Origin of the sequence: Prevotellamassilia timonensis (genome assembly GCF_021531665.1) — a bacterium.
Classification (GTDB): domain Bacteria; phylum Bacteroidota; class Bacteroidia; order Bacteroidales; family Bacteroidaceae; genus Alloprevotella.
On record NZ_JADYUH010000005.1, the window covers coordinates 1 to 57,671 of the forward strand.

Below are 57,671 nucleotides of genomic sequence, written 5' to 3' on the forward strand. Positions count from 1 at the left end.
ATGCATCATTCGCATCGTTAAACGTGGCCAAGGTCATGATGAAGGAAAGGCACATGGAGTATTCCATGTCCAAATTCAAGTTGCTGATGACCAATACGTTCCTGACGAAACGAATTTTTGACGTGTCCCGATACCGACCGAATCAAACTTTAATTAATCACATTTTCAAAGAACTCTTTGGCTGTGCGGCATAGTCGTTAGGCCATATGTTGAATTTTTAACGAACTATTGATGGGTAAAACGACAGTTAGAAATAAACTGAGAAAGACTTTTGCTGGACTTGGAGCAGAGATGAAGAAAGACTCTTGTGGTCTTTACATTGTCAAATACAACTCGATTGATTATTTCCTCGAGATGGATGAGAAGGAAGGTGCTTTTTGCATCTTGCAAACCGTCATGGGACTTCAAGGGGAATTGTCACAAAGCGAATTTGACATAATATTGGATGTCGTAAGAAGTTTCCACAAGGAATATAATGGCGATTGGAACGATGGGCTGTCGTATGTGTATTCACCATGGTATCATATCAATGAGTCAAATGAATTCAACAGTAATAGTCTGGAAAGAATCATCAAAGATTTCATCGAAGCTTGGTCGTTTGCTTGCGCAAATGCTTGCCTTATTACGGACACCTCAATCTGGAAATAAACAAAATACGACTAATATGAATAAGAAGAATACAAGATTGGTATCAACTCTCAACCATGCGGCAGCATTGGTTGGCGTGCGACAGAGTCAGAACGGCATGGAAACGGGACTTGGGTTGACCTTGCAACGTGACCGCTGTTTGGAGGAGGTACGGACTATTACCGATGGCCTGTTCCGGGTGGTTATCATGGGTACATTCACTTCGGGCAAGAGTACTCTTGTGAATGCCTTGTTAGGAAACTGCATCTTGCCTGAGTCGGCTCTGCCAAGCACCGCCATTCTCACCTTCATCCAGTACGGCTGCGATGAGGATGACGTGGAGATTCACTACAAGGACACCGTAAATGCAGACGGTAGTGTGACGGCAGGACGTGTGGAATATGTCAGCAAACAGGATTTTGTTGATACCTACCAATATACGAATGCCGACAATGAGGAGTTTGCACAGACAGGCAGCGTGGCACGTTTCAAGGATGTGGCATATTCCATTGTCCGTTGCTCGTTGCCGCTGATGGCTGATGGCGTGAACATAGTCGATAGTCCGGGATTGGAGGATAAGGCTGTGGCAACAGAGCTTGCCCTCGACATTGCTGCCAAGGCACAGGCTATCGTCTATCTGTGTGGCGAACGTGGTTTTGCGGAGGCTGACAGAGAATACTTTCAGGAACATTTCAAGGGTAATCCAGGCAACGTGTTCTTCGTGCTCAACAAGATAGACAACATAGCATCTGATGTGCAGCGTGAGCAGGCGATGGAGCGGGTTCGCAATGACGTGAAAGTCTGTTTCACCAAGGCTGATAGCAGCATTGACGAGGTGCTGATGCAGAAGCGTGTGTTCGGACTGTCGGCCTTGTTGGCTATTGATGCTCGCAGAGGCATGACTTTCGACGAGGACTTGCAGCGAGATGTTGTGATAGATAAAGATAAGGCTGCATTGAAGATGCAACGCAGTCAGTTCATTCCCTTTGAGCAGGCTCTTCGGGAGTTCCTGACTACCGATGAGCGTTGCACCGCACAATATACGAAAATGTTCCGCACAATGCTCGACACTTATAACGATGCTGTGGAAAAGGTACGTGAAGACAGGGCCATCTATGAGCGTAACGGTCAGCTCAGTGCCGAAAAGCAAGATGAATGTCTGCGTATTATCGGAGAGATTGAAACGGGGCTGAGCGCGACAGAGACCTCATTCGACAACTGCACCTTGAAACTCCAAAACACATTGGCGATGCTGATCCGCAATGCCGTGGATAGCGTTGATAGCACCTGGGAAGTGGATTTGGAAACTTTACATGAGAAAATCCGTTTTGGCATGAGGGACTATCTCTCATTGGCGTTGAGCAATATCAATGTATTCAAGTCGAAGGAAGCCCGGGAAGAAGACATCAAGCGTCTGTTGCAACCATTCTCGGAAATCATCGCCGACCACATAGCTGGCAAGATTGACCAGTTTATGGAGAACAACCGTGCGGTGCTCGACAATGCTATCAGAGAGGCGGAGCAGTCGGTGAACACCAATCTCAACAACGTGTCGGGACTTTTCTCACAGTTAGGCAATGTGCTGACAGAAATGCCACAGATGGGCAAAGGTAAGGACCAGGACTGGCTGCAAGCCATCATTTCCTATTGTGTGGGAGATGCCAGTGCAATCGTGAAGAACTGTGCCGGAGGGCGCACGGCATGGATGGAGTTCATCCGTAAGGCTGTGTTCAACGGAGTATGGCAGTGGTTGGTCATTCAGATTGTTACAGGCGGTTGGGGCATCGTGATATGTGCCCTCATCGAATGGATGCAGATAAAGAACGGCAAGAACGAGATGGTGGACCGTATGCTCACGGAAAGCAAGAATGTTGCCCTGAAGGAAATCCACAACAAGTTGGACGACCGTCTGCACGACATGAATGTGAACATTGCCATCAAGGTGAACGAGGTGAAGGATGCCAAATGCGGTGATGCACGCCAGAGACTGGCAGACGAACGGAACCACCTTGCTGAAATTGAGCGGAACATGCGTGACAATGCCTTCAATGCAGGACAAGAGAAGGAACGTACAGACCACATCATCGAGGCATTGGCACAGGAAATCAGGACCTGCCATGAGGATGTATTTGGTTTGCCTTACACAGAGGCACTACAAACAGTATAAATAAGGTACAGGTATGGAGCTGCTTATACAATTCAACGCCCAGTGGCACGGCATAAGAGATGTCGTGCTATCTGAGGCTAAAAGACAGATGGTGGCAGGAGGAAAGGTAGATGCCCGGCAGCTTACCGCCAAGCTACACGAAGAGACTGCCAAATGGCAACGGGGCGTGTTGGCACGTGGCGTATGGTTCAAGGCTTTTAAGGAGACAAAGCCGGAAGAAGCAGCAAGGTTTTCTATAAAAACGGACACCATGTCTATCCTTGAACCCATCAAGAACAAGAAGCCGACAAATTGTTGGGTGTATTGCCTTTTCATGGCATTGGCTTCCTTGCTTGGCTATATGCTGCATACAGAAACAGAACTGAGTGTCGTCGAGCAGGTGTTCTATCCTGTTCTGTCGTTCGTCATCATGCAGACGCTGTATGCCCCTGTAAGAAACAGGCGCAAGGCATCTTTTGAACGCAGGGTATTGGATGACATAGACCATCAGTTGGATGATATGCGTCAAGAATTGGAACTATATGTGAAGTAAGGAGATAGAACATCCATGATTTCCCCTTCCCTTATGTTAAAAGGTTATTTCTGATTGCAGAACTTAAAAAACGAAGATATGGGATTGAATAGATTACTGAAGAAGCTTGCCCCAGGTGAGACCTTGGAGGAAGCATTATACAAGAAATTGACAGAAAAGAAACTGTCAGAAAACCTGTATAAATCGGACGAACTGGGTGAAGGAATGGGCGTTGTCTATCAGCTCATCAATGGTTGGTGGAAGCCCCGTTACATCCTGAACCATAACATAAAGACCGCCTTTGAGTTCATGAGTCACAGTCAGTATCTGCTGACCGTGGAAGAAGAGGATATTGAATGGAGCACCTTGAAAAAGCTGTCTGAGGACATTCAGGAGAACGCAAGAGTGCAGTTTGCCATGTACCCTACCTTCGTCGAGGGTTTCCGCAATGGTATTGCACGAGTGAGATGGCAAATCAATCCTGATGGCCGTTATTGGATGGACGACGACGGATTTGGCATGACGAGTGACATTGAAGTGGAAATCTACGGCTATATCAATAAAGAAGGCAAAGTAGTGGGGAAGTTTCGTCTTCCAAGCGAGAAAGACAAGAATGTTGATTATCGCAAACTGGCTGAAGAGAAGGAATTGTCTAACAAGAAAGAGTAAAAATATGCAGAGAATTGACCGTAACACGATAGAGGCTGGTGTTGAGAGCATCTTCAAGATGTTGGCTCAACGAGTGGATGACAAGCAGATGCAGCTTGTCCGCAACGCATACGAACTGGCTGCCGAGGCACACAAGGAGCAGAAACGCAAGACGGGTGAGCCTTACATAACACATCCGATTGCTGTGGCACGTATTGTGGCCGAGGAATTGGAACTTGGAGCCAATCCCGTGATGGCGGCATTCCTGCATGACGTGGTGGAAGATACCCAATACACTATTGAGGACATCCGCGAGCGTTTCGGGGAGGACGTGGCCTTCCTCGTAGGTGTGGTGACAAAGCAGAAAAAGGAGAAGTATGACAAGTCGAAGCAAGTGGACAACTACCGTCAGATTCTGGCATCGGTACAGTATGACGTGCGTGCCATTTTGGTGAAGCTTGCCGACCGACTGCACAATATGCGTACTCTGGCAAGTATGCGTCCTGACAAGCAGATGAAGATTGCCGGGGAGACCGATTACTTTTATGCCCCGCTTGCCAACCGTCTTGGGCTGTATCATGTGAAGACCGAGTTGGAAAACCTGTCGTTCCATTACCGCTGTCCTCGTGAGTATGAACAAATAGAAGGGATGTTGGATGAAATGAAATTGGCAGAGGAGAAGAACCTCGAAGGATTCGTTGCAAAGGTGAGCGAGCTGCTGGAAGACAATGGTGTCAAAGCAAGGATAGAGCTTCGCTACCGTATGCCCTATAGCATATGGCGCAAGATGCGTTCCAAGGGATGTGGCTTCCACCATGTGGATGGCAAACACTATATCCGCATCATCTATGACGCGAAGGACCTGCAAGAGGAGAAGAAACTGAGCCTGTATATCTATGCCGTGCTTTCTGACTATTTCAAGGAGCGTCCTGGCAGTGTGGCCAACTATATCAATGCACCCAAGGAGAACGGTTATCAGAGCTTCCATGTGAAGCTGCTCAACGACCAAGGCGGTTGGGAGGAGATTCATATCTCGTCTGAGCGTATGGTGCGCAACTCACGTCTTGGCTGCACGGCTGAAAGAACAGAGGAGAACGTGAAGGCTTGGTTGGAGAAGTTCAAGGCTGTGCTGAAGGATGTGGCGTATCACAGCCACGAGATGGACTATATGGACGGAGTGACGGCATCGTTCTACAATGATGACATCATGGTGTTCACGCCTCATGGCAAAGGTGTCATCTTGCCCAAGGATGCTACGGCATTGGACTTTGCCTTTGAGATTCACAGTGAGGTGGGACTCCATGCGGAGTATGCCCGCATCAATGGCAGACTTTGTTCGGTGAAGACCGTGCTACATCGAGGTGATTGTGTGGAGATTGGGACAGACGAGAAAGCACTGCCAGAGGAAGAATGGCTGAAGTACGTACTGACCTACAAGGCAAAGCGCACTCTCCGCAGTTATTTTGCCAACAAGGAAAAGATGCCCTACGTCCGTTGCTCATGCTGTCATCCATTGCCGGGCGACGAGGTGATAGGATTCAAAGGTGCAGAAGGAATTGTCACGCTGCATAAGCGCAACTGTCCTGATGCTATCCGCATGGCTTCAGAGCAAGGCGACTCCATCGTTGCCGTCAACTTTGAAGAGCATGAAACATTCCTCTTCCCTGTCCGTATCTGCATCCGTGGCATCGACCGCCATCACCTGTTGAGTGATGTGGTGGCATGTATCACTGAGAAGCAGAATCTATCCATCTCGCTGCTCAACACTGTGACCGTTGACCGCATCGTTGAGACTTCGGTTGATTTCGCAGTCCATTCGGTAAGAGAGTTGGAGAATGCCATACAGTCCATATCGGCTATCAGAAACGTGGATGAGGTTTCGAGAATTGACATTGAATAAACATTAACGATAAAATAAACTCATAATTATGCCTACAATTTTCAACAAACTTTTTAAGAAGCAAGAAAAGACTACATTACCTTTGGATTCTCATGTAGCACGATATGTGTTCGATTTCTCCCAAATGCCAAGTGTACCCGCATACGGGGCTCCTTGTGTTTTTGTTGAGGGAGAGGACAATCATGAGTCGTTTTATGATTGTTTCTTAAAGGAAATCAAAGACATTCCCTCGCTTACTTCTTCTGTTAGGTTAAAGACGTATGGAATTAAAGAAGGATACCTGGCTGTTTTTACTTTCCCTGAGCCAGAGGCTTCTCCTGAGGTGAAATATGGCATCTGTGTCTTTAATATGGAAGAAGCCGAAAGGCAAAAGCATACCCCTTATGAGCCTTATGAGCACCTTCCATACTACATTCTTGCCAAGATTGTGGACGTATGGGCTATCGGTGAAATAAAACCTCATCCTAGACAGCCCAACGATTACGTTACCACTTATTACAAGACGATAGATACTCCAGATCTTCGTAAGTTTGTAGAGTGGGTAATGGACAAGGAGAATCTTTCGCAAAATGAACCCAACGAGACATATCCGGATGTAGTAGAAGAATATCTGAACGGTAGGCTGTAATTTGCGATGACAACTATACGGCAGTATTGATTGAAGTATAAAGAATAAAAAAAAGAAAAGATACTATGAGATTGTTTGGTATTATTGCCATGACATTGTTGGTGACAATGACTGGCTGCAAGAAAGAAATGGGAACACAGTATCGCGAATACTTTGAGAATGACGATGCCGTCAGTCTCAAAGACGTAATCGAGATTTATGACAAATACGCAAGTGCAAAGAAGGACAGCACGGACTTTGACCTCTTTGCTGCCTTCTATGGAGAGGATGCGGCAGACAATGTTCTCGAATACGAGATCGTGAGTGATACGGCATTCGCCCTGCAATTGCCGGAATATGCCGCAAGCAAACATCCGTTTCTTTCCAATGCAGAGGTATTCTACAACTCTTGTCTGTTGGCTTTCAGCGTGTGGAGCAATCACGAGCTATGGCTGAGAGGATGCGATGGTTTTGAACTTGCTGGAGAAAAAGACGTTGTTGCCGGCATCAAGGCTATTAGCGAGGATTGCATCAGGGACAAGGAACTCTGCCAGGCTGCCAAGACTTATAAGGACAGCATCGTCATTATGATGAAACGTACTCCAGAAGAATGGGGAGAAGAAGAACATTCGATGGATCTGTTGCTTGCCTTTGGCAACAAGATCGAAGCCAAGTCCTATAAGTATTTCACAGATGAGGAGAAGTTTGTCGATTCCTTGAATGCCATGACCAAGGAACTGGCAGATGCGACAAAGCCTACACTGGAACTTTACAAGAAGGTTGAAGCGGACAAAAGAGTGGAAATGATGCTGCACAGTCTGAATGACTGCTCCACTTTTGACGAGCAATGCTCGTTGTTGCTGAATTGGGCGGACAGTCCGGAAGCAGAACTTGAAGACGAATGGATTGTGGCTGTGGCAGAGAAGCTGATGAACAGTGGAAAATACAATCCTTGTCTTAACAATATCTGGATTATCTGGCGATGTCTGTATCAATATTGCTATGGCGGAATATCCCGTGATTCCTCCATACCCAACAGCATCTACAACAATATGCGCAAGAAATGCTATCAGACCTGCCTGAAGAGGATAGAGAAACATCCTCATGATATTTTTGCCATGAACTGTGCGGCAGCAATTGGCGGCAGGGTGAACATCAACCGCTTCGGACAGAATCTGCTTGGTAATGAAGCAGTGATAGAGAAGCACACCTACTTATCCGGTCGTGACGATAAGGAGGATAAAGAAAGTGAAGAAGCTGAAGATTAAAGAAAGATAATGATTATGAGATTGGGTAAAAGAATGACAATGGTTTTGGCATTGCTCCTCTCGGTGATTGGAGCGGATGTCTGTGCACAGGAGGTGCTAAAAAGACCGTGGATAGTGGTGTTTTTGATAAAAACGTCTTTGTAGTGTAATTTTTACGCAGAACGTTTTGTTGTTTAAAGAAGTCCAATTATCTTTGCTGTGTGATTTTTACACAAAAGATTTATGGATATGATAAACAAGACAGACGAAGAGTTGAAATACTGCTATAAGTACCCCCATCCGAGTGTGACGACGGACTGTGTTATCTTTGGGTTTGACGGTACAAAACTGAGAGTACTTTTGGTGCAGCGAGGCATCGAACCTTTCAAAGGGCGATGGGCTTTCCCTGGTGGATTTATGAAGATGGACGAGAGTGCTGAGGAGGGTGCGCTGCGTGAGTTGCAGGAAGAGACAGGTCTGGATGGTGCCTACATCCGGCAGTTCCATGCCTTCACAGCTCCTCTGCGTGACCCTCGTGAGCGTGTCATCACCATAGCCTACTATGCCTTGGTGAGAATGCAGGAGGTAAAAGGTGGTGATGATGCTGCTGATGCACGTTGGTTTGCCTTGGACGAAGTGCCCCAGTTGGCGTTCGACCACGACCAGATACTCCGCAAGGCTGAACAGGCATTGCGTCAGCAGATACATTTTGAACCCGTTGGCTTTGAGCTGTTGCCAGAAGTGTTCACCATCAAGGAACTGCAGAATCTCTATGAGGCAATACTTGACGTGCGTTTCGACCGCCGCAACTTCTACAACAAAATGAAGCGCATCGGAATGCTGGATCAGATGGACGAGACAGTAAACCCAACGCAGAAGAAAGAGGCCTTCCTCTTCCGTTTCAACAAAGCGAAATATGAGGAGTTGAAGCAGAAGGGATTTAGATTGGAGTTTTAAATTATAATAGGAATTTATGTACAACAGAGCATACAGCTCCGATAGGATTTCGGAATTAAAGGAGAACGAGATATTTGTCTTTGGCAGCAATCTGGCAGGCGCACATGGAGGCGGAGCTGCACGCTTGGCTTACAACAGGTTTGGTGCCGTATGGGGCGAAGGCGTGGGGCTGCATGGTCAGACATACGCCATCCCTACCATGCAAGGCGGTGTTGATACCATCAAGCCCTACGTAGATGCGTTCATCCGTTTCGCCAAAGAGCACAGCCGGCTCACGTTCCTCGTTACACGAATAGGTTGCGGAATAGCAGGATTCCGTGACGAGGAGATTGCTCCACTCTTTATGGATGCCATTGATGTGAAGAATATCATCCTTCCGAAGGAGTTTGTGGCGTGCTTGGTGCAATAATCTGCATGGCAATGATAGAAAACAGGTTACTTTTGCCTCTCTTATGTCATAAAGATGTATATAAACAAAAATCAAAAAGGAAGAAAATCAAATTTCGATTCAAACATGGGTTACTTCTTTGCATATTCAGTCATAAAAACCTGTAAGAGCAAGAAAATCAATGATTGAGATAAAAAAACATTCGAAGTTGAAGGAATCTCGTGAAAAAAGATTAATTTTGCAACCGATTTTGAAGAAATGTAAATACATGGAAAATAACAGCATTAATCAGTTGCCTGGTGTAACACTGAACGCTGAATAGTGAGCTTGTCGGGTTTCGGCTCATATTTTCAGCAAGACACATTCATGGCGCCCGAAACAAACAGAAACGAGTAAGCAGACTCACAAAAGACATGTAATTCAAAACAAACCTACATCTCCAAGAACAGACAAAAGACTCCGTGTTGTGCCTTTATGTAACGTTGGCTTCGCCTTCGTTTCTTCCGCTCGGCATAGCCCAAACAGGTTTGGCCTCTGCGCTCGCTTAGCGAAACGTTGGCACAAAGAACACGCCAGAGCATTTTATATTTCATCTATGCCTTTATTGTGTCCTCACGAGACGTGGGGTATAGGGCTTCAAAATCATAAAAAAATCATGTTAGAACTTAAAGGAAAGTATTGCAAAGACTGCAAGATTTATACAGACAATATTGAACAGGATGCACTGTCGATGATATACCATTTTCTCGACCATCCGATGTTCGAACAATCCAAAATAAGGATTATGCCCGATGTGCATGCGGGCAAGGACATCGTGGTGGGCTTCACCGTACCATTCACCGACCATGTGAACCCAGATCACGTAGGTGGCGACATAGGTTGCTCCGTAAGCACAGCCATCACCGACTTGAAGGTCAATGAGGCTGACTATCCAGCCATAGAGAAGGCTATCCGTGAGAACGTGAAGTTCGGTATGACCATTCACGAGAAGTCGGTCTATGATGTGAAACAGCTGTACAAGCATCTTCAGACGAGGCTTGGAGAAGCCAGACAGCAATGGCCCGCTATGGTGAACAACATGGATGTGACGGAAAAGGGCATCACCGCCTTCCTCAAGCGCATCGACATGAGCGAGCACATGTTCTACCACAGCATCGGAACCGTTGGCGGCGGCAACCACTTCGTGGAGGTGGGTGTCACTCCCGAAGGCAACTACGCCTTCACCGCACACTGCGGTAGCCGCAACCTTGGCCAGAAGGTCTGGAAATACTGGAAGCTGGAGGCTTGCAAGCTTGCCGACTCAGCAAAGGGTTATCTCACAGGCGAGGCCATGAAGGGTTACATCACGGATATGGTCATCTCTCAGGCATACGCAGAGTACAACCACATGGTCATCGACCGTCTGGTGATGGAGGCCATCGTCAGCTGTAGTGGCAAGAAAGCTGCCATCACGGAGCAAATCTACACCACCCACAACTACATTGACTTTGGCATGAAGATGCTCCGCAAGGGTGCTGTGGCTGCCCCGGAAGGCAAGAAGCTCGTCATTCCTTTCAACATGCGCGATGGTCTTATCATCTGCCGTGGCAAGGGTAACGAAGACTGGAACCAGAGTGCCCCACATGGTGCAGGACGCCTGATGTCTCGCGCAATGGCCAAAGAACTCATTGACCTTGACGAGTACAAGGAGGCCATGAAGGGTATCTATTCCACATCGGTCGGCACCGGTACCATCGATGAGAGCCCAATGGCGTACAAAGACCCGAAGGAAATTCTTCAGCTGATTGCAGACACCGTTGAGGTAGAGTATTTCATCAAGCCTGTCATTAACCTGAAGGCTACAAACAGTTACGATTCGAGCGTTGAAACAGACCCGAACGAGGAACAAGACTAAAGCATCCTCATCGCCCCTTGTCGGAGGGAGCATATGGAATTTCGACCAACTGAAACCAACATCATTCAGGGCTCGTTTCGCAGTCAGACTTCCAATCAGTCTGCAACGGAAACGAGCCCTTATTGTTTAATAACGAGTAAAAAAGGAGTAATAAAAATGAATAAAGAAGAAATAAAGAATCTGCTCTACGCATTGCATCATTCTACATACCGTAACGAGCAGCAGATAAAGAACAGTAAGGATTGCGGTTGCTTTCACTGCAAGACAATCTTCAAGCCGGAAGATGTGACCGACTGGTGTGATAATGACGGCAGGGGCGACCGCACAGGAAGATGTCCGAATTGCCGCATGGATTCCGTAATTGGTGACGATAGCGGTGTTGTTATAACGCCTGACCTGTTGGAACTGATGAACCTTCAGTTCTTTGGTCCCGGCATTGACCATGTGAATGTCACTGTTTCAAATAGCAATCAAACAGAAGAAAGCAACGAACACAACAGTTAGTGCCACTATTGCGACGACTTGGTGAGAGAGTACGTGCTTGTGCCGCTCATCAGATCCTTTGCAAAGTAAAATAGTAGAACAAATATATTAGTGATACATCCCAAAGACAAAACCACGGCCATGCTTTCTGCCCTGTATGAAGGGCTGGAAGCACAGGTGGTTGATGATAACCGTTTGACTAAAGAGATGGGGCATCTGTTGCGTCATGTCTCTACGCAGGAGCGTATCATGTTGCTGGGACATGGCTCAGACAAGGGACTGTTCTACCGTGTAGATGACAGCAAAGAGGGATTTGACAAAATCATCGTGGGGCATCCTCACACTTATCATCTTCGGAAGCATGGAGGCAACATAGTAGCTGTATGGTGCAATGCCGACCAATTCGCACGTGCAGAAGGTTTGCATGGTTTGTTTACAGGGATGATAGTTTCCGAACTAAGTGAGGCTCTATTATATCAGGTAGAGACTACACAGGAGGAACTTGACCGCGAGAATGTGAAATTGGCCATGAGGCTGAGATCATTGCTTGACGCAAGAATTCCTCTGAGCGAGATACCTAAACGGATGTTGGCAATGGATGATGTCCACTCACCCTTGACCACATTCAATTACAATAATTTCTACTATTTATGAGGATTAATGGGATGAAGATCAAGAATCTGTTTTTAGCCATATATGACCAGTTGACTCGCAAAGGTGCTTGGAGAAACATCTTCGTGACGCACAACGCCTTCGGCATTTTCAGCCGATACAGCCATACGGCACGAGGAAGCGGTAAGCTTAAGATGTCGTACCCTACGAAAACCGTTGCCTTGAAGGCTGCCAAGGCAATGAGCGAAAAGCATGGCGTGCATTTCTCTGTCTATAAGTGCGCATGGTGCGACGGATGGCATGTGGGAAAGAATGCCCAAAACAAGGTTGTCCAAGAGAACCAATCTGATGCGAACAACCTTTCATTGGTCAATAAACCCAATGCCTTGTATGAGTCATTGAAGCGATACCCCATTGTTGACCTTGCCCCCGTGTATGAAAAAGGAGTGAGAGGCAGAACAATGTCGGGACGTGGCAGCAACTGGCTGTTGGCAAAGGTGCGTGATGCCGGTGTAAAGGTCATTATCGACCTCCGCACGGCAGACCACACCGACCGCTACGATCGCAATGTGGCAGAGGCTGGCTTGGAATACCACAATCTGCCCATCGACAGCAGGAACACGGACGTACACCAGATTATCGGCTCACTTCCGCTACTGTTCGAACTGATGGACAAGGGTGGCTTCTTTATTGCCTGCGCTATGGGCAGACACCGCACAGACATTGCCATCGCACTTTACTATGTGATGCACCCTTCCGTGCCGTTCGAAGAGGTGCCGGAGATGAGAGGGCATCGCTATGTGGAGAAAAAGGAGTTCCGTTGTGATGATATTGCCGCAAGGCTCAACAGCATTATCAAGGCAGTCACTCCCGACGAGCTTGCCATGCTGGGGCTGCCAGCTGACTATGAGGCAGAGTTTCTCAGACGTAAAAAGCATTTGTTTGATGTAAACCGTAATTTTGAATGAACAAGAGTTATAAAATATGCTTTGTATGCACAGGCAATGCCTGTCGGTCACCATTTGCAGAATGTGTGACTAAGAAACTAGTGGCTGATGCAGGAATAGAGGACATTGAAGTGTTCTCACTGGGCACATTGGACTGGGGAGAGAATCCTCGTGATGTTGCAATGGTGGATGTGGCGAAGGAACTGGGCTATGAATTAAGTGGTACGACTATGGTTATGACACGTGAGAAACTGATGGCAGCTGATGCGATCATTGTGTTTGACGAGCGTCACCGTGATGCCATAACACGAAAACTGGACTATAGCCATTGGAACAGAATCGTCCTGTTCAATAAGATAGCATTGGATGAAGATGGTAATGTGGAAGACCCTCATTACCAGACTGTAGCTGTATATCGTCGTGTGGCTAAACACATTGAAAACGGTTGTAAACGATTGCTAGAGCAGTGGAAGCTACAGCCACCAAAGCCTGAAGATTGAAGATTGCATGAATGCAATGATAATATCCCTTTGGCTAATGTGGCAAACAGGCACAATAGACCAAAGGGATATTTTTTTCACCAGAAAGTAGTGTTAGATGATAGACAATGGTTACAAATGCCACTCTCTTATCATAGAAGTAAAACAAAACAGTGGAGGATTGAAAATATGCAGACATCAGAAGCCGAGAAAGACTGGTTGCGCCGCATATGCGGAGGACAGCCGGTAACAGAACAGAAGACAGCTCCCGCAAAAGAGGCTGAGCACAAGCCAGTAGCAGAGAAGAAAGCCAATGGTCATGGATTTGGAGACATTGCAGGCATGAATGAGCTGAAGGAGTTTGTGACCGAGGGATTTATCAATGTGCTGAAGAATCGCAAGTGTGCCGAGGTATATGGTATCAAGCCACCCTCCATGCTTTTTTATGGTCCTGCTGGTTGCGGCAAGACGTTCTTCGCTGAGAAGATGGCCGAGGAGATTGGCATCAACTTCATGAAGATTGTGCCTGATGACCTCGCCTGTACTTGGGTACACGGAACACAACAGAAGATAGGCGAAGTATTCAAAGACGCAGAGAAGAAAGCACCCACACTGCTGTTCTTCGACGAGTTTGATGCCATGGTGCCGAAACGCTCCGGTGACGAGGCAAACCAACACTATGACAGTGAGGTCAACGAGTTCCTCTGTATGCTCAACAATGCCTCCGAACGTGGTGTATATGTCCTTGCTGCCACCAACCATCCTGAACGCATCGACAAGGCTGTGCTACGGACAGGACGTATTGACGAGATGGTATATATAGACATGCCCGACCAGGAAGCCCGCAAGAGTCTGTTCTCGTTGGCACTCTCTAAACTTCCCTCGGATGAGGGGATTGACATCAACCGACTGGCAGAGCTGACAGAGGGCTATAACTGCAGCGACATTAGTTACATAGTGAGGTCGGCGGCAAGAAAGATGTTCAATGCCACTATCAAGGGCTGCACAGACGAGTACCAGCCTATCAGCCAGACTCTGCTCGAAGAAGTCATTTCCAAGAAGCGCCCGTCTGTCACTGGCAGAGACCTGCGGGAATATGAGCGAGTGAGGAATGAGTTCTCTCCTAAGGATGAGGGCTGTCGACATGCTACAATAGGTTTTAGATGAATAATAATAACTAAATTGAATAATTATGAAAGAGAAAATTTTGGAAGCATTCAGAGAGTTGGGGTTCAAGTTGGAAGAAGAGGAAGGCATGGGGTATTGCTTCAACTACGAGGGACTGAACCTGCTGTATATGTACAATGAGAACGACGAGGAGTTTCTCAACATTGCACTTCCCGGCATCGTTGAGGTGGAGGACGACAAGATGTTGCAGATATGCGCCTTGTTGGAAAAAATCAACTCCACGCTGAAGTATATCAAGGCCTATATGCTTGGAAACAGCGTCTGGTTGTTCTATGAGCGTGAACTGATCGAGCAGCGAGAGCAGAGTCGAACTTGTTCGGACTATGCCGAGTCGCGAGAGAAGAAGACTGAAAGTCAACTCTGTGGCGAGGAAGACCTGATGACGGTAATCTCACGCATGATACTTCACTTGGAGGCGAGCCTTGTCTTTGCTCGCAAGGCGATGGCTGAGATTGAGGAAACGATGACAAGCGATTCCTCTGATGATGACACTACAGACGAAGCAGAGGAAATCGTGGTAGAGGAAATTTCTGATGATGGTGACAACTAATAAACAGGAGGTCAAGACTATGACAAAGAAAGAAATGATATTTGAGGCTATTGAGAGCCTCGGTTACAAGCCCCATGTGGATGACGACGGCGACATTTGCGTCCGGTTCCAGATGAAAAGCATCTTCTTTTTGACGGGTCTGGAGGAAGAGCAGTATATTTCGGCGATTCTGCCCCAGTTTTCCGAAGTGAACGAAGGAGAAGAAACCCTCACACTGGCTGTCTGCAACAAGGTGAGCCGTGAAGTAAAGCTTGCCAAGGTGTATATTGACCAGACATTGAAAAGCGTAACAGCCAGCTGCGAGTTCTTCTATACCGACATGGAGAGCCTGACGAACAACGTGGAGCATGTACTGAACATCCTTGGCATGGTGCGTTCCGCATATCACAAGGCAAAAGCTGAATTCATGTAAATCATATAAGGTATGACTATGAAGGAATGTATTATCCTATTTATGGTGGCCATATTAGCCTCATGTTCTGACACGCAACTGGCAGAGAGCATCGCAGATGTGAAAGAGTCTGATTTGGTCAAGGAGAATGCCAATGGCAGCGCAGAGATCAATGCTCTTGTTGAAAGGGCACGCTGGGGTGACGGCCAGGCCTATTTGCAACTTGCAGACTGCTACAGGGATGGCATCGGCGTGAAAAAAGATTTCCTCGGAATGATGGCCATGGTAGAACAAGCACGAATCCATGGTGCCATTCATAACAAAATGGAATATATGACACAAATCCCCGATGATAACGACATCAAACATTTCTGTAACCTAATGGACAAAAGCAGTGACCAACTGAGAGAAGAGAAAGACAGCATTATGGTGCAACTGGCTACAATCGACAGTCCCGACGCATACGCTTTCTTCGGTGTTCTGTGTGTGGAAAGCGGTGATACCATTCGTGGACTTGAAATCATAAGGGATGCCTCTGAACGTGGAAGTGATTTTGCGGCATTGCTGAACGCTTTGCTGGACCGGAAAGGAAAGATTCAGCTCGATAAGATGAAGTTGGAACAGCTTGCGGAAAGAATCCCATTGGCATATAAGCTGCTCGGCAAACTCAGTCGAAAGCCAGACGAAAACGGCATTATTGATGAGAGGAAAGTCGCCTACTATTATATGAAGGCTGACGAACATGCATTGCTCTCCCGGAGAGAAGCCAGATGGTTGCTCGCTTATCATAAAAAAGATGTGGGCACTCCTCTATTAACCGAAAGTGATGTAAAGAGATTGGAGGCATTCATCAGTTTTCCCAATGAGAGAGTTGAAATTGTTGCAGATACAGTGAGTGTGGATAATATAGAATAAGATAAACAATAAATATTTGAAACGATGGAAAAAGTAAAGAACAAGCAAGAGATTAAGAAGACACAGGTCTTCAATGTGATTATCCTCGACCGCAGCGGTTCGATGGAGTGTATTCGTCAGGCTGCCGTTGAGGGCTTCAACGAGACCTTGGCAGGTATCAAGAAAGCGCAGGAGAAGTTTGCCGAGACACAAGACCATTTCGTGTCATTGGTGACGTTTTGCAGTTGTGAGACGAAGCACGTGTTTGACAAGACACCCGTGACCGATGCCCATCCGCTGAAGATGGAGGATTTTCAGCCCTGTTGCACAACACCGTTATATGATGCCATGGGCATCACACTCACAGCCATGCGCAAGCATGTCAAGGGGATTGAGGACAGTGTGGTAGTCGTCACCATCATCACCGACGGCATGGAGAATGCCTCGCACGAGTACAATGGCAAGACCATCAAGGAACTTGTGGAGCGTCTGCGTGGTGAGGGATGGACATTCACCTATATGGGCGCCAACCAGGATTCCGTGGAGGTGGCGATGAAGCTCTCAATCCGCAACTCGCGCAACTTTGCCTATAACGACCAGGGCACACGCGCCTCGATGGGCAAGGACACCAGCACCCGCATGAACTTCTTCTCACGTCTCTCGTGCATGAAGATGAAGGAGGCAGACGAATGCTCAGCACCCATGTCGGCAGAGGAGCGGCACAACCTATATACCAGTATGGCAGACGAAGCTTTTGATGAGGAGGAAGGAAAATGAGAACGAAGATAACATCAATGAAAAGGGCTTTCATTCTGTTCTGGTATGGGTTGACCGCCCTCCTCGCTGGCATTGCCAATTGGTTTACGGTGATATTGGGCATGAGGGATGACTCCAAGTATGGCAAGATTCTCCGTCGAACGGTGGGCAGCTGCTTTGCGTTCCTGATGCTGTTGCTGGCCATAGCCGCAGGTTGGGATTTCTGTCGTACTGCCTGCTATCGGTTGGAGGTAAACAGGCATTTTGATGACTCGTATTACGATACGCAGTACATCTCCCGCAATGTCACCTATTACACCTACTACGATGAAGACGGTTTCCTGAAGACTGCTGACGGCAAGAAGACCATTACAGGCATCAAGTGGATAGCCAGGCCGTTGGGCATGGACTCACTGATATGCTACAGCGACGGCAAGAAGCGCGGCTATTTCAATATGTTCACCGGCAAACCTGTCATTGAGCCGAAGTACAGCCATGCGTGGATTTTCTCCGATGGACTGGCATCGGTGGATGATGGAGGCTGGATCAAGTTCATCGACGCATCGGGAAAGGTGGTGATAGACCCACAGATTCCTTATATCCCAGGAGCAGAGGGTTACGTGTTCCACAACAACCGATGTATTGTCCACAATGAACGCCGTGACCGATTCGGACTGCTGGACAAGCAGGGCAAGTGGGTGTTGAAGCCAGAATATTTCTCCATCGAATCTTCCGGGAACTTCTGGATTGTCGATAACGGAGAGGGCAAAAGTGTATTGGACAGCACGCTGAACACGGTCATTCCGTTCACGAAAGGTCAAATTTGGGTAAGCAGCGAATATATCAGTGTTACTCTCAGCAACCACATCATTCAACGTTACGACCATAGCGGTGAGATTATCAATGATTTCTACATCAATGACGTTAGTTATATGACCTACGAGTCTGATGAGTTACGCTACTCCACCTCTAAGAATTACAATGAGGAAGGCACACTCACCAGTGAGACGGAAAACATTGAGCCGTTGCCAGTGGAGAAGATGGCAAAATGCCGGCGTTATGAGGCAGAAAGCGGATGGTATGGACTGATGACAGCAGATGGCAAGGTCATCACACCTCCTTCATACTGTAGCATCCAGGCAATAGGTTATGACATGTACCTTTGCAAGGACAATGACGAAGATGGTGTGATACTGAATGGTAAAGGTCAAAGGATTGGTTAGGTTTCAGGATTGGTAGTGTTCTCGGCAAACATATTGCTCATAGATGTTTGCTTGATAAGATTGAGCAGGATGGCAGGATTGATGTACTTGCCATCCTTTTTTAATTATTACTGTCCGCTAAACTTTTCAAGAGGCGATGAAAAATTAGGGCTGGCACCTATTGCAGGAGTCAGCCCTAAATGGTTACTTTGCTTTTGGACATAAACGTAGATAACCATGAGCAAAAGTCGTAATTTCTTCGGACAGCCGATACATGGTCAGCTAGTAAAATCACTTAATCGACACGGCTCTTTCATTTAAGATTGCGTTGCATTCTCAATGAGAGGGGTATTTTTATAGTGAAAACTATGGGTGCGTGGTTAGTTTATTTTTATTACTGTCCGCTAAACATGTTTTTGTGTCGAATAATACGGTTTTTGGCGAAAGACAAGCCCCCTCTTAAGAGGTAACAACGGCTGTCCGCTAAAAATTCCGTCTCTCACACGACATAAACCTAACCGTGAATGGCTATATTTGCTATTTTGAGGCATATTCTGTCCCTTTACAGCAACCAAAAGACTACTTGTGCGTCCAGTATATCGGCTGTCCGAGAAAATAGAAGTTCCTGAAATCACCAAAGATTTTTAGCGGACACCAATAATTTATAATATGGTTCTTCGTACCATCCCAAATTGTGAGTTGGTCGACACAGCCGTTGACGGCCGAGGTAATACCTTCCTTTGTGCCGAGGCTCAATTCCATCTTATGGGCAACAGCCATGATGCCGTAGTAGATGGATGCAGCCTTTTTGACGTTGAAGTTCGTTCTATTTGAAAAGGCGAACGCTCTGAGGGTGGCACGTCCTTCTGCGATAAAGCGATTGAGGATGTTCTGGTATCGGTCTTGTTTCTCTTCGGTAAGTCGAGCCTCACGCTCTTTGCGCTCCTTGACCTTCCTTGCTGCCTCGTTGTGCTCTGGTTCTTCCAAAGGGCATACCACTTTCCCAGGAGGTTTTGATAAACTGACCGAAGCGAGTGTAGTTCGCTTTCTGCCTTGTCTGCACGAGCAGTTTCGGCATTCTTGGTGTTGCGCAATCGCTCTACGGCATTCACATCGACAAGTGTCAAGTTGGTTCACTCTTCCATTTCAACCTCGCTGCTTTGATAAAGGCACCGATGGTTTGTCTAACACCGGCATCATACCCCAAGTGTGATGCCATAAAAATTCGACTCTTTTTTGGGGAGGGGCTTGTGAACAACAAATCCGTGTAGCTCGTTGAACTACACGGATCTGACTCCTAATTTATTTTTATTTATCTGTGGCTTACTTCACCTCCTCGAAGTCGGCGTCTTGCACGTTTTCGTTGTTGGCGGAAGAGCTGCCGGCACCGGGTTGCTGAGGACCGCCTTGGAAGCCGGCACCTGCACCGGGCTGAGCACCGGTCTGCTGATACATCTGCGCACTGGCAGTCTGCCAAGCGTTGTTCAGTTCAGCCTTGGCGGCGTCAATGGCGGCGAGGTCCTGAGACTTGTGTGCCTCTTTCAGTTTGCCGAGAGCAGTTTCAATGGCACCCTTGTGGTCTGCGGGGAGTTTGTCGCCGAGTTCCTTGAGTTGGTTCTCCGTCTGGAAAATCATGGAGTCAGCTTCGTTGATCTTATCCACGCGTTCACGTTCTTTCTTGTCCGCCTCAGCGTTTGCCTGTGCTTCAGCCTTCATGCGGTTGATTTCATCTTCTGAAAGACCGCTGGAAGCTTCGATACGGATGGTCTGTTCCTTGCCCGTGGCTTTGTCTTTGGCAGACACTTTCAAGATGCCGTTGGCATCGATGTCGAAGGTGACTTCAATCTGGGGAACGCCACGGCGTGCGGGAGCGATGCCGGCGAGGTTGAAGCGACCGATGCTCTTGTTGTCGCGAGCAAACTGGCGTTCGCCTTGGAGCACGTGAATCGTCACTTCAGGTTGGTTGTCCTCTGCGGTGGAGAAGACTTGGCTCTTCTTGCAGGGGATGGTGGAGTTGGCATCAATCAACTTGGTCATCACGCCACCGAGGGTTTCAATGCCCAAGGAGAGGGGAGTCACGTCAAGGAGCACGATGTCGCCCACACCTTCTTCTTTGTTCAAGATGGCACCTTGGATGGCAGCACCGACAGCGACCACTTCGTCGGGGTTCACGCCCTTGGAAGGAGCTTTGCCGAAGAATTTCTCCACGAGTTCCTGCACGGCGGGAATACGGGTGGAGCCGCCGACGAGGATGACTTCGTCAATGTCAGAGGTGGAGAGACCTGCGCCTTGGAGGGCTGCTTCGCACGGAGCTTTGCAGGCTTCGATGAGAGAGTGAGCCAAGGCTTCGAACTTGGCGCGAGTCAGCGTCTTCACCAAGTGTTTGGGCACACCGCCAACGGGCATGATGTAGGGCAGATTGATTTCGGTGGAAGAGGAGCTGGAAAGTTCAATCTTTGCTTTCTCGGCAGCTTCCTTGAGTCGTTGCATCGCCATCGGGTCGGTGGTCAGGTCTGCGCCTTCGTCGTTTTTGAACTCTTGAACGAGCCAGTCGATGATGACGTGGTCGAAGTCGTCGCCGCCGAGGTGAGTGTCGCCGTTGGTGGAGAGCACTTCGAAGACGCCGCCGCCAAATTCAAGGATAGAAATATCGAACGTACCGCCACCGAGGTCGAAGACTGCAATCTTCATGTCTTTGTTGGCTTTGTCGATGCCGTAGGCAAGTGCAGCGGCAGTCGGTTCGTTGACGATTCTCTTGACTTCGAGACCTGCGATTTGTCCGGCTTCTTTGGTTGCCTGACGCTGAGAGTCGCTGAAGTAGGCGGGCACGGTGATGACAGCTTCGGTCACTTCCTGTCCGAGGTAGTCTTCGGCTGTTTTCTTCATTTTCTGAAGAACCATGGCGGAGATTTCCTGGGGCGTATATTGACGTCCGTCCACTTCGACACGGGCTGTGTTGTTTTCGCCGCGCACGACAGAATAGGGCATGCGTGAGATTTCTTTGCTCACCTGGTCGTAGGTTTCACCCATGAAACGTTTGATGGAGTAGATGGTGCGTTGCGGGTTGGTGATTGCCTGACGCTTGGCGGGGTCTCCGACTTTTCTTTCGCCGCCTTCGACGAAAGCGACCACGGAAGGAGTGGTGCGTTTGCCTTCGCTGTTGGCAATGACGGTGGGTTCGTTACCTTCAAAAACGGATACGCAAGAGTTTGTCGTTCCGAGGTCAATTCCAATGATTTTTCCCATGATGTGTATTTGTTTTTGTTTGTTATTTATTCGATTCTTTCTGCCCGCCGTTCTTTTTTTCGGGCGGACACCCTACTTAAAGCAAAGTGCGTGCCAAAACATTCGAAACGATGATTTTTTTCAAAATGACACTTTGTCAGTATGTCACGAAGAGGCAACGATGCGGCAGGATTTGACGCTTTTCACGTCTCATATACTCCTTATTATATATATACGCGCGCGAGGGAGGGGCATAAAAGAGGTGCTGAGAGCATGACCGATTCCTCGAAAAAAATCTTTTTCGTGAATCTGTCGTGCTTTCAGCACCTGTCTTTTTTCTTCTGCGGAACATTGCGAGTGAGACCTTCTCGCATAGAACGCCGTTCCTTGAGCGCGATTAGAACTTCTCTCTGCGCATCGTTCAGAATTCGCAGGGGAGGATGTCGAGGGTACGGATGACCTGCCCGTCAAAGGTGCGCAACGCGAGTTTTCCGCTGCTCCAAGTGGCGAAGGTCGGCGGGTTTCCGCCTTTGGGGAACGTTGGTGAGCCGGGATTGAGGATGGCGGGGCGATGTGTTTCCTCATCAGCAGCCTCGAGTCGCATGACGTGGGTGTGCCCATAGACGAAGACGTCACACGCCGGAGCCTGCGGGAGGCACTGCTCGTTGTAGATGTGACCGTGGGTCAGGAAAAACTTCACGCCCTCGTCAACCAACAGGGCATAGGTTCCCTGAATGGGGAAGTGGAGCAGCATTTGGTCCACTTCGGAGTCGCAGTTGCCTCTCACGGCGAGAATCTTGTCGGCTCGCTCGTTGAGGAGATCGACGACGCCCGGCGCATCGAGTCCGTCGGGCAAACCGTTTCGGGGACCATAGTTCAGCAAGTCGCCGAGGATGACGAGCAAATCAAAATGGTGCTGGTCAAAGAATTGCAGCACCGTTTGCAACGCGGGCACGGAGCCGTGGATGTCGGAAAGGAAAAGTATTTTCATGGTGTGAGAACCGTATGTGTGTGTTTTGCAGAGCAAATTTACGCCAAATTGCGATAGGAATGAAATTTTCCGCTCGCTGCTTCCGACTTTGCGCGCAAAAAACAAAACATGACTCTGAGGTGAGTGATTATTCGCGCACGAGAGTTGATAGAGAAGTGCCTGCTGGAATGACTTCATTTCGTTTTTTGTTCTCCGATAAAACTATTTTGCACGCTCAAAATATGATTACGCACACAGCCGTAAATGTAGGGTTGTTTTACCCCTACACTATACGTAAATAAAAGGGGAAACAAAAAAACTATACAAACTATACACAAACCCTACATTCAACCCTTCATTCCGCTGATTTTCCGCGCGTTGCAAAATGTATAGTTTGTGCTTCAAACTATACACAAACTATACACAAAACTATACACAGAACTCTTCACAGAACTCTTCACAACGGTAGCAAAACCCTACACCGCGAGCGTTCAAAACCCTACACCGCGAGCGTTCGCAAAACTATACACGAGGCGGAACACAAACCCTACATTTTGTTTTTGAACACGAATCTCGCGAATGGAATTTAGAACGCGAATGGAGCGAATGGAATTTAGAACACGAATGGAGCGAATGGTGCAAATCGTGCGTAACGTTTGTGACGAACGTAACGAAAGTAACGAACGTTACAAACGTAACGAACTTAAAACAGGAAATGGCAATAGGAGAGGTGACGCGCCCCGTCACTCCTGCACGCCGAAAAATCCAACAATTTTGAGCGTTTTTTCGGCGATTTGACATTAACATTTTTAACCTTTCGGAACACTTTCCGCCTCCCAATTTTGCCTTCTCGGCGCGCAGTTTTTCTTTGCCTTCCCCTAATTAAAATTAGAGGAAGGCAAATTAAAATTAGAGGAAGGCAAATTTTTCCCGGATGCGCTTCTAAATCCCCCGTTTTTAAAGGGAAAGTGACAAAAAAGGGGGGAGCCGAGGCTCCTCCCATATCTCTGTACAAATATAATACTTTTCATCGCCGAAAGCAAGAAGTGTTAAAACCGAAAAAGGGCGTTGGGTGTGGAAAATTTTGGAGGCGGTGTGTCATAATAGCCTGGGAGCGCACCCAGTTAAAACTGGGAGCGCACCCAGTTAAAACTGGGAGCGCACCTAAGAAAAACTGGGAGCGCACCTAAGAAAAACTGGGAGCGCACCTAGGAAAAACTGGGAGCGCACCTAAGAAAAACTAGGAGCGCACCCGGTTAAAATTAGCCTACTCCTAATTTCACTTAGGTGCGCTCCTAAGTAAACAGCGCGCCGTTGCAGTGCAGGGTTTGCGCTCCGTTTCGTGCAGGGTTTACCCCCACCTTTCGTGTAGGGTTTTGCACGCTTCAATGTAGGGTTTTGTGTATAGTTTGTGTAGGGTTTGGAGCACAAACTATACACTCCGTAACAAACGGAAAATCAGAGAAATGTAGGGTTTGTGTAGGGTTTTGTGTATAGTTTGCAGAGTTTTTTCATTCCCCTTTTATTTACGTATAGTGTAGGGTTGAAGCGCACTTTCTCAAGACTCTACACGGCGGCGACTGCGGCTCTGCGGCAGTGTAGGGTTTGTGCGGGACTTCAAACTATTGGTGTCCTTTCGTCGGCTACGTCCTCAGGACATTTTGCTTTTCTGAACCTTTGCGAACGGCAATGATTACATCCTCTTCACAGCCGATGGGAGCGTTGCCTGCGCAGACGAAACAGAAAAAGGAAGAAAGTTTTTGCGCTGCTGCTTTCCTCTTCCCGCACGATGCAGTAATTTTGCGCATCATTAGACTTCGAACTCATGAAATTCCGCACCGAAGTGGCTCTGCCGCCACGCTTTCTTGAACTCAGCCTCTCCTCGCACGTGATGTGCTCCGGCTCCTGCTTTGCGGAACACGTCGGACGTCTGATGCGCGATGCTATGCCTGACGGAAACGTGTGCGTCTGCCCCCACGGAGTGCTCTACAATCCCGCCTCCATCGCCCAAGAGTTGGACGCTCTCTTGCGTGCGCCGCAGGATTTCCGCAAGGACCTCGCCTTTCGCGCCTCCGATGGTCTGTGGCGCCACTGGCAGTGGGCATCAAACTTCGCCGCGGCAGACTGCGAAGCACTGACGAGCCGCCTCCTCTCCCACGAAGCGGCAGCACGCACAGCGATGCAGAAGTCGCAGCTCTGGGTCGTCACCTTCAGCACGGACCACGCCTACGTCCTTCGCGACAGTGCGGAGCGTGCTGTCATTGCCAACTGTCACAAAGAACCCGGCAGCCGCTTCGAGGAGACGATTCTCCGCACGGAACAGATGCTGACACAATGGACAGAACTCTTGTCCCGACTTTTCGACCAATGTCCGGCGATGCGCGTGGTCTTCACGCTGAGTCCTTATCGCTATGCGAAGCACGGTTTTCACGAAAGTGCCCTCTCAAAGGCACGCCTCTTGGTGCTCATTGACGAACTCTGCCTCCGCTTCCCCGAGCGCACCGCCTATTTCCCCGCCTTTGAGATTGTGACGGACGAGTTGCGCGACTATCGCTTCTATGCCGCCGACATGCTCCACCCCTCTGAGCAGGCGGTGGACTATGTTTGGGAGCGTTTCCGCCGGTGGTCTTTCTCACCGCTTTTGGAGGAATATCGGACGGACAAGGAGCACATCCTGCGCGACCGCTCCCACCGCTCGCTTCATCCCGGCAGTGAAGCAGACCTCGCCTTCCGCGCCGCGGCGGAGGAGCGCGAACGAAGATTTCTTGAGAAATGGAGCAAAACCGAATGCTGAACCCCCTAAGTAATCCTCAAAAAAATAACCTGCATCATCTTTGAAAATCTTTTCGGTCCATATTTCCTCCCTCATCAGTCACATAGATACGCCTATGCTCCTTCTTCGGGTGAAAATCTGACCTCGAAAATCTAATTCAAATCTGACGCAACTTATTATTTTCATATTACTAAAGCATGTCACTCTCAAACAATAGAAAATGAGATACACCATAGAAAACGTCACCGCGCTCATCGGTGCCCGTCGCTTCGGACACAGCGCAACCCAAGTCGAATGGCTGCTGACAGACAGCCGCTCGCTGGTCTTTCCCGAAACCACTCTCTTCTTTGCCCTCCGCACCAAGGTGGGCGATGGTCATCGCTACGTGGCAGACCTCTATCGCCGCGGCGTCCGCAACTTCGTGGTCGGCACGTTGCCCGCAGAGCACGAAACCGCCTTCCCCGACGCCAATTTCCTGCAGGTGATGAGCCCGCTCAAAGCCCTGCAACGCCTGGCGGAGCGGCACCGTGAAGAACACGACATTCCCGTCATCGGAGTCACCGGCTCAAATGGCAAAACGGTCGTGAAGGAGTGGCTCTATCAACTCCTCTCCCCCACCCTCCACGTGACCCGCTCGCCGAAGTCCTACAACTCACAAGTGGGCGTGCCGCTCAGCGTCTGTCTCTTGGGAGAACACAGCGAGATTGGCATCTTCGAAGCCGGCATCTCGCAGCCCGGTGAGATGGCTGCCCTGCGTGCCATCATCCAGCCGACGATTGGCGTCATGACCAACATCGGTCCTGCCCACCAGGAAAACTTCGAGTCGGTCGAAGAAAAATGCCACGAAAAACTTTCGCTCTTCCAGGACGCAAAGGTCTTGGTCTATTGCGCCGATGACGCCGTGGTCGATGAGTGTGTCGCCACCTCGCTGCTGCGCGGGGAACGTCTGGCGTGGTCGCGCCGGAATCCGAGTGCCGCCCTCTTCGTCTCCGCGGTTGAAACCTTGGAGCGCGGCACACGAATCACCTATCGCTTCCACGGTGCGGAAGCCGCAATGACCATTCCTTTCACCGACGATGCCTCCACGGTGAACTGCATCCACTGCCTCGCCGTCCTGCTCAGTCTGAACTTCAGTGCAGAGGAAATTGCAAGTCGAATGAAACGTCTGGAGCCTGTCGCCATGCGCTTGGAGGTCATCCAAGGCGTCCGCAACTGCACGCTCATCAACGACACCTACAACTCCGACGCCGCCTCCCTTGACATCGCCCTCGACTTCATGGCACGCCGCCCGGAGATTCAGAACAAACAGAAGGTGCTGATTCTCTCCGACATGTTCCAAACCGGACTTCCCGCCACGGAACTCTATGCCAAAGTGGCAGAACTACTGAACCGACGCGCCATCGACCACTTCATCGGTGTCGGACCGGAAATCTCACACGCCCACTCGCTCTTCCTGATGAAGAAGTCCTTCTTCCCCTCCGGCGAAGCCCTTGCCGACAGCGGTTTGCTCGACACGCTCCACGACTCGCTCGTGCTCATCAAAGGCTCGCGACCCTTCGGCTTTGAGAAAATCACCGCCGCACTCTCCCTGCGCGTTCACGAAACCACGCTCCACGTCAATCTCGACGCCCTGGCGGGGAATCTCAACTACTATCGCTCCTTCATGAAACCGGAAACGAAGATGGTCTGCATGGTGAAAGCCTCTGCCTACGGCGCAGGCAGCGTGGAAGTAGCCAAGACGCTGCAAGACCGCGGCGTGAACTATCTTGCCGTCGCCGTGGCTGACGAGGGAGCCGAACTGCGACGTGCCGGCATCACCGCGGGCATCATCGTGATGAATCCGGAAATGACCGCGTTCAAAACGCTCTTTGACTATGAACTCGAACCCGAGGTCTATAACTTCAAACTCCTTGACGCACTCATCAAGGCTGCTGAGAAGGAAGGCATACAGGGTTTCCCCGTTCATATCAAGTTGGACACGGGCATGCACCGTCTGGGCTTTGACCCACGCCTTGATCTGCCGGCACTCATTGACCGCCTGCACCACCAGACTTCCGTCATTCCCCGTTCCGTCTTCTCCCACTTCGTCGGCAGCGACAGCCCCGACTTCGACGACTTCTCCGCCCGCCAGTTCGCCTTGTTCGACGAAGCGTCAAAGACCTTGCAGGCAGCCTTCCCCCACAAAATCCTTCGCCACATCTGCAACAGCGCAGGCATCGAACGCTTCCCCGAACGCCACCTCGACATGGTGCGACTCGGACTGGGACTCTATGGCATAGACCCCATTGACAACCGCTCGCTGCAAAACGTGACGACGCTGCGCACCACCATCCTTCAAATCCGCGAGTGCCCGAAAGGGGACAGCGTGGGCTACTCCCGCCGCACTGTTTTGGAGCGTGACTCTCGCATCGCCGCCATTCCGATTGGCTATGCTGACGGCTTGAACCGACACCTCGGCAACCGCCGCGGCTACTGTCTGGTGAACGGTCAGCGCGCGGACTATGTCGGCAACATCTGCATGGACGTCTGCATGATTGACGTGACGGACACGGACTGCCGCGAAGGCGACACGGTCGAAATCTTCGGCGACAACCTCCCGCCCGCAGAGTTGGCACGCCTGCTCGACACCATCCCCTACGAAATCCTGACCTCTGTCAGCGACCGCGTCAAGCGCATCTACTTTCAATAAGAGGAGGCTAAGGGGCGCGCTCCGTAAATTATGGAATAAGGAACGTTCAAACGAAAGTGCTTACGTTTTCCTAATTTTTAGAACACCCCTTAACCTAATTCATGCGACGCCCCTAAAAGCCCGCTTCGCCTCCCTTTTTTTGAGCAACTTTGCACGCTTGAAACTTTGAAAGATAGAACATTTCGGACAACTTTTACGCAAACAAGATTCGCCAAACATCTGCTTCTCAGACGTTTGGCGATTATTTTTGGAAAACTTTAATTTTAAGAACTTTTTCGCTTTGTCATTTCACTGCGTTTTACGTACTTTGCAACGCAAATCACAAAAACCTTCCAAACCATTCATGAAAACCTATAGTTACGACGAAGCTTTTTCCGCTTCGTTAGAGTATTTTGGCGGTGACGAACTTGCAGCCCGCGTTTGGGTGAACAAGTATGCCATGAAAGACTCTTTCGGTCACATCTACGAGTGTTCTCCCACTGACATGCACCACCGTCTCGCCGCAGAACTGGCGCGCATCGAGCAGAAGTATCCTAACCCCGTGAGCCACGAAGAAATCTTCCACCTGCTCGACCACTTCCGCTACATCGTTCCTGCCGGCTCCCCGATGACCGGCATCGGCAACAACTTCCAAATTGCCTCCCTCTCCAACTGCTTCGTGGTCGGCATCGAGGGAAACTCCGACTCCTACGGCGCCATCCTCAAACTCGACGAGGAACAGGTGCAACTCATGAAACGACGCGGCGGAGTCGGTCACGACCTCTCCGGCGTACGCCCCAAAGGCTCACCCGTCAAAAACTCCGCACTCACCTCCACTGGCATCGTACCCTTCATGGAACGCTACAGCAACTCCACACGCGAGGTGGCACAGGACGGACGACGCGGAGCACTGATGCTCTCCATCAGCATCAAACACCCGGAGGCTGAGGACTTCATCGACGCCAAAATGGTGGAAGGAAAAATCACCGGTGCCAACGTCAGCGTGAAAATTGACGACGAATTCATGAACTGCGCCGTGGAAGGAAAAACCTATCACCAAAAGTTCCCCATCGACAGCGAAAACCCAACCTTCACCAAAGACACCGACGCACAGGCGCTTTGGAAGAAAATCGTTCACAACGCTTGGAAAAGTGCTGAGCCGGGCGTCCTCTTCTGGGACACCATCCGTCGCGAAAGCATCCCTGACTGCTACGCTGACCTTGGCTTCGAAACCGTCTCCACCAACCCCTGCGGCGAAATTCCTCTCTGCCCCTACGACAGCTGTCGCCTGCTCGCCATCAACCTCTACTCCTACGTCAAGAACCCCTTCACTCCCGAAGCCGAATTTGACTTTGAACTCTTCCGCCGTCACGTCATCCTCGCACAGCGTCTCATGGACGACATCATCGACCTGGAACAGGAGAAAATCGACGCCATCATCGAGAAGATTCAAAGCGACCCGCAGAGCGATGAAGTCAAGAGAACCGAACTCCAACTCTGGCAGAAAATCAAAGCCAAAACTGCCAAGGGACGCCGCACGGGTGTCGGCATCACTGCGGAAGGCGACATGATTGCAGCGCTCGGACTGCGCTACGGCACACAGGAAGCAACCGACATGGCGGTCAAAGTGCAACAGACACTCGCCCTCACCGCCTATCGCTCCTCTGCCATCATGGCTGCCGAACGCGGTGCGTTTGAAGTCTATGACACAGAGCGCGAAAAGAACAACCCCTTCATCTCCCGTCTCCGCGAGGCTGACCCGGAACTCTACACCATGATGGAGAAACACGGACGCCGCAACATCGCCTGCCTCACCATCGCGCCCACCGGAACCACCAGCCTCATGACACAAACCACCAGCGGAATCGAGCCGGTCTTCATGCCGGTCTATAAGCGACGCCGCAAGGTGAACCCGAACGACCCCTCCGTTCACGTGGACTATATTGATGAAACGGGCGACGCCTTTGAAGAATATATCGTCTATCACCACAAGTTCCTCACCTGGATGCAGACACAGGGACTCGACACGACCAAGAACTACAGTCAGGAGGAAATCAACGAACTCGTGGCGCGCTCTCCCTACTTCAAAGCCACTGCCAACGACGTCGATTGGCTGATGAAGGTGAGAATGCAGGGCGCCATCCAAAAGTGGGTGGACCACAGCATCTCCGTCACCGTCAATCTCCCCAACAGCGTGGACGAAGAACTCGTGAACAGACTCTACGTCGAAGCATGGCGCAGCGGATGCAAGGGATGCACCATCTATCGTGACGGCTCACGCTCCGGCGTCCTCGTCAGCACACAAAAGACGGACAAGAAAAAGGAAGAAAAGGAAGAGAACACGAACGAAATCCCCATCTGCCGACCGCCGCAGGTGACGGAACGACGACCGGACGTCTTGGACTGCGACGTCGTGCGCTTCCAAAACAACAAAGAGAAATGGGTCGCCTTCGTCGGACTCCTCGACGGACAACCCTACGAAATCTTCACCGGTCTCCAAGACGACGACGAGGGCATCGTGCTCCCCAAAACAGTCACCAAAGGACGAATCCTCAAGACCATCCTGCCCGACGGAACCAAACGCTATGACTTCCAGTTCGAGAACAAACGCGGTTACAAAATGACCGTCGAAGGACTCTCCGAGAAGTTCAACAAAGAGTATTGGAACTATGCGAAACTCATCTCCGGCGTCCTCCGCTACAGAATGCCGATTGAGAACGTCATCAAACTCGTGAACTCACTCCAACTCGAAAGCGAGAACATCAACACTTGGAAGGTCGGCGTCAGCCGTGCACTGAAGAAATACATTCAGGACGGAACCGAAGCCACGGGACAGAAATGCCCCAACTGCGGAAACGAAACGCTCGTCTATCAAGAGGGCTGCCTCATCTGCACACACTGCGGAGCAAGCCGCTGCGGATAGTCTTCTCCTTACCGATTATATATTAAGGATGAAAATAGAAATCAATCGTATGGAGTGCTACGCCCGCCACGGCGTACTGCCTCTGGAAAACAAAGTGGGCGCACCTTTTCGGGTGTCGCTCACTTTATTTGTGCCCGACGCCGCCTGCGCCGGTGCCCTGCGTGATGACCGCTTGGAAGACACGGTGAACTATGCAGAGGTCGCCGACCTCGTGCGCCACGAAATGGCACTCCCCTCCCAACTCATCGAACACGTCGCGGAACGCATCGCCTCCGCCGTGCTGAAAGAGTTTCGGAAGGTGAACGAAGTCACCGTCAAAATCGAAAAACTCTCGCCGCCCATCGCGGGCTTCAGCGCCGAGGGCGTGAGCGTGGAGTTGGTGAAACGTCGCCCCCTCTTCGTGTTTGACTTCGACGGCACGATTGCCGACACCCGCGCCGGCATCGTGCGGACAATGCAGGCGTCCTTCCGCACCATGCACCTCCCCGTGCCGAAATCAGAGGAAATTGTCCCGACCATCGGACTACCGCTGACGGAAAGCATCGCGAAACTGGGCAACCTGCAGGGGGAAAGGCTGGAACAGACGGTGGAGACCTATCGCCGCTTGTTCGAAGAAGTCGGCGTGGAAGGAATTGTGCTCTACGACGGAATGGAAGAATGGCTCAAAACACTTCACAGCGAGGGCGCCGTCCTCGCCATAGCCACCAGCCGCGGACACGAATCGACGGAGCAACTTTGCCAACGACTCGGCATTCGCCCGCTCTTTGCAGAGATTGTGGCGTGTGACGATGTGGTTCACGCGAAGCCTCATCCCGAAGCCGTGGAACGACTCATGCGAAGCCATGGAATCAGCGTCGAAGCGACCACCGTGGTGGGGGACACAACTTTTGACATCGAGATGGGACGCCGCGCGGGCTGCCACACCATCGGCGTGACCTGGGGCAACCACTCGGAGCAGATGCTGCGACAAGCGGGAGCGGAGGAGATAAGACGGTAAAGCCAAAGTGCTTTCCTTTCTACAGGGGTGTTCTAAAAATTAGGTTGAGTTGATTTTTGATTTCTTAGAGATGAACTTTTGTCAATTGAGGAAGGAGCATAGCGGGCTATGTGACTGACGAAACTTACAAAAGGGCGCGCTAAGAAACCAACCAAAACGTAAGCACTTTCTTTTGAACGTTCCTTATCCCGTAATTTATAGAACACCCCTACACCTTTTCTATCCTTTTCATTTTCCAACGCCACTTTGACAGCCTCTAACGCTGTTTGAAGGGTAGATAGGTGTCAAAAAGAACGTTCATCTCGGTTTTTGTTTTTCCTTCAAGACGCTGCCAAAGGTCCAACGCCACGCGCCCCATGGTGCGGCGGAGATTTATCTCCACACAGGGATGCAGCACGGGAGCGCCGCCGGAGAGGACATACATCATGTCTATGCCCACGGGACCGGCATGGTGCGGCGCGAGCGTTTCCGCCAGTACCTCTTCCGCCGTCTTCGCTGCAGCAGCCACTTCCTTCCCCACGTCCTTCCCCGCCTTCTCGGACAACAAGCGCAACAGCGTCTCGGGCGAAGCGACGTGATTCCCGGAATAGGCACCGGCAGGGGAGGCGTCAAAGAAGGAGAGACCGCGGTAGGTGACGCGCCGCGCCTCATCCACGTCAAACTCGAGGGCGAAATCTGCCAACTTGTCGTAGGCGGGCTCTACCTCTGCCCCACCCTGCAACGCCAGCCACTTCCCGACACGACGCCAAAGGCTCTCGGGCGAAGACACCGACAACCGCACGACACCGCGACCGGAGCAGGACCAAAGGGACTTCACCATGACATCGCCCCAAATGTTCATCCGCTCTCTCACTTCCTCCTCAGAACGACACACAACGGACTCGCCTACCGTCGGTATGCTCAACCCACGCATCGCCCGGAGCACGGGTGCCACGGTCTCGCGACTGCTCAGACGACGCACTGTCGCCAACTGCTCGTCGGTCGGAAGAAGACGCTCCGGTGCTCCCGCCTTGCGCAAGGAATGGCGAACGAGCAAATCCCAACCCCAAGGCTCAATGCGCTCCACCTCCTCCCAAAAAGAGGGGCGTAGCTCACGACGAGTCACGAAACGAACACCGGAATACAAGGGAGCGTCGGGAAGAACACCGTCCTCCTCAACCCAAACGGCATCGCCGGGCAACGCCCACAACGCCGGAAGCGCACCGAAACGAAGACGCTGACTGCGTGCGGCAAGCGTGGGATAATAATAAGGAGTGTTCGCCGACAGCGCCTCCTCGTGGGACGGATTGTAGATGTGAAGAATCAAAACGGGAGGAAGATTAGGACTATATTATATTTTATAGGTCATGCAGCGACAGACCGAAGCAAGGCAAAACGGGAGGAAGATTAGGAAAATACTATAGAAGGAAAAAGAACGTTATCTGTCCGGAGAAACCGAGCGATTTTGAAGCATGCGCTGAACACAAAGACGACATCTCCTTTCCCAAACCAGAGCAAGCGCAAAAGCAAGGCGGGTGGCGAGAAGCAAAAAAGCAGAGATGCCCGTGACGCCGAAGACAATGGTGTCTTCCAGCATGGAATGGTTCATGACGAGATGATGGTTCACTTCGTTGGCTTCTTCACGCGTCACCATGCCCTTCTCTTCCAAATCGCGCATGACGGCAGCGCCATAACTGATGCCAATGAGATTGCCCACGAGCCACATGTAGGCAGCATTGTTGGGAAGGCCAAAGACACGCATTAGGGGCGAAAGCCAACGCGACAAAGGTGCCAGAAGTTCAAATGACTCCAACAGTCTCTGAATCACCATCAACACAAAAATGATGAGCACAACCATCAACGACATCTTCAACTGAGAAACGCCCCACGTCAGCAACACTTCCTCCCAACGACTGTCTGCCGGAGCTCCGAGATAGAGATAGGGCGAGGACATCTCCGGCAAAATGAAGTTCAAAAGCAACGCACAGACAAAAGCCATCGCCATGCGAATCGAAGCCATCTTCCAAAAAGAAGAACCGGTCTTTTGATTCACGGCACACTCCATCGGAAGGGCGTGACAGAGGGCTATCATCAAAGCAAGAATGGATGCCTGCTTCATGGTGAGCGGAATCGACATCATCGCTGCCAAACCGGCATAGGTGCCTGCCGCAGCACCCGAAAGGAAAGCCACAGACGACTCACCCGGCAAGCCGAGATGAACAAAAAGAGGATTCACACGGACGGCAATCCACGCCAACACGCCCAAATGCTGCATCAGCGTCACCGCCAACGAAATGGGAATCATCAACTTCAACAGCCAGACGGAACTCTTCCACGTGCCGGGAAGCGCACTGACCACACTTTCTTTGAACTTTTCTGTCTTCATGACTGTGCAAAAGCAAGGGAGGTGCAAAGTTACGGTTTTTTGCAGAACCGAGACACAGAGAGGGAAAGGGAACCGCCACCCATAAATCACAGAGAATGGAGCAAGAAAAGCGATGCACACGGTTTTTTTCTTACATTTGCAGCACAGTTCATTCCTTTTTCCACCCGCGAGACGAAAACTGCGCAACCGCGAAACATTGTCTTGACAACGACGAGTTGCCGTTTTACTCGCAACCAAACACACTCACAACCCATGCTGATCATTGGAATTGCGGGCGGCACCGGCTCGGGAAAGACCACAGTGGTGCGCAAAATCTTGGATTCACTTCCCGAACACACCGTGGCGGTCATTCCGCAGGACTCCTACTACAACGACCAGTCGGACCTCCCACTAGAAGTCAGAAAGAAAACAAACTTTGACCACCCCGATGCTTTCGAGTGGGAACTGCTGGCACATCAAATTGAGGAGTTGCGCCAAGGACGCGCCATCGAACAACCGACCTATTCCTACATCACTTGCACACGCCTGCCGGAAACCGTGCACGTGGAGCCGCGCGAGGTCATCATCGTGGAGGGCATCATGACACTCTACGACAAAAAACTCCGCGACCTCATGGACTTAAAAATATATGTCGATGCAGGCGCCGACGAACGACTCTTGCGCGTTATCGAACGCGACACCGCCGAACGCGGACACCCGCTGGAGATGCTGATTGGGAAATATCGCAACATCCTCAAGCCCATGCACGACGAGTTCATCGAACCCACGAAACAGTATGCGGACATCATCATCCCCAACGGCGGAGAAAACGCAAGAGCCGTGGCTATGATGCAAATCTACATTCTCTCGGCTCTGAGCTATCAACGCTCCGCCGGCAGCAAATGAACATAAATTTGACGCTTTCATTTCTTCGTTGTATCTTTGCAGTGCGAAATTGGGCGGCGTCTCAGCAAAAGCCTCAAGCAAGCTTGGACTTCTGCATTCGACTTGCACCAACTTTGCAACGCGAAAATCCCATGCACCCCGTCAAACTGAACTCATCGGTGCATTCTTCTTACATACGTTCTCATCATGATTAACAGATCGCTCATCAGACTGAAGATTGTACAACTGCTGTACGCATTCTCACAAAACGAAGGCAAAGACCCGGAAACCGCGTACAAAGAACTGGACTTCTCTCTTGAAAAAACGCAAGACCTGTATCATTACCTCCTCTCCACTCTTCTTGAACTCCGGAAACTGGCAGCCACACGCGACAACGTGAGACTGGCACGCGAACGGCGCACCGGCATCGCCTCCGAAAACGCCTCTGCCGACGCTCTCTTCGCCGCCAACCGCTGCATTGAAAAACTGGGAGCAAACCAGGAGATGATGGACTTCCTGGAAAACAAAAAGCAGGAGTGGAGCGAGGAACCGGCGTTCATCAAAAATCTCTACGAAGAAATCCTTGACTCCGACGACTTCAAAACATACGCCCAACAAAAGGAGCACAGTTTCCAAGACGACAAAGAACTCGTCCTGAAAATCTACCGCCGGAGCATCGTGGACAACGACAAAGCCTCCGAAATCCTTGAAGACCACTCGCTCTATTGGAACGACGACAAGGATACGGTGGATTCCTTCATCCTCAAAACCATCAAAAAACTGAAAGAGGACACACCCGACGAAGCACCACTGCTCCCATTCTTCCTCAAAGACGAAGACCGAAACTTTGCACACCAACTCTTCAGAGCAGCCATCACACGCGCCACGGAATTGCAAGAAATGATTGCCGCACAGTGCAAAAACTGGGACTTCGGACGACTGGCTCTGATGGACGTGATGATTCTCCAAACCGCACTGGCGGAAATCCTCACCTTTGACGACATCCCCTTGAACGTCAGTTTCAACGAATACATCGAAATCGCAAAGGTCTATTCCACACCCCAAAGCCCATCGTTCGTCAACGCCACACTCGACGGCATCGTCGCAAAATGCCGAAAGGAGGGCATGACGACAAAGGAAAAAGGAAAATAAAGGGTCATCCCGAAAACCATGGGGGGGGGAGCCCCGATTGCTTTGACACCCGGTGCTTGAACTCTTCACACACCATGCTCCTTCTTTCCCCGAGAAAACAAAACCATTCTTATTTTCACACACAACCAAAGAAACATGTTCACAACTCTTCTCCAAGCACAAGCCGCACCCGCCGGCAGCAACATCTCCATGATTGTGATGATGGTCGTTCTCTTCGCCATCTTCTACTTCTTCATGATTCGTCCGCAGAACAAGAAACAGAAAGAACTGATGAACTTCCGCAACTCGCTCTCCATCGGACAAGAGGTCATCACCGTCTCCGGCATCTACGGCACCGTGAAGAGCATTGATGAGAACACTGGCAGCATCATGCTCGAAATCAGCAAAGGCGTGCAAATCAAAATCGCCAAAGAGGGCGTCAATCCCATCGCCACCAAAAAGTGATTCCGACGGTCGTCTGCCAAAGCGACCGAACAGCACACTTGACTCAACAAAAAGTTCCTTGGAATGATATTTAGTCTCATCAGGAAGTGCTATGCCAAACTCTGGAACAGGCAATTCCTGATTTTCCTTTTCTTTTTCGCACTCTCTTTCGTGTTCTGGGTCTTCCAAACACTCAATGAGACCTACGAAGAGGACTTCATTGTCCCCTTGGAACTCAGCGGCGTCCCCAAAAACGTGGTCATCACCACCGACCTGCCGACAGGACTGCACGTCACACTGCGAGACAAGGGAATCACACTCCTCACCTATCGCTACACCAACCGACTCTCACCCATCGTCATCGATTTCAACCAATACTCCGGTGCCGGCTCACGCGTCAGCATTCCGGGAAGCGACCTCATGCGCAGCGTCGTCAAACAACTCCAACCCGGCACACAACTCACAGCATTCAAACCTGACGTGCTGGAGTTCTACTACAACTACGGAGAATGCAAAAAGGTGCCCGTGAAAATCTCCGAGATGCCGCAAGCGGGAAGACTCTTCACCATCGCAAAAACCTTGCTCTCACAAGATTCGGTCACGGTCTATGCGACACGAGAAGCACTGGATACCATCACAGCAGCCTACACTCGCCGATTCGCCCTCCATCAACTCACCGACACAACCTCCGCAGAAGTCGGGTTCATCTGCCCGAGAGGCGCGAAGTTCGTGCCTGCCAGCGTGAAACTCACGTTCTGCGTGGACCGAATGGTGGAGAAAACGGTGCAGGTGCCGGTGCAGCAGGTGAACTTCCCCGCATCCAAACAACTGAGAACCTTCCCCGCAAAGGTGAACCTCACCTTTCAAGTCGGTATGTCGCAATACAAGCACATCTCTGCCGACAACTTCGTCCTCGTCGTGAACTATGAGGACCTTCTGAAGAGCAAAGGAAACACCACGCGCCTCTCACTCAAAACCATTCCGACCGGCGTGACGCACGTGCGCATCAGACCACAGGACGTGGAATTTGTCATCGAAGACATCCCGGGCTATGACAGCGAAGATGAAACAGAATGACACCGCGAACCAGCTGACCCGCCATGCGCCCATGCTCACCATCGCCATCACCGGAGGCATCGCCAGCGGAAAAAGCTTCGTCTGCCGACAACTCGTTGCCGCAGGACAAGAGGTCTTTGACTGTGACCGCGAAGCGAAACGAATCATCCGCGAAGACGAAAGCGTGCGCCGCGAACTGACGGCACTGGTCGGCGACGGTCTCTACGACTCCGACGGACAACTCGTCAAACCCGTGCTCGCAGCCTGGATCTGTCGCGGCGGTGAATGCACCGAAAAGGTCAACGCCATCGTGCATCCACGTGTGGCTGAAGCATTCCGAAAACGCTGTCACGAAAAAGAAGTCCTGCTCCAAAAGAGACACCTCAACCACGCTGAAGCGTCGATGGAACATGCAGAAGACCTGCGTCAACGACTCCTCGCCAACACCTCCGAACGTCCCACCCCCGTGGCGGTGGAAACGCTGAAGAAACTCCCCGCCGAAAGGACGCTCTTCATGGAGTGCGCCCTGCTCTTTGAAACGGGCTTCGACCGACTGACCGACCTCAGCGTCACCGTCCACGTCAGCCGCAAAACCCAGTTGGAAAGACTCATGGCGCGAAACCAAATCGGACGCGCAGAAGCGGAAGCATGGCTCGCACTGCAACTCGCGGAAGACGAACGAATGCAACGCGCAGACCTGTGGATTGACAACGAACCGTCAAAGTAGCGAATACCCATATTATATATAGGAGCAAAACATTCAACCTCACCTATAAATAAAAGTAGAATACAAATTAAATTCATCAGAACTATGAAAGACACCATTCTGGCTGTTTCCGGCAAGCCCGGACTTCATAAGTTGATTTCCCAAGGACGCGGCATGATCATCGTGGAATCCATCGACGAAGCCAAGAAGCGCATGCCCGCCGGCGCACGCGACCGCGTCACCTCGCTCAAAGACGTGACAATGTACACCGAAACGGAGGACAAACCGCTCATGGAAATCTTCCAAGCCATCTTTGAGAAAGAAAACGGCGCACCCGTTGCCCTCAACTTCAAAGAAGCAAACAAAAAGGAACTCGCCGACTTCATGGCATCCGTCGTCCCCGACTATGACCGCGACCGCGTTCACGACTCTGACATCCGCAAATTGATTCAGTGGTACAACATCCTCGTCCGCGGCGGCTACACTCAATTTGTCGATGAAGAAGACAACGAAGAAGCCACAGAAACGAACGAAACAGCAGAATAAACCGAACGATTTTTTCACACGAACTCAACGCCGAGACAACGGGACTGACTCCTCCCGCTGTCTCGGCGTTTCTTGTGAGGGAAGCAGATTGTAAAACATGTGCCATCGTGCCCGCAAAGAGATTTTCGATTACTCATAAATACGTGAAGCAAAAATAAGCACTTTCTTTTGAACGTTCCTTATCCCGTAATTTATGGAACACCCCTATAATATATATCATATTACAAGGGCAAGAAAAAACTATGCAAACTATACACAAACCCTACATTTAGACCCGCATCTTTCTGATTTACTGCGCGTTACAAAATGTATAGTTTATGTTTCAAACCCTACACAAACTATACATTGAACTATACATTGAGGCGTTTCAAACCCTACACAAAAACTATACACAAAAGCCTACACCGCAACACGAACCCTACACAAAAACTATACACAAAAGCCTACACCGCTACTATACATTGCAACGGCACGCAGTTTTACTTAGGAGCGCACCCGGTTAAAACTAGGAGCGCACCTAGGAAAAACTAGGAGCGCACCTAAGAAAAACTAGGAGCGCACCTAAGAAAAACTAGGAGCGCACCTAAGAAAAACTAGGAGTGCACCTAAGAAAAATTAGGAGCGCACCCGGTTAAAATTTGCCTTCCTCAAATTTTAATTTGCCTTCCTCTAATTTTTCTTTGCCTTCCTCTAATTTTAATTTGCCTTCCTCTAATTTTAATTTGCCTTCCTCTAATTTTTCTTTGCCTTCCTCTAATTTTTCTTTGCCTTCCCCTAGTTTTTCTTAGCCTTCCCATAGTTTTTCTTAGCCTTCCCATAGTTTTTCTTAGCCTTCCTCTCTCCCACTCTTCCTCTCTTCGTCTCTTTGTCTCTTTGTCTCCAAAAAAGCCCCCCATGTGCGGTGCATCAGCGCCGCAACAAAGCCCTTCCCTTTAGGGAGGGGTTGGGGTAGGCTCCCTCTCTTTGACTCTTTGACTCTTAGTCTCTTTGACTCTTTGACTCTTTGACCCTTAGTTCCCATGTAGGGTTCAGTGCAGGGTTTGTGTAGGATTTTCGCTTCAAACCCTACACATTGCAACGCGCGGAGAATCAGCGAGATACAAAGCAAATGTAGGGTTTTGTGTAGGGTTTGCAGAGTTTTTTTGTTCCCTATAACATACGTATAGTGGAGTGTTCAGAGGACAATAAAAACCGGTCATCATCTTAACTCCCCCTTAGTGAATCTATGTTTGAACATTCATGTTCCACAAATCGTCCCCGTACAAACGATGCGCCCCGCACTTTCCTCTTTTGCCAATCACGAGACTCTCGTGAAGTAAAAAAGACAACAACTATGACGCGGAGATAACTTAATATTTATGAAAACGGCGTGCAAACACACTGCGATAGCAGGTGACTGAGCGAAAAGTGACTAACTTTGCCCACAAACAAACATTGTGCTCACACCAATCAAATCTCTGCAACAATGAAAAAACTGGCTATTCTTTTTCTCGGTCTGTGCACTGCCACGCTTCACTGCGCAGCGCAGGACGACGTATATTTCGTTTCCTCCAAAAAGAAGGCAAAAACGCAAAAGACGCCCGGCAAGTCGGTCGTGCTGCCCCTGACGGAATCCACGTCCATCGGACACTCGACGGTCACGCCCCTCACAGCCGACACGGTCTTCGTCACGGAAGACTGGACCACAGAACGCAAGACGGGATTGAGAGACGTGGACGAATATAACCGCCGCGGCAAAAAGACCGTTGAAACGGAAACCACCGACACGCTCTCGCCCTACGAACTGGGTTATGCCGATGGCTACGAAGACGGAACCTACACCTCACGCATCGTGCGCTTCTATGCGCCGCGCCCCGGCATCTACGTCAGCAGTCCTTACTATTGGGACTATTATGACTACGCCTACGACCCGTGGTATTACGGCTACGGCAACTGGGCACTCGGCTTCTACTGGGACGGCTGGTGGGGCTGGGGCTCATGGTACGGCTGGCGCCCATACTACACTTGGGGCTGGTATGACCCCTTCTGGTGTGCGCCGCACCATCATCACTACTGGGCTGCAGTGCCCGCGACAGGACCGACCTACCGCTACGGAAACTCCCACCGTCCTTTCTCACCGACCGCTTCCCGCACCGGCAGAAATGCGGTGGCAACGCGCACCTCACGTGACGGCGCGGCTTCAAGAAACGGACTGGGATTCAACAGAAGTTCTCGCAACTCGCAACGCTCCACCACTTCGCCCTCCCGCTCCACGCGCTGGAACACGGAACGCTCCACACAACCTTCCACCCGCTCCTTCAACAACAGCAGCGTCCGTAGCAACATGGGTGGCAGTTTCCGCTCCTCGGGTGGCTTTGGAGGCAGCCGAGGCGGCTTCCACGGAGGGGCACGCGGAGGCAGACGATGACACGAATCAAGAGAGAGACGAGTTCAACACATATCCAACCCACACAAGGAGTCCGCACGCGGTGTCTTCCTCCGCCCGCGACTCCAAAGTGAACCCCTGAAAACACACTGAAATCATGCTTAGAAAATATTATTCTCTGGCAGTGGCAAGTCTGCTCTGCGGCACCCTGCAAGCACAAGACATCTACAAAGTGGAGACTTTCTCCGGCAGCGACCTCAACGGAACGGCACGCTTCGTCGGCATGGGTGGTGCGATGAATGCCCTCGGCGCAGACCTCTCCACCATGGGTTCCAACCCCGCCGGCATCGGTATGTTCCGGAAAAGCGATGCCTCGCTGAGTGCAAGTTGCATCTCGCAACCGAACGCAAGACTCGCCATGGACATCAACAAAGTCAGAGGCAGTTTTGACCAGGCAGGCTTCGTCTATGCCATGAAAATGCCCGGCGAGGGAAAACTCAAATTCGTCAACTTCGGCTTCAACTACCAAAAACGCCGTAACCTCAAAAACTACGCCGAAGTCCTCGGCGGACAAACCAACGGATGGTCGCAAACCGACGTCTTCCGCCAACTCTCCAACGGCTTTGACCTCAACAACGACAGAGACCGCGACAACATGCTGCCCATCGTCAACGCCGCCTACGACGCACAACTCTCCAACCTTCAAGGAGTGGACCTCAACGGAGAGACCTACCGCTTCAACGGCGCGGATGCCTACAACTACCAGCGCGTCACCTGGGGCGGCATTCAGCAATATGACTTCAACATCTCCCTCAACTGGAAAGACCAAGTCTATGCCGGATTGACCTTCGGAGTATATAACGTGAACATGCACTCTTCCCTCTACTACGACGAAGACCTCCTCTTCCAACACCCCACCAATGGAAGCGTCATCGTGAACGGAGAAGGCAACCTCCCCTACTATTATTCCTATCAGGACGAAGCCATCAACGGCACGGGCTTCGACTTCAAACTTGGCGTGATTGCACGACCGATTGAAGACTCCTCTTTCCGAATCGGATTCTCTGTTTCAACGCCCATCTTCTTCGACCTGACGCAAGAGAGCAGCATCTATTTCAACTCACCCTTCGCACTGCCCCGGGAAGGAGATGCCAACTACAGACCCTACGCCTACTCCTCCAATCCGGACGAATACACTGAATCAGACTTCTACACAGGCGGCTTTGACTATCGCATCCGCACGCCCTGGAAAGTGAACCTCAGCCTCGGCGGAACCGTCGGCAACTTCCTCGCACTGGATGGAGAATATGAAGCCACGTTCTACAAGAGCGCGTCCGTCGGCTACCCCGACTTTGACTACTATGGCTTCGCCGATGGCAGCACCAGCAACGACCGCTGGATCAACAAGGACATTGACAACTACATGCAAACAACCCACACGCTGCGTCTCGGAGCAGAGGCAAAATTCGCCGACATCATGTATCTCAGAGCAGGCTACAACTACGTCTCCTCACCCTTCAAAAAGAGCGCGTTCCTTGACCTCTTCACGCCCAGTCCCAACTACTACGCACGCACCAACACGGACTACCTGAACCTCGGCGACACGCAGCGCGTCACACTCGGACTCGGCTGCCGCAGCAAACATTTCTACGGAGACATCGCCTATCAGTATCAACGCCAGCGCGGAGACCTCTATGCCTTCAACTACTTTGAAGGAAACACCGTGCAGGACAACTATCTCCCCGCCCAGAAGGTGAACCTCGACCGTCACCAGGTGCTCTTCACCGTGGGCTACAAGTTCTGAAACGTTGAATCTGTTTCGGTACATATATAATATAGTATTTCATCAGTTCACACTTAAACAACCATCCCTTTCCAATGAAATCCATCTTCCTCACCCTTCTTTCTCTGGGTCTTCTCACCGCGTGTTCCGCCTCTCGCTCCGCCTACACGCTCGGCGGCGAATGGGACGTCGTGAACCTCAACGGCACCGCCATCACTCCCGACTCAACCAACACGCCCTGGCTCGGATTCAATCTCAACGAAGGACAAATCTACGGCTACACCGGCTGCAACCAACTCAACGGCGGACTTGACGCCAAAGCCCTCTTCGACGGAAAAGCCAGTTTCGACCGCATCGCCATGACCCAAAGACTCTGCCCCGACAGCCGCTACGAAAAACTCCTCATCGAGACACTCGGAAAAGTCACAGGAGTGAAAACCGACAAAAAACAAATCAAACTCCTCGACAAAGAAGGAAAAGAAATCATGACGCTCAAAAAGCGATAATAATAAGTTGCGTCAGATTTGAATGACATTTTCGAGGTCAAATTTTCACCCGAAAAAGGAGCATAGCCGTAACTATGTGACTGATGAGGGAGGAAATATGGACCGAAAAGATTTTCAAAGATGATGCAGGTTATTTTTTGAGGATTACTAAAACAATATTCCACACACACTACCGCATACAAAAAGCATGGCGACAGTTGACGACAAGAAGATAATCTTCTCCATGGTCGGGCTCTCAAAGACCATCCGACAAAACAACAAGCAAGTTCTCAAAAACATCTATCTCAGTTTCTTCTACGGTGCCAAAATTGGCATCATCGGTCTGAACGGCGCGGGAAAATCAACCCTGCTGAAAATCATCGCAGGGCTGGACCAAGACTACCAAGGCGAGGTGGTCTTCGCACCGGGCTACAGCGTGGGCTATCTGCCTCAGGACCCGCACCTTGATGACGAGAAAACCGTGCGCGAAATCGTGCAGGAAGGCGTCGCAGACGTGGTGGCAGCCCTGAAAGAGTATGAGGAAATCAACCAGAAGTTTGGATTGCCGGAATACTATGAGGACGAGAACAAAATGAACGAACTCTTCACCCGACAGGGCGAACTCCAGGACATCCTCGACGCCACCGACGCCTGGAACCTTGACTCGCGCCTCGACCGCGCCATGGCTGCGCTGCGCTGCCCGCCCGCAGACCGCATCGCCAAAAACCTCTCGGGAGGCGAAAGACGACGCGTCGCACTCTGCCGACTCCTGCTCCAAAAACCGGACGTGCTTCTCCTCGACGAACCCACCAACCACCTCGACGCAGAAAGCATCGACTGGCTGGAACAACACCTCAACCGCTACGAAGGAACGGTCATCGCCGTCACCCACGACCGCTACTTCCTCGACGACGTCGCCGGCTGGATTCTCGAACTTGACCGAGGAGAAGGGATTCCTTGGAAGGGAAACTATTCTTCCTGGCTCGAACAGAAAACCAAACGCCTCGAACAGGAAGAGAAAGCCGCCGGAAAACGACGCAAAACTTTGGAACGAGAACTCGAATGGGTGCGCATGGCTCCCAAAGCAAGACAAGCCAAGGGGAAAGCCCGACTCAATTCCTACGAACGACTCCTGAGCGAAGACCAAAAGGAGAAGGAACAGCACTTGGAGATTTTCATTCCCAACGGACCGAGACTCGGCAACAAGGTGATTGAAGCACACCACGTCGCAAAAGCCTTTGACGACAAAGTGCTATATGAAGACCTCGACTTCACCCTGCCTCCCGCCGCCATCATCGGCGTCATCGGTCCCAACGGCGTGGGAAAAACCACACTCTTCCGCCTCATCATGGGACTCGAAACACCCGACAGCGGTACGTTTGAAACGGGCGAGACGGTGCGACTTGCCTACGTGGACCAGCAGCACAAAGACATCGACCCGGAGAAGTCTGTCTATGAGGTCATCTCCGGCGGCTCGGAACTCATGCGTCTCGGCGGACGCGACGTGAACGCCCGCGCCTATCTCAGCCGCTTCAACTTCTCCGGCGCAGACCAGGAAAAGAAATGCGGCGTCCTCTCCGGCGGTGAACGAAACCGCCTGCAACTCGCCCTTGCCCTCAAACAGGAAGGCAACGTCCTGCTGCTCGACGAACCGACCAACGACATCGACATCAACACGCTCCGCGCCTTGGAAGAAGGTCTTGAAGCCTTCGCCGGCTGCGCCGTCATCATCAGCCACGACCGCTGGTTCCTCGACCGCATCTGCACACACATCCTCTCCTTCGAAGGCGACGGCAAAGTATTCTTCTTTGAAGGTTCCTACACGGACTACGAAGCCAACAAAGCCAAACGCCTCGGCATCGAAGAGCCCAAGCGTCAACGCTACCGCAAGTTGGACGAATAAACGGGTGTGCTATAGGGGCTATATATTATGGAATAAAAGCAATCAATCGTCAACTCCGCCTGATTTACGGGGAGTGTCTTGAAAATTAGGTGGCAAAACATAAGCACCTTCTTTTGAACGCTCCTTATCCTGTAGTTTATAGAACCCCTCTTAAAGTACCCGCCCAAAAACTTTCTCTTTTCATGTGGAAAATCAGACTGACTCCCTTTGAGCCCTTCCCACCGACCACGCTTCTGCGCCCTCTTTTGCTTTTGGCGTTCAGCATTTGGGTCGGCAGTCTGCTCCACACGACATTTTCTCCACAAACTTTTTTGGCAATTGCTCTTTCGGGAGCAGTTGCCTCTTTTGCTTTCGGACGCAAGGGGAAAGGCAGCATCGGGCGCGAAAGACTCTCCGCACTCTGCGCTGCCGTGACCTTCGTCGCCGCAGCGATTGCGCTGACGCTCCTCTCCTACTCCCGCGTACTGTTTCCCTGGTCCGAAGAGGCAGCCCTGCGGGTCGTGCAAGTCGAGAACGTGGTGAAAGAAACGGCGGACGAAATGCGCTGCGACGTCACCGTCATGAAAGGAGAAGGCGAAGGACACACCCTGCGCCTCACGCTGGAGGGGAAACCACGCCCGCAGGTCGGCGACTTGCTCGCCTTGAACGCCCAAGTCACCCTGCCCGGCGAAGAGAGCAAACAATGGAAGGGCTATCGCGACTTCCTCGTTCATCACGGCATCAGCGGCATCGCACACGTCAGCCCTAAACGATGGAAACTCCTGCAGGGAGAGCCGCCGCTCAAACTGCGCCACCGTCTGGAAAGAATGCGGCGCAGCCTCGTGGAAACCTTTCACGCACACTTCGCAAAAACGGGGGCTGCCTTCCTCGCCGCACTGACGCTGGGCGACCGAAGCAGCCTCTCGGCGGAAACCCGCGAACTCTTCAGCCAAATGGGCGTGGCACACGTGTTGGCGCTCTCGGGACTGCACCTCGGCGTGCTCTTCACGCTTTTCCACTTTTTCGTCCGCCGCGAGAGAATGTCCCCTAAACTCTATCTGACGGCGGAGATTCTCTTCTTCCTCTGTCTCTGGCTTTTCGTCTTTCTCGCCGGTGCTTCGCTCTCTTTGCAGCGTGCAGCGACGATGTTCACCCTGATGCAACTCGGGCAATGGTTCCAGCGGGGCGGTCAAAGCGGCGACAACCTCTGTCTCGCGGCTTTCCTCATTTTGCTCTTCTCTCCCCTCTCGCTTTTTGACCTCGGCTTTCAACTTTCCGTGATTTCCGTGGCAGGCATCCTGGCAGGACAGCACTTCCTCTGGAGCCGCCTTATCCTCTCCCCCTTTCATCCGCTATATACCTTATTATATAGTAAATCCAAAGAAAAGCAGACGAAGAAGGGAGCGTTCTTTTCCAAACTGAAGAACCGAATGCGCCTGCTGCTTCGGGAAACCCTCCTGCCGTTCCTCGCCATCTCGCTGACAGCGCAGCTGGTGACGATGCCGCTGGTGCTTTCCGTCTTTCACTTCGCCTCGCCCTACGCCCTCTTGTCCAACCTCCTCGCCGTCCCGGCGGTGACGCTGCTTCTGTTTTTCTCTCTCCTTTTTCTCTGCCTGCCGTTTGCCCGCCCTTGGTTGGCAGACGTCATGAGCGCAGTTTTGGACATGACGGAGAAAGGACTTTCCGCCCTGTCCCGCCTGCCGGGCGCCACGTGGCAAATCCACGTTTCCGACATTTCGCTGTGGCTCGTTGCGCTCGGGCTCTTTTTCCTTTTCGTATTTCTGCTGACCCGTCGGAAACGCTTGTGGATAGGTTTGTTCGTGGTCTTCACCTCCGCCGGTCTGCTTTGGGAGAGCCGCGTTCGCTGGGAGGAACGGCGGCAGCCGCGCATCGAGATTTTCTCTTCCACGAAAACGCCCTCCATGTTGCTCGTGGCATCGGAATCCCACGCCTATCTTGTCTCCGGCGTCTCCCCCGACACCGTTCGCAACGCGACGGACATCTTCGGCGAGGAAGCAGCACGCGCCATCCTCCACACCGAGCCTCAAGTCGTGAAAAACGATTTCCGCGACCACTTCCTCATGCGCCGCCGCCAACACCTGCTCCTCGCGAACGTTTCAGTGGTCTGGGCAGACAGCACGGCACTGCACGCCGCTCCCCACGTGGTGGACGTGCTGGTCGTGACGCCGGAGTGTCCGAAGAAAGCCTCCCAACTGCTCCTCACCTATCGCCCGCGCCGCGTTGTGCTCACCGGACGCCAGCCCGTCCGGTTCCGCACCGCCCTCCGCGAAGCCTGCGAAAAGGAACAGATTCCCTTCCACAACACGCAAACCGACGGAACCTTTGTCCTGCGTCTGCACAGCGAAGAAGGAGAAAGATAGAGGACACGCCCCACGGTTTTTTCATCATAAGCAAGGCTCTATCATGGTTATTCTGAAAAGTGTTGATACCTTTGCAGTGAGCTTAAGTGATGTTCTTTTCATCTCTAAGAACTCAAAATCACTCATCTCAACCCCAATTTTAGGACACCCAAACCAAGAACAATTGGCTGAGCGTGTGCGTCTCTTACAAAAGGAGTTGCAGGAGACCAAACGTTTGATGGGAAAGGTGGGTGATGCAGAAAACTCACAAAGTTGAAAGAATGTTTTTAACATTGAGAGAATAAACATAAAGTTGAATCATCTTTTCGCTGGGATAGGCGGTGTGAGGCAATTAGTAAGAGACAAATAATAAAAGCAAAGGATTATGGACACGAAAAGTGAATACAATAAGGAGTTTTTTGTCAAGGAATTGGTCTCGTTGTTTACCGATTCCAATATTGCCATTACTGCAGCAGGTGGAATTTTTACATTTAAGTATGGACATTATATTGTCGACAAATATACTCCGACGGAATTGATGGAGGCGGCACACAATGCTGACAGTCGAGTAAAAGCGAGATATGCAGCCGAACTGAATGCAGCATTCTTAATGTTTAAATATTTCAAGAAGCATCCAGATGAATTTGTGTTGGGTAAGCAACAGACTGAGCCTCGAAAATATACAATAAATTGTACACATCGACCTTCCACATCCCCCTACCTCACCGCCATCCGCACCAAGCCCTTCCTTCTTCTTGCCGGCATTTCCGGCACAGGCAAGAGTCGAATCGTGCGGGAGTTCGCTTTCAAGTCGTGTCCAAAGTGTTTGCAGGACAAGGCGGGCACCACGCCGGGAAACTACTGCATGATTGAGGTGAAGCCAAATTGGCATGACTCGACAGAGTTGTTGGGGTATTACAGCCGGTTGGGCAAGGCGGGGTATCAGTTCACGAAGTTCGTCAAGTTCCTGGTGAAAGCAAAGATGTTCCCCAACGTTCCCTTCTTCGTTTGTCTGGACGAGATGAACCTGGCACCTGTCGAACAGTACTTTGCGGAGATTCTGAGCATACTGGAAACACGCAAGCATCCGAAGAATCCGGAAACAGGCGAGGTGGACATGAGTCTCGTCAAAACCGAGCCCATCATCGATGCGCAGTATTTCCGCGAACTATCTCCCATGCCCCTCGCAAAGAATGCCCATACGGGAGAGCTTTTCAGCAGTAAGCTGACCGACAGGGACATCTACCTCAAACTCTTTGACATCGACACCGAAAGCGACATCAACGAAGAGGTGGGCAGCCGCACAGAACTGACCACGGAAGGTCTCACCCTTCCCGACAATGTCGTCATCATCGGTACGGTCAACATGGACGACACCACACACCAGTTCTCCCGCAAGGTGATTGACCGTGCTATGACCATTGAAATGAATGGAGGCAATTTGCGCAACATGTTCGGTGGCAGCCGGGACTTGGACTATCTGCCCGAGGAAGAACAGCAACACTGGCAGCATGCTTTCACTCGCCACTATGTGACGGCAGACGAGGTGCTGGAGGCACATCCGGATGTCGCAGAAGAACTGATGGAAGAACTTCCCGCACAGTTGGAAGCCATCAACAAGGCGTTGAAAGGCACTCCCTTCGAAGTGAGTTATCGCGTGCTGAATGAACTGACCATCATGGTGGGCGTGATGCTCGACGAAGGCAAGACGCCGGAGGAAGCCATCGCACAATCCGTGAACCACATCCTGCTGATGAAGATTCTGCCGCGCATGGAGGGCGATGCGGAAATGTTTGCCTTGTCAAGAGAATATAAGAACAAGATGGGTGTTTCTCACGACAACCGCCTGGAATGGCTGAAAGAGTTGGCTCCGAACCTCAACGAGCCTTCCCTCGACACCGCATCGGACGATGCCGGCGCAGAAGAGCCGGCGGACAAGGAACATCCACAGACAGCCAAGGAGAAGATAGAAGAAATGATTGACAGACTGAACAATCAGGAGTTCACCCGGTTCTGGCCGTAACCGTACAGACTCATGCAGACAGAGGTTTTAAGATTCACCCATCCCGACTATGAAGTCATTGTCCGCACGCAGGACATCGGCTACTCGTGGGAACGCTTCAAGGGACGCATCAATTATTCGAGGAGAGAAAATCCCATGATTGAAGCGCCGGAGGCATATTGCCGCTATGCCTCAAAAGATGAATGTGAACTTTGTCTGTACAGCCCGATGACGGGAAGGCAGACCAACGAGGAGGCGGAGACAAGGCTCGAAGCCGGCAAGGTGTGGGAGAAGTTGTGGCCTGTCGTCTTCGAAACCTGCAAATATCAAGTACGTTTGCTCTTCCACGGGGTGGACAAAGACTCCGTGCCGGAAATCCGACACGTCAGAAAAGACATCGAGGACAGTTTCTTTCTGGATGAAGAACTGAGCGGAAGGGAAGAAAAAAGCCTCACGGGTGAGTTGGACTTCCTGAATGAACCGGGCGTGTTCAAACTGGATTTCTCCTATCAGAAGAACGGTGTCCGCAAAGACAGCTACGTGACATTCGATGTTGTGTCGCCCAAACTCGACACAAAAAACGACTACAAGTCTCTGTTGCGGGAAGTCAACGAGGAATATGAAAACGTCATCTATCGCTATCTGAGCATCACGCTTCAGCAGTTCAGTCGGGGTCGAATCAACACCGATGCCACGTGGATGGCTGCATTTCAAAGCGTGGTGGAGGACTATGTGAAGAACGTGAAACGCGTGATTCAGAACCCTCATTCGCAGATTGTGCGCTTCCGCACCTCCCGAAAAGCAGAACAAATCAAGCACTGGACGCCTGCCATGGAGGAACGCTATGGCGAGGTGGAGAAGGAGGGTAAGTTGGAAGAGCATCACTTTGGCTATCATGAAGTGCGCTCCACCCATGACACGCTGGAGAACCGATTTGTGAAACATACGCTTCAAAGCATTGGTCGACGGCTCTCGTCCGTGATTGCCACCGTGCTCAGTTCCTCGCAAGAAGAACTCTCAGAACGACACCGACGGATGTGGACAAACCATCAGGAGGCTCTGAGAAAACTGTCGAAACATCCTTTCTTCAAAACCGTGAGCCGCTTCGACGGCATGAAACAGGAAAGTCTCGTGCTGCAAAGTCGACCGGGCTACCAGCAGATATATAAGGACTGGCTGAAACTGAAACGAGGCATTGACCTGTATAATGGCGCGGCAAACATCGGTACGCTGCAAATCTGGGAAATCTATGAACTGTGGTGCTTCATCAAAATGAAGAAACTCGTGGCGGATGCCATGGGCATTGACCACCACAAACCCTCACACGAACAACTCGTGACGGAACCGAAGGGAACGCTGCTCAACCCGTTCACAAATTCCTCCTTGGAACACATCGTGGAATATCGCTATCCCCAAGCAGAGGAAAATGACACGGAAGAACGCAAGGCGCAGCTGGCAGCACACGCGGGGGACGTGGTGACGCTTCACTATCAACACACGTTCAACCGCACGAGCGGTCGAGAGGACTATGGCATGGGCATCCACACGGCAACCACAGAACAACGCCCGGACATCGTGCTGAACATCCGCAAGGAAACCGGCGAAGTGGTGCTGACCTATCTCTATGATGCGAAATACCGTGTCATCAACGACAAAAAACTCGACCGTGATTTCGAGGAGCAGGATATCGCCGAAATGGGCGTCCTCCCGGGAGGAGACTATCCGCCGACGGACGCCATCAACCAGATGCACCGCTACCGCGATGCCATCTACTACAGCAAAGAGCATGAACCCTATCGTGCCAAAGAAATCATCGGCGGCTATATTCTCTTCCCCGGACGTGGCAGTGATGAATACATCCGGCAGCGCTACTACAGTGCGAGTGTGGAGAGCGTGAACATCGGCGCTTTCCCGCTGCTACCCCACAGCGACTCCCTGCTGCGCGACCATCTGGCTGACATTCTGATGCGATTCACGGCAGCAGATGCGCATGTGGCGAAAGCCAAGCCGCAACGCACACTGGCTTACGTCACCGAAGAAGAGAAAGCAGGAATGATGCCGGACGATTTGGTGATGGTGGCTGTGGCAGGCAGTGAGGAGAAACGGCAGTGGACGTTTGACCGTCTTTGGTATAACATACCCTTGGAAAAAATTGCCGATTCACCGTGGAATCAGGCGAAATATCTGCTTCTCTATGTCAAGGGAGAGAAATTCGTGGGAAACCTCTGTAAGATTGTCCGCACCAATCACGACGTGTGGACAAAGGAAAAGTTGGAAGGAGAGAACTATCCGGGCACTCCCCAGCATCCGGCTTATTTCATGATTCGAATAAGGAAAGCCAAAGATACGGACGTCGAACTACAAAAATATCAATTCAACGTCAAGGACATCCCCGACAGGTATTGGGGAAACGAACGCAAGCCATTCATGCTGGTCAAACTGAGTGTTTTGAAGAAAATGAAACTGTAAAAAATGTGGTTGCCCGCAGTCCGCAGCGGTCGGATGTACCGACGGAGAAGCAGGACTTACTTGACGCCTATTTGACAGTCGAATGGGTGTAATGACTCAACGATGACGTAGGATGTGGAGGTAAAGTTTTTGGAGACTACGCGGTGACGATGGTCTCTAACGCTGCTTGAATGCTTACCTGACGCTGTCGGACGGCACGCGGTGGTAGGGTTCGTACCCTTGTTTAACCCTACACTATACATAAAGATAGAGGACACGCCCAAACTTTTTGCCGTGCGCAACCCGCTAAATCAACCCGATTGTCTAAATTTGCAAAGCAAACATTTCTCGGGCGGCGCGTGCCACACTCTCTTCCACGCCCCCCACACAGCACAATGGAATTCAAAAGCCACTACACAAAAGAAGAAATCGAAGAAGCGGAAGCCTGGCTTCAAGAACGATGGGACAAACTGCCAAGTGACTTCCAGTTGGACGAAGCCACCAAAATCACGGACTTGAAACGCACACTCGAAAACCTGATTCACATCGCCAAAGAGTTGCACAACAATCCGACCTACACCGGACAAATCTTCCTCCTCTTCAAAATCAAAGACAAACTCCAAGAAGACGGAATCGACTGACTCCGCTTCCTCATTCCTCCATCTCATGTTGCAAAAAGGTGAACTCGCTCCCGAACTCTCGGGGCTCGACGAAAATGGCTGCGAACTGAAAATCTCTGACTTCCGCGGCAAAACGCTCATCGTCTATTTCTATCCCAAAGACAGCACACCGGGCTGCACCGCCGAGGCGTGCAACTTCCGTGACCACCACTCCGAACTCCTCCGGGCAGGCTGCGAGGTCATTGGCGTCAGCATTGATTCTGCCGCCTCCCACCTCCGCTTCATCGCCAAGCAGGAACTGAACTTCCACCTCGTGGCTGACACCGACAAGAAATGGGTCGAAGCCTTCGGCGTCTGGGGAGAAAAGAAAATGTATGGAAGAAGTTATATGGGGACGTTCCGCACCACCTTCATCATTGACGCCGAAGGACGCATCGCCCACGTCTTCGCCCCCTCCGACATCAAAACCAAAACACACGCCGAGCAAGTCCTCAAATGGCTCAAAGCAGAAGAAAAGGCGTGAGAGAAAAACATCGCATAATCAATACAGGGGTGTTCTATAAATTACGGGATAAGGAACGTTCAAAAGAAAGTGCTTACGTTTTGGTCGCTTTTCGTTTCTTAGCGCGCCCTTTTGTAAGTTTCGTCAGTCACATAGCCCGCTATGCTCCTTCCTCAACTGACAAAAGTTCATCTCTAAGAAATCAAAAATCAACTCAACCTAATTTTTAGAACGCCCCTACAAAACATTCAAATATTTATGGCAAACAACACAGACAACGCCAATCCGAATGCCGAACGGCTGAAGGCTCTTCAAGCCGCCATGGCAAAAATTGAAAAGGACTTCGGCAAAGGCTCCATCATGAAACTCGGAGACGAAAGCGTCGAAGACGTGGACACCATCCCGACCGGCAGCCTCTCCCTTGACGCAGCCCTGGGCGTGGGAGGCTATCCCAAAGGACGCATCATCGAAATCTTCGGTCCCGAATCTTCAGGTAAAACCACCCTCGCGCTCCACGCCATCGCCGAAGCACAGAAAGCAGGCGGACTCGCTGCCTTCATCGACGCTGAACACGCACTCGACCGCTTCTACGCAGCCAAACTCGGCGTGAACACTGATGACCTCCTCATCTCGCAGCCGGACAACGGCGAACAAGCCCTCGAAATCGCAGACCAACTCATCCGCTCCTCTGCCATCGACATCATCGTGATTGACTCCGTCGCAGCACTCACGCCAAAAGCGGAAATCGAAGGCGACATGGGAGACAACAAAGTCGGACTCCAAGCCCGACTCATGAGCCAGGCACTCCGAAAACTCACCTCCAGCATCAGCAAAACGAACACCACCTGCATCTTCATCAACCAGTTGAGAGAGAAGATTGGAATCATGTTCGGTAACCCCGAAACCACCACGGGCGGAAACGCACTGAAGTTCTACGCCAGCGTGCGCCTTGACATCCGCCGCGTCACCACCTTGAAAGACGGCGACACGCCCATCGGCAACCAAGTCCGCGTGAAAATCGTGAAGAACAAGGTGGCTCCCCCATTCCGCAAAGCGGAGTTCGAAATCACCTTCGGAGAAGGCATCTCCCGCGCCGGCGAGATTGTGGACCTCGGCGTGGAACTCGGCATCCTCAAAAAGAGCGGTTCATGGTTCAGTTACGGAGAAACACGCCTCGGGCAGGGACGCGACGCTGTGAAAAAACTCATCAAGGACAACCCCGAACTCTCCGAGGAAATCGAAGCACAAATCGCAGAAGCACTCAAAGACAAACACGAATAAGCAGTTCGCACGCGAAACGAACAAAATCGCAAAAGGGCTTCGCGCCCACACTTTACATACAGAACACGTCAGAATTCCCGTAATTCTGACGTGTTTTTTTGAGGGGTCCACCTCTGCGACCCTTTCTCCGCCTTGCAAATACACCCCGGAAGCACTGCCCCAAACTTCTGCAAGCCGCTTCATCGCTTGAGGGTGAAGCCAAAATGTGCATTTTGGCTTCACCCTCGAAGGCGCGTCAGAATGGCTAAGATGCAAGGCACTGAGGATGAGGGCGCAAGGAGTGTACTGAAGTACATGACCAAGCCCGAATCCGATAGCAATGCAGCAGATTGGCTATTATGACGCACCGCCATATTATTGCTGTACGTTCATTCCAAAAAACCTTGCCGGCGGAGGGCTTGCAAAAGTTCAGCGGAGAAGGCTTCGCAGTCAGCGGCAGAATAGCGGATGTCGGTGAAGATTTGTGCCAGGGTTTCGGTGTGGTTGATGCGGACGAACTCTTGGTTCTCGGGCAACGCCTCACGGGCAGCAAAGTCTCGGTCAATGGTCTCCGGCGTGACGGGAGCGTAGGTCTCTTGGTGGACGTATGCCGTGGCGGGCAGACGGTCAGTCGGCGCGGGATGCTCGTCGGGCCAGCCGAGGGTCAGTGTTGCCACGGGCATGACGAGTTTCGGAAGACGAAGGAGGCGAATGATTTCCAACGGTTTATAGACCGTCGTACCCAAGAAACACATTCCGAGCCCGAGAGATTCTGCCAAGTCACAGAAGCGCTGACAGAAGAGGAGGGCATCGGTGGCAGCGTTCTGATAGGACAGGAAGTTGCCGTAGCCCGGATGCCCCTTGCGCTGCAGTGCCCACTCCGTGGTGCGGTGATAGTCCGCACAGAAGGTGAGAACGACGGGGGCGTTCGTCACCATGGGCTGGTTGAAATGAAAAGGAGCGAGTTGCTGCTTCATCTCGGCGTCGCGGGTGACAACGACACTGTAGAGTTGCAAATTCCCCATGGTCTGGGCACGGGCGGCTTCTTCGAGAAGACTTTGGAGCAGCGACTCCGACACGGGACGGCTGCTGTAACGACGAATGGTTTGACGCATATAATATATAACTACGCTGAGTTTTTTGAATGCTCCTTATTCCGTAATTCTTATAACTCTCTCTCACAATTCACCTGCAAGATGCCGCCTTTTAGGAGTTCCGAGGAGGCAATGGAGGGCGCGGACAAGGCGGCGCCGTTCCAACGGGGACGGGTGACGCGGAGTCGCTGCGGGGTGTTGCCGCGGGTGTGGAAGACGAGGCGACGGCTGCCGGTGTAGTGGAAGGTCACGACATTGAAAAGGGGACGCACGATGGCAACTTCACCGTTTTCGGCGGGACGGAAGCCGATGGCGTTGGCAACGAACCAAAGGGCATGGTCAATTGTGAAGGCACTGCCGTCGGCGGCTTTGCCGTGCAGCAAGTTGCGAGCATAGTGGCGAAGGAGGCTGTCCGTGGCAGCGGCGTCAGCCTGCGGATGAAGACCCTGCGGATAGCGTTCCAGCAAGGCTTTCAGCAACGGCGCGGCATCGGTTTGTTTCTTCAACTCGGGCAGCTCGCTTTTCAACTGTCCCAACGCGGTGAAGAAGGCGGCGCGGAGAGAAGCATCCATGGTGCCGACCTCAAGAATCGAACTCCACGGGTCTTTCTGTTCGCTGACTGCGACAGCGCTCGAGGGGCGGGGCGGTTTGAGCGTGCGGTCCACGGGCTTCTTGGGATTCACGCGGGGTTTGACCGGGAGCGAAGAGGAGGTGTTGGGGGAAGTGTTGTCTGCGACGTAGGCGGGAGCGGGTGCCGGACGTTTCTTGCGTGCCTGTGCCAAGGAGCGCGGCGGATTGGCACCCGTCAGTTGGAGACAGGCTTGCGCCGCACTGACCGACGACACGGACGACTCCACGGTCAGCACCTCGCCGGGCTTGAGATCAAAGGTGAAGGCGGCTTTGCAGCGCGCCTCGGAACTGCCGTCGGCGAGTTTCACTTTCTCGCGGCGCACGTTGAAGGTTTTGAAGGTGTGGGAGAAGCGGGCGTAATAGTACTCGTCGGGTTGCTGCGGACTGTCTGCATAGCCGCGCTTGTGTGCCTCCACCGTGCGGCGATCGACAAAATAGAAGTCCATGTCTTCGCAGCCTGCGCCGGTCGCGCTGTGGTCGATGTCAATCAGGAAGCCTTTGTCGGCAAGTGTGTCGGGAAAGGTGTAGCGTTGCACCCAGCGCGTCGGAGCGGTCGTGATGTCCGCACGCACGCCATAGCGTTCCAAGAGATAGGAGAAAGAACGAGACGGCGCGGCGGCAGGCAACACCTGATAGCCCGAAGAATATGCCATGAACTGCGTGGAGTCCTTCTCGCCGACATAGACCCAGACGGGGTCACCGACAAAGGGAATCTGGAGGAAGCCGGACTGCAGCGGACGACCACCGCTTTGAAGGAAACCGCTGAGCAGGCTGTCATCGTAGGGAGCATAGGGGCTGTCGGCGGTGTGCAGTCTGACGATGGGACGGAACTCCGCTTCTTCCACCTGCGCCAAAAGAGAGAGCGAGGCGGTCAAGGACACCATTAATATATATATACGGAGTGTGCTGAGTTTCATGCGGAAGTGGAGTTTTGGTTTTCGGAAGCGTTTTTCTTGCCGGAGCGTCCTCTACCGTGACGACGTTTGCGCTTGGTTTCTTCCGAGCGTTTGTTTTCGCCTTCCACTTTTTTGTACGAAGCCTTTTTCTCGCCACCTTTCTTTTGTTCGCCTTTCTTGCCGGAATCGCCGCGCCTGCCTTTTTTGCCGCCGCGTTTTTCTCCGCCG

The 57,671-nt window shown here is 51.3% G+C and carries 50 protein-coding genes (1 of these 50 running past the window's edge); 41 read left to right on the plus strand and 9 right to left on the minus strand.

Annotation, left to right across the window (positions count from 1 at the left end; all coding sequences use genetic code 11):
* The first annotated feature begins 231 nt into the window (after positions 1-231).
* The 20 genes from I6E40_RS02190 to I6E40_RS02285 all read left to right on the plus strand — a co-directional run bounded on the left by I6E40_RS02190 (position 232) and on the right by I6E40_RS02285 (position 18,469).
* On the plus strand, positions 232-648 hold the full coding sequence (locus I6E40_RS02190) for a hypothetical protein (RefSeq protein WP_235385217.1): 417 nt from the start codon (positions 232-234) through the stop codon (positions 646-648).
* 16 nt (positions 649-664) lie between these two features.
* The gene (locus tag I6E40_RS02195; protein WP_235385218.1) at positions 665-2,794 is read left to right on the plus strand and encodes a dynamin family protein; all 2,130 of its coding nucleotides are present in this window, start codon (positions 665-667) and stop codon (positions 2,792-2,794) included.
* Between the two features lie 13 nt (positions 2,795-2,807).
* The gene (locus I6E40_RS02200) at positions 2,808-3,326 is read left to right on the plus strand and encodes a hypothetical protein (RefSeq protein WP_235385219.1); all 519 of its coding nucleotides are present in this window, start codon (positions 2,808-2,810) and stop codon (positions 3,324-3,326) included.
* A 123-nt stretch (positions 3,327-3,449) separates the two neighbouring features.
* On the plus strand, positions 3,450-3,974 hold the full coding sequence (locus I6E40_RS02205; RefSeq protein WP_235385220.1) for a hypothetical protein: 525 nt from the start codon (positions 3,450-3,452) through the stop codon (positions 3,972-3,974).
* A 4-nt stretch (positions 3,975-3,978) separates the two neighbouring features.
* Entirely contained in the window at positions 3,979-5,853 is a 1,875-nt protein-coding gene (locus tag I6E40_RS02210; protein ID WP_235385221.1) for a RelA/SpoT family protein, read from the plus strand.
* A 28-nt stretch (positions 5,854-5,881) separates the two neighbouring features.
* Positions 5,882-6,481, plus strand: a complete 600-nt coding sequence (locus I6E40_RS02215) for a hypothetical protein (protein WP_235385222.1) — start codon at positions 5,882-5,884, stop codon at positions 6,479-6,481.
* A gap of 107 nt (positions 6,482-6,588) precedes the next feature.
* Positions 6,589-7,728 (plus strand): hypothetical protein, encoded by a 1,140-nt coding sequence (locus I6E40_RS02220; protein ID WP_235385223.1) that lies wholly within the window; start codon positions 6,589-6,591, stop codon positions 7,726-7,728.
* A gap of 228 nt (positions 7,729-7,956) precedes the next feature.
* Positions 7,957-8,664 (plus strand): NUDIX hydrolase, encoded by a 708-nt coding sequence (locus I6E40_RS02225; protein WP_235385224.1) that lies wholly within the window; start codon positions 7,957-7,959, stop codon positions 8,662-8,664.
* Between the two features lie 16 nt (positions 8,665-8,680).
* A complete protein-coding gene (locus I6E40_RS02230) occupies positions 8,681-9,073 on the plus strand; it encodes a hypothetical protein (protein ID WP_235385225.1) in 393 nt (130 codons plus the stop codon).
* Between the two features lie 634 nt (positions 9,074-9,707).
* A complete protein-coding gene (locus I6E40_RS02235) occupies positions 9,708-10,946 on the plus strand; it encodes an RtcB family protein (RefSeq protein WP_235385226.1) in 1,239 nt (412 codons plus the stop codon).
* A 156-nt stretch (positions 10,947-11,102) separates the two neighbouring features.
* Positions 11,103-11,450, plus strand: a complete 348-nt coding sequence (locus I6E40_RS02240; RefSeq protein WP_235385227.1) for a hypothetical protein — start codon at positions 11,103-11,105, stop codon at positions 11,448-11,450.
* A 90-nt stretch (positions 11,451-11,540) separates the two neighbouring features.
* Positions 11,541-12,083, plus strand: coding sequence for a hypothetical protein (locus I6E40_RS02245; protein ID WP_235385228.1), 543 nt, complete (start codon positions 11,541-11,543; stop codon positions 12,081-12,083).
* 11 nt (positions 12,084-12,094) lie between these two features.
* Positions 12,095-13,009, plus strand: coding sequence for a hypothetical protein (locus I6E40_RS02250; RefSeq protein ID WP_235385229.1), 915 nt, complete (start codon positions 12,095-12,097; stop codon positions 13,007-13,009).
* Positions 13,006-13,488: a hypothetical protein gene (locus tag I6E40_RS02255; RefSeq protein WP_235385230.1), complete on the plus strand. Its 483-nt coding sequence runs from the start codon at positions 13,006-13,008 to the stop codon at positions 13,486-13,488. Before I6E40_RS02250 ends, I6E40_RS02255 begins: the two co-directional genes overlap by 4 nt.
* A gap of 168 nt (positions 13,489-13,656) precedes the next feature.
* On the plus strand, positions 13,657-14,634 hold the full coding sequence (locus I6E40_RS02260; RefSeq protein ID WP_235385231.1) for an ATP-binding protein: 978 nt from the start codon (positions 13,657-13,659) through the stop codon (positions 14,632-14,634).
* A gap of 25 nt (positions 14,635-14,659) precedes the next feature.
* Positions 14,660-15,205: a hypothetical protein gene (locus I6E40_RS02265; RefSeq protein WP_235385232.1), complete on the plus strand. Its 546-nt coding sequence runs from the start codon at positions 14,660-14,662 to the stop codon at positions 15,203-15,205.
* A 19-nt stretch (positions 15,206-15,224) separates the two neighbouring features.
* Positions 15,225-15,617, plus strand: a complete 393-nt coding sequence (locus I6E40_RS02270; RefSeq protein ID WP_235385233.1) for a YbjN domain-containing protein — start codon at positions 15,225-15,227, stop codon at positions 15,615-15,617.
* Between the two features lie 12 nt (positions 15,618-15,629).
* Complete coding sequence (locus tag I6E40_RS02275) at positions 15,630-16,511, plus strand: hypothetical protein (protein ID WP_235385234.1); 882 nt, start codon at positions 15,630-15,632, stop codon at positions 16,509-16,511.
* A 24-nt stretch (positions 16,512-16,535) separates the two neighbouring features.
* A complete protein-coding gene (locus I6E40_RS02280; protein WP_235385235.1) occupies positions 16,536-17,267 on the plus strand; it encodes a vWA domain-containing protein in 732 nt (243 codons plus the stop codon).
* Between the two features lie 17 nt (positions 17,268-17,284).
* Positions 17,285-18,469 (plus strand): WG repeat-containing protein, encoded by a 1,185-nt coding sequence (locus I6E40_RS02285; RefSeq protein WP_235385236.1) that lies wholly within the window; start codon positions 17,285-17,287, stop codon positions 18,467-18,469.
* A 558-nt stretch (positions 18,470-19,027) separates the two neighbouring features.
* Here the strand turns inward: I6E40_RS02285 and I6E40_RS02290 are convergent.
* The 3 genes from I6E40_RS02290 to yfcE all read right to left on the minus strand — a co-directional run bounded on the left by I6E40_RS02290 (position 19,028) and on the right by yfcE (position 22,664).
* Positions 19,028-19,447 (minus strand): hypothetical protein, encoded by a 420-nt coding sequence (locus I6E40_RS02290; RefSeq protein WP_235385237.1) that lies wholly within the window; start codon positions 19,445-19,447, stop codon positions 19,028-19,030.
* A gap of 324 nt (positions 19,448-19,771) precedes the next feature.
* Positions 19,772-21,697 carry a molecular chaperone DnaK gene (dnaK, locus tag I6E40_RS02295; protein WP_317207393.1) on the minus strand — a complete coding sequence of 642 codons (1,926 nt, stop codon included), beginning with the start codon at positions 21,695-21,697 and terminating at the stop codon, positions 19,772-19,774.
* A gap of 397 nt (positions 21,698-22,094) precedes the next feature.
* On the minus strand, positions 22,095-22,664 hold the full coding sequence (gene yfcE / locus I6E40_RS02300; protein WP_235385239.1) for a phosphodiesterase: 570 nt from the start codon (positions 22,662-22,664) through the stop codon (positions 22,095-22,097).
* A 1,804-nt stretch (positions 22,665-24,468) separates the two neighbouring features.
* On the opposite strand from yfcE, the gene I6E40_RS02305 reads away from it, so the two are divergent.
* The 4 genes from I6E40_RS02305 (at position 24,469) to folB (ending at position 32,004) form a co-directional block, all read left to right on the plus strand.
* Positions 24,469-25,437, plus strand: a complete 969-nt coding sequence (locus I6E40_RS02305) for a GSCFA domain-containing protein (RefSeq protein WP_235385240.1) — start codon at positions 24,469-24,471, stop codon at positions 25,435-25,437.
* Positions 25,438-25,636: 199 nt separating this feature from the next.
* Positions 25,637-28,105, plus strand: coding sequence for a bifunctional UDP-N-acetylmuramoyl-tripeptide:D-alanyl-D-alanine ligase/alanine racemase (locus I6E40_RS02310; protein ID WP_235385241.1), 2,469 nt, complete (start codon positions 25,637-25,639; stop codon positions 28,103-28,105).
* Positions 28,106-28,448: 343 nt separating this feature from the next.
* Positions 28,449-31,007: an adenosylcobalamin-dependent ribonucleoside-diphosphate reductase gene (locus I6E40_RS02315; protein ID WP_235385242.1), complete on the plus strand. Its 2,559-nt coding sequence runs from the start codon at positions 28,449-28,451 to the stop codon at positions 31,005-31,007.
* A 28-nt stretch (positions 31,008-31,035) separates the two neighbouring features.
* Positions 31,036-32,004 carry a dihydroneopterin aldolase gene (folB, locus tag I6E40_RS02320; RefSeq protein ID WP_235385243.1) on the plus strand — a complete coding sequence of 323 codons (969 nt, stop codon included), beginning with the start codon at positions 31,036-31,038 and terminating at the stop codon, positions 32,002-32,004.
* Positions 32,005-32,260: 256 nt separating this feature from the next.
* Here folB and I6E40_RS02325 read toward each other — a convergent pair whose 3' ends face one another.
* Positions 32,261-33,310, minus strand: a complete 1,050-nt coding sequence (locus I6E40_RS02325; protein ID WP_235385244.1) for a hypothetical protein — start codon at positions 33,308-33,310, stop codon at positions 32,261-32,263.
* Between the two features lie 111 nt (positions 33,311-33,421).
* On the minus strand, positions 33,422-34,369 hold the full coding sequence (locus tag I6E40_RS02330; RefSeq protein ID WP_235385245.1) for a nucleoside recognition domain-containing protein: 948 nt from the start codon (positions 34,367-34,369) through the stop codon (positions 33,422-33,424).
* 252 nt (positions 34,370-34,621) lie between these two features.
* Here I6E40_RS02330 and udk point away from each other — a divergent pair, with 252 nt between their 5' ends.
* From udk to I6E40_RS02360, 6 genes are all read left to right on the plus strand, one after another.
* Positions 34,622-35,254, plus strand: coding sequence for a uridine kinase (udk, locus tag I6E40_RS02335; protein WP_235385246.1), 633 nt, complete (start codon positions 34,622-34,624; stop codon positions 35,252-35,254).
* Between the two features lie 186 nt (positions 35,255-35,440).
* Positions 35,441-36,385, plus strand: a complete 945-nt coding sequence (gene nusB, locus I6E40_RS02340; protein ID WP_235385247.1) for a transcription antitermination factor NusB — start codon at positions 35,441-35,443, stop codon at positions 36,383-36,385.
* Between the two features lie 135 nt (positions 36,386-36,520).
* Positions 36,521-36,829 carry a preprotein translocase subunit YajC gene (yajC, locus tag I6E40_RS02345; RefSeq protein WP_235385248.1) on the plus strand — a complete coding sequence of 103 codons (309 nt, stop codon included), beginning with the start codon at positions 36,521-36,523 and terminating at the stop codon, positions 36,827-36,829.
* Between the two features lie 63 nt (positions 36,830-36,892).
* Positions 36,893-37,885, plus strand: coding sequence for a YbbR-like domain-containing protein (locus I6E40_RS02350; RefSeq protein WP_235385249.1), 993 nt, complete (start codon positions 36,893-36,895; stop codon positions 37,883-37,885).
* Entirely contained in the window at positions 37,872-38,591 is a 720-nt protein-coding gene (locus I6E40_RS02355) for a dephospho-CoA kinase (RefSeq protein ID WP_235385250.1), read from the plus strand. The genes I6E40_RS02350 and I6E40_RS02355 overlap by 14 nt, the downstream gene beginning before the upstream one ends.
* A gap of 84 nt (positions 38,592-38,675) precedes the next feature.
* Positions 38,676-39,116 (plus strand): DUF5606 domain-containing protein, encoded by a 441-nt coding sequence (locus I6E40_RS02360; protein WP_235385251.1) that lies wholly within the window; start codon positions 38,676-38,678, stop codon positions 39,114-39,116.
* Between the two features lie 647 nt (positions 39,117-39,763).
* On the opposite strand, the gene I6E40_RS02365 is transcribed toward I6E40_RS02360, so the two are convergent.
* On the minus strand, positions 39,764-40,012 hold the full coding sequence (locus I6E40_RS02365) for a hypothetical protein (protein ID WP_235385252.1): 249 nt from the start codon (positions 40,010-40,012) through the stop codon (positions 39,764-39,766).
* A 569-nt stretch (positions 40,013-40,581) separates the two neighbouring features.
* On the opposite strand from I6E40_RS02365, the gene I6E40_RS02370 reads away from it, so the two are divergent.
* The 11 genes from I6E40_RS02370 to recA all read left to right on the plus strand — a co-directional run bounded on the left by I6E40_RS02370 (position 40,582) and on the right by recA (position 54,844).
* On the plus strand, positions 40,582-41,523 hold the full coding sequence (locus I6E40_RS02370) for a hypothetical protein (protein ID WP_235385253.1): 942 nt from the start codon (positions 40,582-40,584) through the stop codon (positions 41,521-41,523).
* 115 nt (positions 41,524-41,638) lie between these two features.
* Positions 41,639-43,285, plus strand: coding sequence for an OmpP1/FadL family transporter (locus I6E40_RS02375; protein ID WP_235385254.1), 1,647 nt, complete (start codon positions 41,639-41,641; stop codon positions 43,283-43,285).
* Between the two features lie 74 nt (positions 43,286-43,359).
* Positions 43,360-43,770, plus strand: a complete 411-nt coding sequence (locus I6E40_RS02380) for an META domain-containing protein (protein ID WP_235385255.1) — start codon at positions 43,360-43,362, stop codon at positions 43,768-43,770.
* Positions 43,771-43,957: 187 nt separating this feature from the next.
* Complete coding sequence (ettA, locus tag I6E40_RS02385) at positions 43,958-45,652, plus strand: energy-dependent translational throttle protein EttA (protein ID WP_235385256.1); 1,695 nt, start codon at positions 43,958-43,960, stop codon at positions 45,650-45,652.
* A 182-nt stretch (positions 45,653-45,834) separates the two neighbouring features.
* Positions 45,835-48,012, plus strand: a complete 2,178-nt coding sequence (locus I6E40_RS02390; protein ID WP_235385257.1) for a ComEC/Rec2 family competence protein — start codon at positions 45,835-45,837, stop codon at positions 48,010-48,012.
* A 43-nt stretch (positions 48,013-48,055) separates the two neighbouring features.
* Positions 48,056-48,268: a hypothetical protein gene (locus I6E40_RS02395; protein ID WP_235385258.1), complete on the plus strand. Its 213-nt coding sequence runs from the start codon at positions 48,056-48,058 to the stop codon at positions 48,266-48,268.
* 333 nt (positions 48,269-48,601) lie between these two features.
* Positions 48,602-50,014: an McrB family protein gene (locus I6E40_RS02400; protein ID WP_235385259.1), complete on the plus strand. Its 1,413-nt coding sequence runs from the start codon at positions 48,602-48,604 to the stop codon at positions 50,012-50,014.
* Between the two features lie 12 nt (positions 50,015-50,026).
* Entirely contained in the window at positions 50,027-52,462 is a 2,436-nt protein-coding gene (locus I6E40_RS02405) for a DUF2357 domain-containing protein (RefSeq protein ID WP_235385260.1), read from the plus strand.
* 374 nt (positions 52,463-52,836) lie between these two features.
* Positions 52,837-53,082 carry a DUF6965 family protein gene (locus I6E40_RS02410; protein WP_235385261.1) on the plus strand — a complete coding sequence of 82 codons (246 nt, stop codon included), beginning with the start codon at positions 52,837-52,839 and terminating at the stop codon, positions 53,080-53,082.
* A gap of 25 nt (positions 53,083-53,107) precedes the next feature.
* Positions 53,108-53,584, plus strand: a complete 477-nt coding sequence (gene bcp / locus I6E40_RS02415) for a thioredoxin-dependent thiol peroxidase (protein ID WP_235385262.1) — start codon at positions 53,108-53,110, stop codon at positions 53,582-53,584.
* 237 nt (positions 53,585-53,821) lie between these two features.
* Entirely contained in the window at positions 53,822-54,844 is a 1,023-nt protein-coding gene (recA, locus tag I6E40_RS02420; protein ID WP_235385263.1) for a recombinase RecA, read from the plus strand.
* Between the two features lie 368 nt (positions 54,845-55,212).
* Here the strand turns inward: recA and I6E40_RS02425 are convergent, their stop codons facing one another.
* The 3 genes in view from I6E40_RS02425 to I6E40_RS02435 are tightly spaced (at most 50 nt apart) and all read right to left on the minus strand, a layout consistent with a single transcriptional unit that may run on beyond the window.
* On the minus strand, positions 55,213-55,938 hold the full coding sequence (locus I6E40_RS02425) for a nitroreductase family protein (protein WP_235385264.1): 726 nt from the start codon (positions 55,936-55,938) through the stop codon (positions 55,213-55,215).
* Positions 55,939-55,988: 50 nt separating this feature from the next.
* Positions 55,989-57,464, minus strand: a complete 1,476-nt coding sequence (locus tag I6E40_RS02430) for a glycoside hydrolase domain-containing protein (protein WP_235385265.1) — start codon at positions 57,462-57,464, stop codon at positions 55,989-55,991.
* Positions 57,461-57,671 carry the final stretch of a DEAD/DEAH box helicase gene (locus I6E40_RS02435; protein WP_317207392.1) on the minus strand. Its footprint extends 1,265 nt past the window's final position, so only the last 211 of its 1,476 coding nucleotides appear in the window; its start codon lies off the right edge, out of view — the gene reads right to left on this strand; the stop codon is at positions 57,461-57,463. The genes I6E40_RS02430 and I6E40_RS02435 overlap by 4 nt, the downstream gene beginning before the upstream one ends.

Coding starts and splice junctions, on each gene's coding strand:
- I6E40_RS02190 (WP_235385217.1), top strand. CDS start 232: ATGGGTAAAACGACAGTTAGAAATAAACTGAGAAAGACTTTTGCTGGA.
- I6E40_RS02195 (WP_235385218.1), top strand. CDS start 665: ATGAATAAGAAGAATACAAGATTGGTATCAACTCTCAACCATGCGGCA.
- I6E40_RS02200 (WP_235385219.1), top strand. CDS start 2,808: ATGGAGCTGCTTATACAATTCAACGCCCAGTGGCACGGCATAAGAGAT.
- I6E40_RS02210 (WP_235385221.1), top strand. CDS start 3,979: ATGCAGAGAATTGACCGTAACACGATAGAGGCTGGTGTTGAGAGCATC.
- I6E40_RS02215 (WP_235385222.1), top strand. CDS start 5,882: ATGCCTACAATTTTCAACAAACTTTTTAAGAAGCAAGAAAAGACTACA.
- I6E40_RS02220 (WP_235385223.1), top strand. CDS start 6,589: ATGACTGGCTGCAAGAAAGAAATGGGAACACAGTATCGCGAATACTTT.
- I6E40_RS02225 (WP_235385224.1), top strand. CDS start 7,957: ATGATAAACAAGACAGACGAAGAGTTGAAATACTGCTATAAGTACCCC.
- I6E40_RS02230 (WP_235385225.1), top strand. CDS start 8,681: ATGTACAACAGAGCATACAGCTCCGATAGGATTTCGGAATTAAAGGAG.
- I6E40_RS02235 (WP_235385226.1), top strand. CDS start 9,708: ATGTTAGAACTTAAAGGAAAGTATTGCAAAGACTGCAAGATTTATACA.
- I6E40_RS02240 (WP_235385227.1), top strand. CDS start 11,103: ATGAATAAAGAAGAAATAAAGAATCTGCTCTACGCATTGCATCATTCT.
- I6E40_RS02250 (WP_235385229.1), top strand. CDS start 12,095: ATGAAGATCAAGAATCTGTTTTTAGCCATATATGACCAGTTGACTCGC.
- I6E40_RS02255 (WP_235385230.1), top strand. CDS start 13,006: ATGAACAAGAGTTATAAAATATGCTTTGTATGCACAGGCAATGCCTGT.
- I6E40_RS02260 (WP_235385231.1), top strand. CDS start 13,657: ATGCAGACATCAGAAGCCGAGAAAGACTGGTTGCGCCGCATATGCGGA.
- I6E40_RS02265 (WP_235385232.1), top strand. CDS start 14,660: ATGAAAGAGAAAATTTTGGAAGCATTCAGAGAGTTGGGGTTCAAGTTG.
- I6E40_RS02270 (WP_235385233.1), top strand. CDS start 15,225: ATGACAAAGAAAGAAATGATATTTGAGGCTATTGAGAGCCTCGGTTAC.
- I6E40_RS02275 (WP_235385234.1), top strand. CDS start 15,630: ATGACTATGAAGGAATGTATTATCCTATTTATGGTGGCCATATTAGCC.
- I6E40_RS02280 (WP_235385235.1), top strand. CDS start 16,536: ATGGAAAAAGTAAAGAACAAGCAAGAGATTAAGAAGACACAGGTCTTC.
- I6E40_RS02285 (WP_235385236.1), top strand. CDS start 17,285: ATGAAAAGGGCTTTCATTCTGTTCTGGTATGGGTTGACCGCCCTCCTC.
- yfcE (WP_235385239.1), bottom strand. CDS start 22,664: ATGAAAATACTTTTCCTTTCCGACATCCACGGCTCCGTGCCCGCGTTG.
- I6E40_RS02305 (WP_235385240.1), top strand. CDS start 24,469: ATGAAATTCCGCACCGAAGTGGCTCTGCCGCCACGCTTTCTTGAACTC.
- I6E40_RS02310 (WP_235385241.1), top strand. CDS start 25,637: ATGAGATACACCATAGAAAACGTCACCGCGCTCATCGGTGCCCGTCGC.
- I6E40_RS02315 (WP_235385242.1), top strand. CDS start 28,449: ATGAAAACCTATAGTTACGACGAAGCTTTTTCCGCTTCGTTAGAGTAT.
- folB (WP_235385243.1), top strand. CDS start 31,036: ATGAAAATAGAAATCAATCGTATGGAGTGCTACGCCCGCCACGGCGTA.
- I6E40_RS02330 (WP_235385245.1), bottom strand. CDS start 34,369: ATGAAGACAGAAAAGTTCAAAGAAAGTGTGGTCAGTGCGCTTCCCGGC.
- udk (WP_235385246.1), top strand. CDS start 34,622: ATGCTGATCATTGGAATTGCGGGCGGCACCGGCTCGGGAAAGACCACA.
- nusB (WP_235385247.1), top strand. CDS start 35,441: ATGATTAACAGATCGCTCATCAGACTGAAGATTGTACAACTGCTGTAC.
- yajC (WP_235385248.1), top strand. CDS start 36,521: ATGTTCACAACTCTTCTCCAAGCACAAGCCGCACCCGCCGGCAGCAAC.
- I6E40_RS02350 (WP_235385249.1), top strand. CDS start 36,893: ATGATATTTAGTCTCATCAGGAAGTGCTATGCCAAACTCTGGAACAGG.
- I6E40_RS02355 (WP_235385250.1), top strand. CDS start 37,872: ATGAAACAGAATGACACCGCGAACCAGCTGACCCGCCATGCGCCCATG.
- I6E40_RS02360 (WP_235385251.1), top strand. CDS start 38,676: ATGAAAGACACCATTCTGGCTGTTTCCGGCAAGCCCGGACTTCATAAG.
- I6E40_RS02365 (WP_235385252.1), bottom strand. CDS start 40,012: ATGGGGGGCTTTTTTGGAGACAAAGAGACAAAGAGACGAAGAGAGGAA.
- I6E40_RS02370 (WP_235385253.1), top strand. CDS start 40,582: ATGAAAAAACTGGCTATTCTTTTTCTCGGTCTGTGCACTGCCACGCTT.
- I6E40_RS02375 (WP_235385254.1), top strand. CDS start 41,639: ATGCTTAGAAAATATTATTCTCTGGCAGTGGCAAGTCTGCTCTGCGGC.
- I6E40_RS02380 (WP_235385255.1), top strand. CDS start 43,360: ATGAAATCCATCTTCCTCACCCTTCTTTCTCTGGGTCTTCTCACCGCG.
- ettA (WP_235385256.1), top strand. CDS start 43,958: ATGGCGACAGTTGACGACAAGAAGATAATCTTCTCCATGGTCGGGCTC.
- I6E40_RS02390 (WP_235385257.1), top strand. CDS start 45,835: ATGTGGAAAATCAGACTGACTCCCTTTGAGCCCTTCCCACCGACCACG.
- I6E40_RS02395 (WP_235385258.1), top strand. CDS start 48,056: ATGGTTATTCTGAAAAGTGTTGATACCTTTGCAGTGAGCTTAAGTGAT.
- I6E40_RS02400 (WP_235385259.1), top strand. CDS start 48,602: ATGTTTAAATATTTCAAGAAGCATCCAGATGAATTTGTGTTGGGTAAG.
- I6E40_RS02405 (WP_235385260.1), top strand. CDS start 50,027: ATGCAGACAGAGGTTTTAAGATTCACCCATCCCGACTATGAAGTCATT.
- I6E40_RS02410 (WP_235385261.1), top strand. CDS start 52,837: ATGGAATTCAAAAGCCACTACACAAAAGAAGAAATCGAAGAAGCGGAA.
- bcp (WP_235385262.1), top strand. CDS start 53,108: ATGTTGCAAAAAGGTGAACTCGCTCCCGAACTCTCGGGGCTCGACGAA.
- recA (WP_235385263.1), top strand. CDS start 53,822: ATGGCAAACAACACAGACAACGCCAATCCGAATGCCGAACGGCTGAAG.
- I6E40_RS02425 (WP_235385264.1), bottom strand. CDS start 55,938: ATGCGTCAAACCATTCGTCGTTACAGCAGCCGTCCCGTGTCGGAGTCG.
- I6E40_RS02430 (WP_235385265.1), bottom strand. CDS start 57,464: ATGAAACTCAGCACACTCCGTATATATATATTAATGGTGTCCTTGACC.